51 protein-coding genes and 2 pseudogenes (1 of these 53 running past the window's edge) are annotated in these 56,291 nt (G+C 71.3%); 27 read left to right on the top strand and 26 right to left on the bottom strand.

The features are described 5' to 3' along the window. Positions 1 to 422 precede the first annotated feature (422 nt). Positions 423 to 665: a hypothetical protein gene (locus ACFUNE_RS35435; RefSeq protein WP_383576712.1), complete on the bottom strand. Its 243-nt coding sequence runs from the start codon at positions 663 to 665 to the stop codon at positions 423 to 425. Positions 666 to 919: 254 nt separating this feature from the next. Between ACFUNE_RS35435 and ACFUNE_RS35440 the strand changes: the two genes are divergently transcribed. Further along, on the top strand, positions 920 to 1,873 hold the full coding sequence (locus ACFUNE_RS35440; protein WP_383576714.1) for a hypothetical protein: 954 nt from the start codon (positions 920 to 922) through the stop codon (positions 1,871 to 1,873). Positions 1,874 to 1,996: 123 nt separating this feature from the next. On the opposite strand, the gene ACFUNE_RS35445 is transcribed toward ACFUNE_RS35440, so the two are convergent. Then, positions 1,997 to 2,344, bottom strand: a complete 348-nt coding sequence (locus ACFUNE_RS35445) for a hypothetical protein (RefSeq protein WP_383576716.1) — start codon at positions 2,342 to 2,344, stop codon at positions 1,997 to 1,999. A gap of 644 nt (positions 2,345 to 2,988) precedes the next feature. On the opposite strand from ACFUNE_RS35445, the gene ACFUNE_RS35450 reads away from it, so the two are divergent. Then, on the top strand, positions 2,989 to 3,342 hold the full coding sequence (locus tag ACFUNE_RS35450; RefSeq protein ID WP_383576718.1) for a hypothetical protein: 354 nt from the start codon (positions 2,989 to 2,991) through the stop codon (positions 3,340 to 3,342). A 1,159-nt stretch (positions 3,343 to 4,501) separates the two neighbouring features. On the opposite strand, the pseudogene ACFUNE_RS35455 reads toward ACFUNE_RS35450, so the two are convergent. Further along, a pseudogene (locus ACFUNE_RS35455) lies at positions 4,502 to 5,254 on the bottom strand (MFS transporter); the annotation flags it as partial. Further along, positions 5,251 to 6,654 (bottom strand): NAD(P)-binding domain-containing protein, encoded by a 1,404-nt coding sequence (locus tag ACFUNE_RS35460; protein WP_383576720.1) that lies wholly within the window; start codon positions 6,652 to 6,654, stop codon positions 5,251 to 5,253. The gene ACFUNE_RS35460 and the pseudogene ACFUNE_RS35455, both read right to left, overlap by 4 nt. 110 nt (positions 6,655 to 6,764) lie before the next feature. Here ACFUNE_RS35460 and ACFUNE_RS35465 point away from each other — a divergent pair, with 110 nt between their 5' ends. Genes ACFUNE_RS35465 through ACFUNE_RS35475 form a run of 3 tightly spaced genes read left to right on the top strand, consistent with a single transcriptional unit; the run spans position 6,765 to position 8,777 of the window. Then, entirely contained in the window at positions 6,765 to 7,826 is a 1,062-nt protein-coding gene (locus ACFUNE_RS35465; RefSeq protein ID WP_383576842.1) for a flavin-containing monooxygenase, read from the top strand. A gap of 42 nt (positions 7,827 to 7,868) precedes the next feature. Continuing rightward, positions 7,869 to 8,243 carry an ArsR/SmtB family transcription factor gene (locus ACFUNE_RS35470; RefSeq protein WP_383576722.1) on the top strand — a complete coding sequence of 125 codons (375 nt, stop codon included), beginning with the start codon at positions 7,869 to 7,871 and terminating at the stop codon, positions 8,241 to 8,243. 27 nt (positions 8,244 to 8,270) lie between these two features. Continuing rightward, positions 8,271 to 8,777, top strand: coding sequence for a GNAT family N-acetyltransferase (locus ACFUNE_RS35475; protein ID WP_383576724.1), 507 nt, complete (start codon positions 8,271 to 8,273; stop codon positions 8,775 to 8,777). A gap of 3 nt (positions 8,778 to 8,780) precedes the next feature. Here the strand turns inward: ACFUNE_RS35475 and ACFUNE_RS35480 are convergent, their stop codons facing one another. From ACFUNE_RS35480 to ACFUNE_RS35490, 3 genes are read right to left on the bottom strand one after another with little or no spacing between them, the layout of a single operon-like run. After that, entirely contained in the window at positions 8,781 to 9,839 is a 1,059-nt protein-coding gene (locus ACFUNE_RS35480) for an ArsO family NAD(P)H-dependent flavin-containing monooxygenase (protein ID WP_383576726.1), read from the bottom strand. Continuing rightward, a complete protein-coding gene (arsB, locus tag ACFUNE_RS35485) occupies positions 9,836 to 10,954 on the bottom strand; it encodes an ACR3 family arsenite efflux transporter (protein WP_383576728.1) in 1,119 nt (372 codons plus the stop codon). Before arsB ends, ACFUNE_RS35480 begins: the two co-directional genes overlap by 4 nt. Continuing rightward, positions 10,951 to 11,259, bottom strand: a complete 309-nt coding sequence (locus tag ACFUNE_RS35490; protein WP_164181890.1) for a helix-turn-helix transcriptional regulator — start codon at positions 11,257 to 11,259, stop codon at positions 10,951 to 10,953. Before ACFUNE_RS35490 ends, arsB begins: the two co-directional genes overlap by 4 nt. Positions 11,260 to 11,334: 75 nt before the next feature. Here ACFUNE_RS35490 and ACFUNE_RS35495 point away from each other — a divergent pair, with 75 nt between their 5' ends. The 4 genes from ACFUNE_RS35495 to trxB are packed head-to-tail and all read left to right on the top strand — an operon-like array spanning position 11,335 to position 13,406. Beyond that, a complete protein-coding gene (locus ACFUNE_RS35495; RefSeq protein WP_383576730.1) occupies positions 11,335 to 11,772 on the top strand; it encodes a low molecular weight phosphatase family protein in 438 nt (145 codons plus the stop codon). Between the two features lie 38 nt (positions 11,773 to 11,810). Then, positions 11,811 to 11,969 carry a hypothetical protein gene (locus ACFUNE_RS35500; protein ID WP_383576732.1) on the top strand — a complete coding sequence of 53 codons (159 nt, stop codon included), beginning with the start codon at positions 11,811 to 11,813 and terminating at the stop codon, positions 11,967 to 11,969. A gap of 52 nt (positions 11,970 to 12,021) precedes the next feature. After that, entirely contained in the window at positions 12,022 to 12,435 is a 414-nt protein-coding gene (locus ACFUNE_RS35505) for an arsenate reductase ArsC (RefSeq protein ID WP_383576734.1), read from the top strand. Continuing rightward, positions 12,432 to 13,406, top strand: coding sequence for a thioredoxin-disulfide reductase (gene trxB, locus ACFUNE_RS35510; RefSeq protein ID WP_383576736.1), 975 nt, complete (start codon positions 12,432 to 12,434; stop codon positions 13,404 to 13,406). The genes ACFUNE_RS35505 and trxB overlap by 4 nt, the downstream gene beginning before the upstream one ends. Positions 13,407 to 13,797: 391 nt before the next feature. Here the strand turns inward: trxB and ACFUNE_RS35515 are convergent, their stop codons facing one another. Together ACFUNE_RS35515 and ACFUNE_RS35520 are read right to left on the bottom strand one after the other, a co-directional pair. Then, on the bottom strand, positions 13,798 to 14,124 hold the full coding sequence (locus ACFUNE_RS35515) for a hypothetical protein (RefSeq protein WP_383576738.1): 327 nt from the start codon (positions 14,122 to 14,124) through the stop codon (positions 13,798 to 13,800). Positions 14,125 to 14,251: 127 nt separating this feature from the next. After that, complete coding sequence (locus ACFUNE_RS35520; protein WP_383576740.1) at positions 14,252 to 15,085, bottom strand: hypothetical protein; 834 nt, start codon at positions 15,083 to 15,085, stop codon at positions 14,252 to 14,254. A gap of 417 nt (positions 15,086 to 15,502) precedes the next feature. Here ACFUNE_RS35520 and ACFUNE_RS35525 point away from each other — a divergent pair, with 417 nt between their 5' ends. Beyond that, entirely contained in the window at positions 15,503 to 16,186 is a 684-nt protein-coding gene (locus ACFUNE_RS35525) for a TetR family transcriptional regulator (RefSeq protein WP_383576742.1), read from the top strand. Positions 16,187 to 16,286: 100 nt separating this feature from the next. On the opposite strand, the gene ACFUNE_RS35530 is transcribed toward ACFUNE_RS35525, so the two are convergent. Together ACFUNE_RS35530 and ACFUNE_RS35535 are read right to left on the bottom strand one after the other, a co-directional pair. Then, the gene (locus ACFUNE_RS35530; protein WP_383576744.1) at positions 16,287 to 17,162 is read right to left on the bottom strand and encodes a cyclase family protein; all 876 of its coding nucleotides are present in this window, start codon (positions 17,160 to 17,162) and stop codon (positions 16,287 to 16,289) included. 115 nt (positions 17,163 to 17,277) lie between these two features. Continuing rightward, entirely contained in the window at positions 17,278 to 18,882 is a 1,605-nt protein-coding gene (locus ACFUNE_RS35535; protein WP_383576746.1) for an FAD-dependent monooxygenase, read from the bottom strand. Positions 18,883 to 18,953: 71 nt separating this feature from the next. Between ACFUNE_RS35535 and ACFUNE_RS35540 the strand changes: the two genes are divergently transcribed. After that, positions 18,954 to 19,394, top strand: coding sequence for a MarR family winged helix-turn-helix transcriptional regulator (locus ACFUNE_RS35540; RefSeq protein WP_383576748.1), 441 nt, complete (start codon positions 18,954 to 18,956; stop codon positions 19,392 to 19,394). A gap of 739 nt (positions 19,395 to 20,133) precedes the next feature. Here the strand turns inward: ACFUNE_RS35540 and ACFUNE_RS35545 are convergent. From ACFUNE_RS35545 to ACFUNE_RS35595, 11 genes and pseudogenes are all read right to left on the bottom strand, one after another. Further along, positions 20,134 to 20,667: pseudogene (locus ACFUNE_RS35545) on the bottom strand (SDR family NAD(P)-dependent oxidoreductase); the annotation flags it as partial. 258 nt (positions 20,668 to 20,925) lie between these two features. Next, positions 20,926 to 21,606 (bottom strand): SGNH/GDSL hydrolase family protein, encoded by a 681-nt coding sequence (locus ACFUNE_RS35550; protein WP_383576750.1) that lies wholly within the window; start codon positions 21,604 to 21,606, stop codon positions 20,926 to 20,928. Positions 21,607 to 21,860: 254 nt separating this feature from the next. Then, the gene (locus tag ACFUNE_RS35555; RefSeq protein WP_383576752.1) at positions 21,861 to 24,563 is read right to left on the bottom strand and encodes a hypothetical protein; all 2,703 of its coding nucleotides are present in this window, start codon (positions 24,561 to 24,563) and stop codon (positions 21,861 to 21,863) included. After that, on the bottom strand, positions 24,560 to 25,315 hold the full coding sequence (locus ACFUNE_RS35560; RefSeq protein ID WP_383576754.1) for an N-acetylmannosamine-6-phosphate 2-epimerase: 756 nt from the start codon (positions 25,313 to 25,315) through the stop codon (positions 24,560 to 24,562). Before ACFUNE_RS35560 ends, ACFUNE_RS35555 begins: the two co-directional genes overlap by 4 nt. Positions 25,316 to 25,361: 46 nt before the next feature. Next, positions 25,362 to 27,152 carry an FAD-dependent oxidoreductase gene (locus tag ACFUNE_RS35565; protein ID WP_383576756.1) on the bottom strand — a complete coding sequence of 597 codons (1,791 nt, stop codon included), beginning with the start codon at positions 27,150 to 27,152 and terminating at the stop codon, positions 25,362 to 25,364. Next, entirely contained in the window at positions 27,149 to 28,672 is a 1,524-nt protein-coding gene (locus ACFUNE_RS35570; protein WP_383576758.1) for a DUF4127 family protein, read from the bottom strand. Before ACFUNE_RS35570 ends, ACFUNE_RS35565 begins: the two co-directional genes overlap by 4 nt. A 101-nt stretch (positions 28,673 to 28,773) precedes the next feature. After that, complete coding sequence (locus ACFUNE_RS35575; RefSeq protein WP_383576760.1) at positions 28,774 to 29,754, bottom strand: ROK family protein; 981 nt, start codon at positions 29,752 to 29,754, stop codon at positions 28,774 to 28,776. Further along, on the bottom strand, positions 29,751 to 30,533 hold the full coding sequence (locus tag ACFUNE_RS35580; RefSeq protein ID WP_383576763.1) for a GntR family transcriptional regulator: 783 nt from the start codon (positions 30,531 to 30,533) through the stop codon (positions 29,751 to 29,753). The genes ACFUNE_RS35575 and ACFUNE_RS35580 overlap by 4 nt, the downstream gene beginning before the upstream one ends. Then, a complete protein-coding gene (locus ACFUNE_RS35585; protein ID WP_383576765.1) occupies positions 30,530 to 31,459 on the bottom strand; it encodes a carbohydrate ABC transporter permease in 930 nt (309 codons plus the stop codon). The genes ACFUNE_RS35580 and ACFUNE_RS35585 overlap by 4 nt, the downstream gene beginning before the upstream one ends. Beyond that, the gene (locus ACFUNE_RS35590) at positions 31,456 to 32,334 is read right to left on the bottom strand and encodes a carbohydrate ABC transporter permease (protein WP_383576767.1); all 879 of its coding nucleotides are present in this window, start codon (positions 32,332 to 32,334) and stop codon (positions 31,456 to 31,458) included. The genes ACFUNE_RS35585 and ACFUNE_RS35590 overlap by 4 nt, the downstream gene beginning before the upstream one ends. Positions 32,335 to 32,516: 182 nt before the next feature. Next, positions 32,517 to 33,833, bottom strand: a complete 1,317-nt coding sequence (locus ACFUNE_RS35595) for an ABC transporter substrate-binding protein (protein ID WP_383576769.1) — start codon at positions 33,831 to 33,833, stop codon at positions 32,517 to 32,519. Between the two features lie 292 nt (positions 33,834 to 34,125). On the opposite strand from ACFUNE_RS35595, the gene ACFUNE_RS35600 reads away from it, so the two are divergent. The 10 genes from ACFUNE_RS35600 (at position 34,126) to ACFUNE_RS35645 (ending at position 46,081) form a co-directional block, all read left to right on the top strand. Further along, positions 34,126 to 35,418 carry a DUF3370 family protein gene (locus ACFUNE_RS35600; protein ID WP_383576771.1) on the top strand — a complete coding sequence of 431 codons (1,293 nt, stop codon included), beginning with the start codon at positions 34,126 to 34,128 and terminating at the stop codon, positions 35,416 to 35,418. A 110-nt stretch (positions 35,419 to 35,528) separates the two neighbouring features. Further along, entirely contained in the window at positions 35,529 to 35,678 is a 150-nt protein-coding gene (locus ACFUNE_RS35605) for a hypothetical protein (RefSeq protein WP_383576773.1), read from the top strand. Between the two features lie 109 nt (positions 35,679 to 35,787). Next, the gene (locus tag ACFUNE_RS35610; protein ID WP_383576775.1) at positions 35,788 to 36,741 is read left to right on the top strand and encodes a hypothetical protein; all 954 of its coding nucleotides are present in this window, start codon (positions 35,788 to 35,790) and stop codon (positions 36,739 to 36,741) included. 22 nt (positions 36,742 to 36,763) lie between these two features. Next, positions 36,764 to 37,078 (top strand): hypothetical protein, encoded by a 315-nt coding sequence (locus ACFUNE_RS35615; RefSeq protein ID WP_383576777.1) that lies wholly within the window; start codon positions 36,764 to 36,766, stop codon positions 37,076 to 37,078. A gap of 46 nt (positions 37,079 to 37,124) precedes the next feature. Next, positions 37,125 to 38,105 carry a LacI family DNA-binding transcriptional regulator gene (locus ACFUNE_RS35620; protein WP_383576844.1) on the top strand — a complete coding sequence of 327 codons (981 nt, stop codon included), beginning with the start codon at positions 37,125 to 37,127 and terminating at the stop codon, positions 38,103 to 38,105. 416 nt (positions 38,106 to 38,521) lie between these two features. Further along, positions 38,522 to 39,910, top strand: coding sequence for an ABC transporter substrate-binding protein (locus ACFUNE_RS35625; protein ID WP_383576779.1), 1,389 nt, complete (start codon positions 38,522 to 38,524; stop codon positions 39,908 to 39,910). Between the two features lie 99 nt (positions 39,911 to 40,009). Then, the gene (locus tag ACFUNE_RS35630; protein WP_383576781.1) at positions 40,010 to 40,957 is read left to right on the top strand and encodes a carbohydrate ABC transporter permease; all 948 of its coding nucleotides are present in this window, start codon (positions 40,010 to 40,012) and stop codon (positions 40,955 to 40,957) included. Then, on the top strand, positions 40,954 to 41,850 hold the full coding sequence (locus ACFUNE_RS35635; RefSeq protein WP_383576783.1) for a carbohydrate ABC transporter permease: 897 nt from the start codon (positions 40,954 to 40,956) through the stop codon (positions 41,848 to 41,850). Before ACFUNE_RS35630 ends, ACFUNE_RS35635 begins: the two co-directional genes overlap by 4 nt. Next, entirely contained in the window at positions 41,847 to 43,937 is a 2,091-nt protein-coding gene (locus ACFUNE_RS35640) for a beta-galactosidase (protein WP_383576785.1), read from the top strand. Before ACFUNE_RS35635 ends, ACFUNE_RS35640 begins: the two co-directional genes overlap by 4 nt. Continuing rightward, a complete protein-coding gene (locus tag ACFUNE_RS35645) occupies positions 43,937 to 46,081 on the top strand; it encodes an alpha-galactosidase (RefSeq protein WP_383576787.1) in 2,145 nt (714 codons plus the stop codon). The genes ACFUNE_RS35640 and ACFUNE_RS35645 overlap by 1 nt, the downstream gene beginning before the upstream one ends. A gap of 75 nt (positions 46,082 to 46,156) precedes the next feature. Here the strand turns inward: ACFUNE_RS35645 and ACFUNE_RS35650 are convergent, their stop codons facing one another. Then, the gene (locus ACFUNE_RS35650; protein ID WP_383576789.1) at positions 46,157 to 47,215 is read right to left on the bottom strand and encodes a hypothetical protein; all 1,059 of its coding nucleotides are present in this window, start codon (positions 47,213 to 47,215) and stop codon (positions 46,157 to 46,159) included. A 268-nt stretch (positions 47,216 to 47,483) separates the two neighbouring features. Here ACFUNE_RS35650 and ACFUNE_RS35655 point away from each other — a divergent pair, with 268 nt between their 5' ends. From ACFUNE_RS35655 to ACFUNE_RS35680, 6 genes are all read left to right on the top strand, one after another. Further along, positions 47,484 to 48,443 (top strand): ABC transporter substrate-binding protein, encoded by a 960-nt coding sequence (locus tag ACFUNE_RS35655; protein ID WP_383576791.1) that lies wholly within the window; start codon positions 47,484 to 47,486, stop codon positions 48,441 to 48,443. 2 nt (positions 48,444 to 48,445) lie between these two features. Continuing rightward, complete coding sequence (locus tag ACFUNE_RS35660; RefSeq protein WP_383576793.1) at positions 48,446 to 49,402, top strand: amino acid ABC transporter permease; 957 nt, start codon at positions 48,446 to 48,448, stop codon at positions 49,400 to 49,402. 8 nt (positions 49,403 to 49,410) lie between these two features. Then, entirely contained in the window at positions 49,411 to 50,163 is a 753-nt protein-coding gene (locus ACFUNE_RS35665) for an amino acid ABC transporter ATP-binding protein (RefSeq protein ID WP_383576846.1), read from the top strand. Beyond that, positions 50,160 to 51,362 (top strand): M20 family metallopeptidase, encoded by a 1,203-nt coding sequence (locus tag ACFUNE_RS35670; RefSeq protein ID WP_383576795.1) that lies wholly within the window; start codon positions 50,160 to 50,162, stop codon positions 51,360 to 51,362. Before ACFUNE_RS35665 ends, ACFUNE_RS35670 begins: the two co-directional genes overlap by 4 nt. Before the next feature lie 325 nt (positions 51,363 to 51,687). Further along, on the top strand, positions 51,688 to 52,962 hold the full coding sequence (locus ACFUNE_RS35675; RefSeq protein WP_383576797.1) for a cyanophycinase: 1,275 nt from the start codon (positions 51,688 to 51,690) through the stop codon (positions 52,960 to 52,962). Positions 52,963 to 53,176: 214 nt separating this feature from the next. After that, a complete protein-coding gene (locus ACFUNE_RS35680) occupies positions 53,177 to 54,061 on the top strand; it encodes a MurR/RpiR family transcriptional regulator (RefSeq protein WP_383576799.1) in 885 nt (294 codons plus the stop codon). 571 nt (positions 54,062 to 54,632) lie between these two features. Here ACFUNE_RS35680 and ACFUNE_RS35685 read toward each other — a convergent pair. The 3 genes from ACFUNE_RS35685 to ACFUNE_RS35695 all read right to left on the bottom strand — a co-directional run. Continuing rightward, a complete protein-coding gene (locus ACFUNE_RS35685; RefSeq protein WP_383576801.1) occupies positions 54,633 to 54,785 on the bottom strand; it encodes a hypothetical protein in 153 nt (50 codons plus the stop codon). A gap of 180 nt (positions 54,786 to 54,965) precedes the next feature. After that, the gene (locus ACFUNE_RS35690) at positions 54,966 to 55,616 is read right to left on the bottom strand and encodes a response regulator (protein ID WP_383576803.1); all 651 of its coding nucleotides are present in this window, start codon (positions 55,614 to 55,616) and stop codon (positions 54,966 to 54,968) included. Then, a protein-coding gene (locus tag ACFUNE_RS35695) for a sensor histidine kinase (protein WP_383576805.1) crosses the window boundary here: on the bottom strand, positions 55,613 to 56,291 show its 3' portion. The gene runs 467 nt beyond the window's last position; 679 of the gene's 1,146 nt are visible here — the last part of the coding sequence; its start codon lies beyond the right edge, outside the window; its stop codon occupies positions 55,613 to 55,615. Before ACFUNE_RS35695 ends, ACFUNE_RS35690 begins: the two co-directional genes overlap by 4 nt.

Here is a 56,291-nt window from a genome sequence, read left to right on the forward strand (position 1 = left end):
CTCCGTCAACGAGTTCGAGGACGTGGCGTCCGAGCCCGGTCACGCGCCGACGGCGATCCGTCCGCTGACCAGGGCCTGACCCCGTACGGCCGCGGGCCCCCCCCCCCCCCCCCCCGGGGGGGGGGCCCCCCCCCCCCCCCCCCCCGGTGCAGCAGCGCATTTGAGGAGGAGCGTTGCGGCTGGATCTTCCACGCCCTCTCCGCCCGCGCCCGCTCACGACGGGCCCGCTCCTGGGCTTCCTGGATCTCCAGCTCCCGGACGCGGCGCTCGGTCTGCCCGACCTGCCAATGCAGCCAGTCCAGCAGGGCCCGGTTCTTGTCCAGATCACTGATCACGCTGGAGGGCGGCGTGCCGTCAGGCATGGCCGCGTCTCGAAGCCGGATGCGTTTGGGCAACGACCGCTGGAACGGTTCGCTCACGGCTCACCGCAGCGCCCTGTCTCTGCTGCCTGTCACCGTCTGCTGCCGGAGCTCCACCCGGGCCGCCGGCGTGCGGCCAGGCGGGGTGGACCAGAACGGGTGCCAGTGGATCCGGACGGACAGGGCCAGCAGGCGGCGGCGCAGCTCGGTGGTGCGGCGCGGGCGTGGGACGGCGAGTGCGCGGTAGGTGTCGTGCCATGCCTGCTGGGCTCGTACGAGGTCGTCGGGGAAGGGGAAGCACTCCATCCACTAATTAGATCGCATGTTCGATTTTTGGTGCCACTCGGATGCCCCGGTCCGCTTCCGCGCTGTGACTGAACGCCGCAGACGGCGACTGAGCGCTCCAATCGGCGAGCCGGCACTTCAGATGGCGAGGATCCCCACAGGCCCCGCGAAGCTGCCTGGTCTCGGCCGGGCGGCCCGGCCTGCGGGCCCCCGAATGAGTGGTGAGGAGGCAAAGACGTATGCAGGACGGGGTCTCCTCGGGAACGGTGGATTCCATGATCGATACCGAGAATCTGGAGCAGCTCGCCGTCCGGAACTTCGTCGACTCCCTCAACACGCGGGACGAGCGGGCCTTCGCCGGCGCCGTGATCCCCGACTTCGTCTACACCTCGGGGCGGGACAAGGGCGGCGCCGCGGACTTCTTCACAACCCACACCCGGTTCGTGGTGACCGAACAGAGCGAGGACGGATGCGCCCTCACAGGCGTCATGGTCAAGTCCGGCCAGGCGGCCGCGGCGCACTGGAGGTTCACGCCCCGGTTCAAGGACGTGTTCAAGCTGCACGTCGACCCGGACGTGGAACTTCCCGACCATGACTTCGCCGACGCCATGCTCCACCTCGGCACCGCCACGGACGCACCCGGCACTCAGGAGGGCACTGTGCGCCGCATGAAGCTCGGCGAGGACCACTTCGTGCACCGCTGGGGGCGGGGAGGGCTCGGCAGGACCGACTGGATCAACACGGGAGAGAAGGCGAACGACCCGGTCTACAAGACGTTCCACAGCGGCGAGCGGCGTGACGAGTTCGATGTGAGCAGGGTGACCTCACAGCTCTCCCTCGACCTCGACTGGGACGGCACCCACCAGAAGGCCACCGCCCGCTTCCACGCCACCCTCAAGTACTGGGACGCGGTTGCCTGGCTCAACGAGCGGCTGCGCCTGGCCGACGAAACCACTCCGGTGATCACCGCAACCCTGACGCTGACCGGCCCACCGACCCTGACCGTCCCCGACGGGAAGCTCATCAGCACGGAGAAGATCAGGATCAAGGGCCACCGGCCCCCATACCCCCTCGACCTCACCCGCGAGTACTCACTCACCGGCCTGACGCCCGGCACCTGCACCCTGACCCTCACCGACGCCGTCAAAACCGGCGGCTCCTGGACCAGCACACACGACACCACCGTCAAACTCACCGACCACACCCTCACCTTCCCTGTCGGAAACTGAGCAGCGAAAACGGACGCCTCACCGACTACGACCTCCTCGGCCTGCCCGACCTGCCAGCGCAGCCGGTCCGGCTCTTCTCCAGATCACTGATGGTGCCGGAGGTCGGCAGGTCGTCGGGCATGGCTACGCGCCGGGGCCGGCCGCGTCGTGGACGTGCTTGAGTGCGGTACGGGCCGCCACCCGGTCCGGGCCGGACAGCGTCGCCCAATAGGGGTGCGTGATCACGAGGGTGGTGAGCTCCAGGATCCGTGCCCGGTAACCGGCAAGGCGCTCGGCCTCCTCGGTCGTGTACCCGGGGCTGTCCTGCTTCTCCGACAGGTAGTCGCTGTGCAGCTGCTTGTCCGACTTCCACCCCGGCATCGGCTCCGCCGACCACGGCAGAAGCTGAGCGAACCGGTCATGCTCGGCCCGCACCGCGTCGACGGCGGCCTGGGCGTCAAGGAGGTCCTGGGGGAAGTCGAAGGCAGACACAACCCAATGCTACGTCTGTTCGAATTCTGAAACGCGAGTGACGCACCGCTGAGCACACGAAAGCGCCTGCTGCGGGTGTTCGCGGCGCCGGCCCCGCTGCATCCGGGGGCGGCGGGGCCGGCGCCCCGCTGCTGGTGCTACCAGTCCTCTTTCACCTGCTGTGGTCCGGCGTACTGAGGGCCGATCTTGAGGGCGGACTGCTGTCATCCGACAGCCTCGTCGTGACGAGGGGAGAACGATGAGCGGGCTGCAGCGGCCGGTCGCAATCCAGGGCGCACTCTTCGATGAGCCGGTGGTGGCGCGCGTCACGGGGCGGCAGCGGCAGTTCCGCGGGGCCGGGGGTCGGTGGCTGAAGACGCGACCTGCCTCCCACCGCAGGAGGGGCGGAGCCGGGAGGCGAAACTGCGGAATGCACTGATTGGACTGGCATGCGACGTGCCCGAGCAGCCCCCCTCTCCCCCATGGATCGGCGTGCGGGGGCCTAGTGGACCGTTTCCGCCTCCCAATCGGAATGGATCACGAGCGTGCCAGCACGCCAGCAGGTCAGCACGTCCGCTTGCTGGCGTGCTGACCAACTGTCGCCCCCGGACGCCGGGCGGCTGCGATGCTCGGCACACGATTCCGCCTGCCCCTTGGAGAGCAGCATGGAGCTGAGCGCCGCCGGCGAACCCGTCGTGACGCAGGAGGACACCCAAGTCGACGTCGGCCTCGATCTCCAGGCGGGCACGCTCGTCCTCACTCGGGAGGGCACGGACCTCGTGGCCTATCGCGCGCTGGTGGAGTTCGCGGCGCCGAAAGGGCAGCCCTGGACGGCGCAGCAGATCAAGTTCTCGGCGCACGGCCCGGACGGCGCGTCGGTGTCGCTGGTCGTGGATCTCCTCAACGACGCCTGCGACGGGCCCCGGGGCGACGTCCCGGCAGTGATTTGGCGGGTGGTGGCCCTCGCCGCGACGTCCGCCGGCGACGTCGGCATCACCTACTCGCCTCCCGCCCCCTGACGAGAGGCCGGGTCTCACGGGTCTTATCGCGCGCGCCCGCGTAGGCCCTGTCCTCCCGAAGCTGCCGCGAAGTGACAAGTAGCTCTCTGTAGCAAGGTGGGGGTGCGCTTGGGATGAGCGCGGTAGTTGGCGGGACTGAGTGGTTGAGTTGGGGGACGTGCAGGAGTAGCCGGATCGCCGGAATGTCGATGTTCGTGACCGGGCGTGTGGTGCTTCGTTGAGTGGGCATGACGTACTGCCGAGCACTGACTGCCACCACTCTCATCGCTACCGCCGTGGCCGGTAGCGTCCTCGCTGCTGATTCCGCCGTTGCTGGCGGCGTTGGTGACTTCCTCTCCCCGGCTTTCGGGACCGACTGCGCCAATCTGCACACCGGCGCTCAGGCGTCGGGCAGCACCACTCGCGGTACCGGAGGAGGCGGTGGCAATCTCCTTGGCCTGCCGATCGGCAGCCCCCTCAACCACTGCGGCGGAGCCGACCTCCCCGTAAACGATCCGGCCTCGTCGGCCGAGCTCGTCCAGGCAGCTGCCGAACTGCCTGGACAGGCGCCGGAATCCCTGGGGGCGCTCAGCGAACGGTAGCCCTAGCTTCGCAGACTCGGCCTGAACGGCGTCGTCGACCACTACCTCAAGACCTTCGCCGCGAGACACCAAGCTGCGGACACGGGACAGCCGGCAGACGGCGCCGCGCTAGCGCAGGTCGGCCGCCCAGACGGCTGATCCACGGGCCACTCTGCGGGCCAATTTTCTGGCTCATTCACATCTGTTGCTGAGCGCCGTAGGTGGCGGGGCCGAGCAGTCAAAGTGGCGGCCCTTGAGGCAGGCGAGTCTCTGTATAGCGACCCACGGGAGCTGTGCCGAATCTTCGGGGCCAAGAATGGTCGAGGGACCTGCCTCTGGGAGGCGGGTCCCTCGGTAAGCATGCACTTCTGTTGGCGAGCCCCGTCAGCGACTTCGCCGCAGGCCGGACCACGGCGGTTCCTGAGGCGAGCGGGGGCGGGTGGCTTCTTCCTCCCCGACGCTGGCGAGCCCGAGACGTAAGCCACGTGATGATCGTGTATCTCGCGCGCGATGGGTCGGTTCCAGAAGTCCTGTACAGCCCGCGACGGTAGCCGCGGCGGTCTGTACGGTCCGCGCCCATGACTCATACGAACAGCACTCAGCGGGACGAGGGCGACGACGACGGCGTACATCGCGAAACCCGACAGGGTGAAGGCGGCGGCGAGCAGCACGAACGGCCGGCTGCGCCCAACCTGGCCAGCGCCAAGGACCTTGTGTGCAGGACTGGTTGGGGCGTCGGGCCAGGGTGCGCGCAGGGCCAGGGCCTGGGCGGGGATGGTGACGGCGGCGAGGATACCGGCGAGCACGAGGTAGGTGTGGCGCCAGGACAGGTGGTCGGCGAGGGCCGCGGTCAGGGGTGCGCAGACGGTGGACGCGAGCCCACCGGCGAGGGTGACGACCGTCAGGGCCCGCACGTGGTCGGGGCCCCACCAGCGGGTAAGGGCGGCGAACGCGGGCTGGTAGAAGGTGGCGGACATCGCGAGCCCGGCCAGCGCCCAACCGGCGATAAAAACGGGGACGTTCGGGGCCGCCGCCACGATCAGCAGACTGAGCACGCCCAGCACAGAGCCGACGGTCATGACGGTGCGCGGACCGCGCCGGTCGATGATGCTCCAGACGCGGATCCCGGCGAGGGCGGAGACGACGAGGCCGAGCGAGAACGCCGCGGTGGTCGCTCCGGCCGGCCATCCTGTCGCGGCGGTGATCTGGGGGTTGAGGACGGGGAAGGCGTAGTAGACGATGCCCCAGCTCACGATTTGCGTGGCGCAGAGTGCGGGCAGGGCGGCGCGGGGCCGCGACCGGTCCCCTGTTCCGGTCGCGGCCCCGCGTGTGGGGGTGCCCAGGTCGGTCACGAGCCGCAGCAACCGCCCGCCGGGGCCTGCTCGGCAGCCGCCCCGACCGCGGCGGGGACACCGAGCTGGACGAGCTGCGGCGCGGGCGCGCAGCAGCCGCCGCCGTCGGCTTCTTGAGCGTCGGGGGCGTCGAACAGGCCGGCGCCGCCGCAGACTCCGGTCTCGGGGAGGGTGAGTTCCACGCGGTCGGCGGACTCGATGTCGCCGGCGATCGCAGCGGCGACGGAGCGGACCTGCTCGTAGCCGGTCATCGCCAGGAAGGTCGGGGCACGGCCGTAGGACTTCATCCCGACCAGGTACACCCCCGCCTCCGGGTGGGAGAGCTCGCGGTGGCCGTGCGGGTAGACGGAGCCGCACGAGTGCTGGTTGGGGTCGATCAGCGGCGCCAGCTCCACCGGTGCCTGGAGGCGCTCGTCGAGGCCCAGTCGCAGCTCGTTGAGGAAGGACAGGTCGGGGCGGAAGCCGGTCAGCACGATCAGCTCGTCGACCGCGTCCAGGCGGCGCCCGTCCTCGCCGACCAGGACCAGGCGGCCGTCACCGTCGCGCTCGATCCCTTCGGTGCGGAAGCCGGTGACCGCGTCCGCGTGGCCCTCGTCGACGGCGGCCTTCGCCGCCAGACCCAGGGCGCCACGCGCCGGCAGCTGGTCGGCTTCTCCGCCGCCGAAGGTCGATCCCGAGATGCCCCGGCGCAGGATCCACACGCCCTTCGTCCCCGCACCGTCATCGGCCTTGGCGAGGTCGGCGAGGTAGGCGAGCGCGGTGAAGGCGGAGGCGCCGGAGCCGATCACGGCCGTGCGCTTGCCGGCGTACCGGGCGCGAACGGCCGGGTCCTTCAGGTCCGGGACACGGTAGGTGATCCGGTCCCCGGCGGACTTCTCGCCGAGGGCGGGCAGTCCGCTGCCTCCGGCCGGGCTGGGTGTGGTCCAGGTGCCGGAGGCGTCGATGACGGCGCGGGCGAAGACGCGCTCCTCACGGCCGTCGGTGTGGGCGAGGTGCACGACGAACGGCTGCTGCTCGCGGTCGGCGTCCACGATGCGGTCGCGGCCGGTGCGCGAGACGCCGGTGACCCTCGCGCCGGTGCGGACGCGGTCGCCGAGGGCGTCGGCGAGCGGCTGCAGGTAGAGGTCGGCCCAGTCGCCGCCGGAGGGGTAGGTGGCCGGGTCGGGCCGTGTCCAGCCGGTAGGGGCCAGGAGCTTTTCGGCGGCCGGGTCGACGACCTCGCCCCAGGTCGAGAACAGGCGCACGTGCGCCCATTCCCGTACTGCGGCGCCAGCAGTATTGCCGGCTTCCAGGACCAGGGGTTCGATGCCCTGGTCGAGCAGGTGGGCGGCGGCGGCCAGACCGGCGGGTCCGGCACCGATCACGACGACGGGCAGCTCGGTGGTGGCGGGCGCGTTCACGGCGACTCCTTGCTTGTTTCGACATCTGTCGATGGCTTGCGCGACCCAGCATGGCACCTGTATTGATGAGCGTCAACATAGACATTCATCGAAACCAGGGGGTCCCGCTGATGGAGCACATCGACGTCGCCGTGATCGGCGGCGGCCAGTCCGGACTCGCCACCGCTCACACTTTGCTTCGCCACGGGCTGCGGCCCGTGGTGTTGGAGGCATCCGGCCGTACGGCCGGATCGTGGCCGCGCTACTACGACAGCCTCACGCTGTTCTCGCCCGCCCGGCACAGCTCCCTGCCCGGAATGCCATTCCCCGGCGCCGACCGCGACCGCTACCCGCACCGCGACGAGGTCGTCGCCTACCTCACCGCCTACGCCGCCCGCCTGGACGCCGACATCCGCACCGGCCGGCGCGTCACCTCCGTACGACGAGACGGATCCGCATTCGAGGTCGTCCTCGAAGGCGGCGGCCGGCTCACGGCACGCGCCGTCGTCGCCGCCTCCGGCACCTTCGGCCGACCGCACCGGCCAGCACTGGCGGGCCTTCAGGAGTTCACCGGCCAGGTGCTGCACGCCGCCGACTACCGCAGCCCGGCCCCGTTCACCGGACACCGGGTGGCCGTAGTCGGGGCCGGCAACTCCGCGGTGCAGATCGCCACCGAGCTCGCCAGGTCCGCCCGCATCACGCTCGCCACCCGCGCACCGGTGAAGTTCGCGACCCAGCGCATCCTCGGCCGCGACCTGCACTTCTGGACCGCTCGCACCGGCCTGGACACCGCACCCCTCGGCCGGCTCCTGCCGCGCCCGCCGGCACAGCCAGTCCTCGACAACGGCCGCTACCGCGCGGCCCTCGCCGCCGGGCAACCCGACCGGCGACCGCTGTTCACCGGCGCCGACGCGGCCAAGCTCATCTGGCCGGACGGAGAGCGGGAGGAGGTCGACACGATCGTGCTCGCTACCGGCTACCGCCCTGACCTGCCCTACCTCGCCTCTCTCGACGGCGCCCTGGACGCCGGCAGGAACCCCCGACATCGCGAGGGCCTTGCCACCGGGGTGTCGGGGCTGGCGTTCGTCGGGCTGGAGTGGCAGCGCAGTCCGTCGTCGAATTCGCTGCGCGGGGTGGGCCGGGACGCTGAGCGGATCGCCCGGCGCCTGGCCGCCCACCTCGCGCGCAGGTGATGACCCTCCCCGCACTGGTTCGACGTGTGTCAACATAGATGTATGTCGAATACGAAGGTGCTGCCGCTGCTCGAGCCCGCCGGCGGCCAGGGTGTGGCGCCGTGCTGCCCGCCGCTGACCGAGCGCCCGATGACCGCCGAGGAGGCCGAGACGGCCTCGCGGATGTTCAAGGCGCTCGGTGACCCGGTGCGTCTGCGGCTGTTCTCCGCGGTGGCCTCGCACGAGGGCGGGGAGGCATGCGTGTGCGACATCTCCGATGTCGGCGTCTCCCAGCCCACCGTGTCCCACCACCTGAAGAAGCTGAAGGAGGCTGGGCTGCTCACCTCCGAGCGGCGCGGCACGTGGGTGTACTACCGGGTCGAGCCGTCGGTGCTCGCCGCGATGGGCAAGCTGCTGGCCATGCCGGCCGCGGCCTGACGACCGAACAGGACAGAGGGGGAAGCAGTGAGCGGGGCGCTGAGTGGGGTGATCGTGCCGCTGACGGCGGAGCACGCCGAGCAGGTGCTGGCCATCTACCAGGCGGGCATCGACGAAGGCAACGCCACCTTCGAGACCAGCCCACCATCGTGGGAGACGTTCGACGCCGCGAAGCTGCCCGAGCACCGCTTCGCCGCTCTCCACGAGAACGGGGCGGTGCTGGGCTGGGTCGCCGCGAGCAGGGTCTCGGACCGGGGTGCGTACGCGGGCGTGGTCGAGCACTCCGTCTACGTCCACCCCGCCGCACGCGGTCGCGGCGTCGCCTCCACCTTGCTGAAGGCCCTGGTCGATTCCACCGAGCAGGCCGGGATCTGGACCATCCAGTCCGGGATCTTCCCCGAGAACACCTCCAGCCTCGCCGTGCATCAGCGCGCTGGCTTCCGTGTCATCGGGACCCGGGAGCGGATCGGATGCCATCACGGCATCTGGCGCGACGTCGTCCTCATCGAGCGCCGTAGCCCAGCCGTCAGATGACCGTCAGAGGAGCTGTGCGATCGCGCGGGCGGCGTCACGGGCCGGGCGGCCGACACCGATGAGAGTGGCTGACGCCGGGCCGGTCCAGTCGCCGTAGCCGAGCAGGTGCAGCCGCGGCTCGCCGAGCGCGCGCGTGCCGTCGGTGGGGATGTGTCCGCGCGCGCTGCGCAGGTTCAGCGGGGCGAGATGGGCGAGCGCCGGACGGAAGCCGGTGCACCAGATGACCGCGTCCACGACCGTATGGCTGTCGTCGGCCCACCGGACGCCGTCGGTGGTGAGCCGGGCGAACATCGGCTTCGCAACGAGAAGCCCTGCGTCGCGGGCTGCGCGGACGGGCGGTACGGCGACGATGTCGCCGAGCGAGGCGACCCCGCCGGTGTCGCTGCGGCCCTCTTCGAGGGCGCGGCGGCGGGCGGTGGCCACGTCGAACAGGGCGCGGCCGTCGATGTCGTCGGCCAGGAACCGCGGCGGGCGCTGAGTCACCCACGTCACCTCGCCCTGGCCGTCCAGGGCCAGGTCGGCGGCGACCTGGGCGCCGGAGTTCCCCCCGCCGACCACGACGACCCGCTGCCCGGCGAAGTCGGCCGGTGAGCGGTAGTTCACCGTGTGCAGCTGCCGACCGGCGAAGGTGCTGCGGCCGGGAACGGCGGGGAGGAAGGGGCGCGACCAGGTGCCGGTCGCGCTGATGACCGCCCCGGCTCGCCACGTGCCGGTGTCCGCCTCGACCAGGAGCAGATCGCCGTCACGGCGTACGGCATCCACGCGGGTGCCGTGCTGGACGGGCAGGTCATAGCGCTTCTCGTAGTCGGCGAGGTAGTCCACCACGTGCCCGGCATCCGGGTAGATCTCGCCCACCTGGGCGGGCATGAGCCGCCCAGGCAGCGAGGAGTGCTCTGCCGGGGAGAACAGATGCAATGAGTCCCACATGTGCGGCCAGGACCCGCCCGGCGCCGGATCGGCGTCCAGGACGGTGAAGTCCAGGCCCTGGCGGCGCAGGTGGTAGCCGGCGGCGAGCCCAGCCTGGCCGCCGCCGACCACCACCACGTCGACCCGGTTCGTCACGGGGCCGTCGTCACCGCATCGGCGGCGAACCTCTTGCGCCAGGCGAGCGCGACGTAGACCAGGCCGATCAGCACCGGGACCTCAATGAGCGGCCCGACGACACCGGACAGTGCCTGGCCGGAGGTGACGCCGAAGGTGGCGATGGCGACCGCGATGGCCAGCTCGAAGTTGTTGCCCGCCGCAGTGAACGCCAGCGTCGTGGTGCGGTCGTAGGCCAGGCCGAGGCCCTTGCCGAGGAGGAAGGTCCCGAAGAACATGATCGCGAAGTACACCAGCAGCGGCAGCGCGATCCGCACGACATCCAGCGGCTGCGAGGTGATCGTCTTCCCCTGCAGGGCGAAGAGAATGACGATCGTGAACAGCAGCCCGTACAGGGCCCAGGGGCCGATCTTGGGCAGGAACTTCGCCTCGTAGTTGTCGCGGCCCATCTTCTGCTCGCCGATGCGGCGGGTGAGGAAGCCGGCCAGCAGCGGGACGCCGAGGAAGATGACGACGTTCAGCGCGATGTGCCAGACGGATACGTCCAGGCCCTGGCCGTCGCCGAGGTTCATCCAGCGCGGCAGCAGGTCGAGGTAGAACCAGCCCAGCAGGCCGAACGCGATGACCTGGAAGACGGAGTTCAGGGCGACGAGGACGGCGGCGGCTTCCCGGTCGCCGCAGGCGAGGTCGTTCCAGATGATGACCATGGCGATGCAGCGTGCGAGGCCGACGATGATCAGGCCGGTGCGGTACTCGGGAAGGTCCGGCAGGAAGATCCACGCGAGGGCGAACATGACGGCGGGGCCGACGATCCAGTTGATGACCAGCGAGGAGACCAGCAGCTTGCGGTCGCTGGTCACGCGGTCGAGCCGGTCGTAGTGGACCTTCGCGAGGACCGGATACATCATGACCAGCAGGCCGAGCGCGATCGGCAGGGAGATCCCGCCGATCTCGATCTTCGCGAGCGCGTCGTTCATGCCCGGGATGAGGCGGCCCAGGCCCAGGCCGACGGCCATGGCGAGCAGGATCCACACCGCGAGGTAGCGGTCCAGGGTGGAGAGCTTCCTGACGATCGAGTCGTCCCCGGCCGGGCCGGCGCCCTGGGTGGGGGCGGTGGTGGGCTCGGTGGAGGTCACGGGCAGGCCCTCTTGTTCTCGGAAGCGGTACGGGCGGAGTCGGCGAGCGCGGCGAACTGCTCCGACAGTCCGGCCAGGACCTCGGGGCGCAGCTTGTAGTAGATGAACCGGCCGCAGGGCTCGGTGTCCACCACGCCGGCCTCGCGCAGGACCTTCATGTGGTTGGAGAGGTTGGTCTGCTTGGCGCCGGTCTCCTCGACCAGGTGCGTGGTGCACAGGGTCTCGCGGGCGAGCAGGGTCACGATCTTGAGCCTGAGCGGGTCGGCCAGAACCCGGATCAGATCAGTGTCGACTGACGTCATCATGGACTGATACTGTCACATCATTCGGGACTGACACCAGTCCGAGCTGAACTTGCTGGGCCCGTCGAAAGGGTTCCCATGTCCGTCTCACCACCTCCCGCCTGGCCCGACGAGCGGCTCAGCGCCGGGGCCGCGCGCCTAGCCTCCCGCCACCAGGGGCACTTCTCCGTGGATACGGTGCAGCAGCTGCTGACCGACTCCTACCGGCTCCTCGCCGAGAATGCCCGGGTCCGTACGCACCTGGTGGTGCTGGCCGAGCGCCTGACCGCAGAGCGCCTCGACGCCCTCGCCCACACCCAGACGCCGGGCACCGGCGCCGCGGTGCGCGTGCTGTTCGTGTGCGGGCACAACGCCGGCCGCTCGCAGATGGCCGCCGCCCTCCTGGCCCACCGGGCGGGCGAGCGCGTGATCGTCTCCTCCGCCGGGACCGACCCGGTCGCCGAGGTCGAGCCGCACGTCGCCCAGGCGCTCCTGGAGGCGGGTCTGTCCGTCACGGACGCCTCCCCAAGCCCCTGACCAGTGAGGTCGTCGAGGCCGCCGACTACGTCATCACGATGGGCTGCGGCGACGCCTGCCCCGTGGTCCCCGGCCGGCACTATCTCAACTGGTCGGTCGCCGATCCCGACGGTGCCCCGATCGGCGTCGTACGCACCATCCTGGGCGACATCGACGCCCGCATCACCGACCTCCTGGCCGCCCTCCCGGGCGCCTGACCGACGCTTTCCGCCTGCTGATCCACTTCACCACTTCACCAAGGGAAGAACGATGTCCGACAAGCCCTCCGTCCTGTTCGTCTGCGTCCACAACGCCGGCCGCTCGCAGATGGCCGCCGCCTGGCTGACCCACCTGGCCGGAGACCGCGTCGAGGTCCGCTCCGCGGGCTCCAACCCGGGCACTTCCGTGAACCCGGCCGCCGTCGAGGCCATGGCCGAGGTCGGCATCGACATCTCCGCCGAAACCCCGAAGATCCTCACCGTCGACGCGGTCAAGGAGTCCGATGTCTGCATCACGATGGGCTGCGGCGACACCTGCCCCGTCTTCCCCGGCAAGCGCTACCTCGACTGGCCCCTCGAGGACCCGGCCGGTCAGGGCGTCGAGGCCGTGCGTCCGATCCGCGACGAGATCAAGACCCTCATCGAGGGTCTGATCGCTGAGATCGCCCCGGAGAAGACGGCGTGAGCGAGATACACGAGGTCGTCATCGTCGGCTCCGGTCCCGCCGGATACACCGCGGCCCTCTACGCCGCCCGCGCCCAGCTGAAGCCGCTGCTGTTCGGCAGCTCCATCTTTGTCGGCGGCTCGCTCACCACAACGACCGAGGTGGAGAACTTCCCCGGCTTCCCCGAAGGCGTCGACGGCCCGGTCCTGATGGAGAACATGCGGGCCCAGGCCGAGAAGTTCGGCGCCGAGATGATCGACGACGACATCGTGTCCGTCGACCTGACCGGCGACATCAAGCTGCTCACCGACTCCGAGGGCGCCGTGCACCGCGCGCGAACGGTGATCATCGCGACCGGCTCCGGCTACCGCAAGCTCGGCCTGCGAGGCGAGAGTGAGCTGTCCGGGCGCGGGGTGTCCTGGTGTGCGACCTGTGACGGATTCTTCTTCCGCGAGCGCGACATCGTTGTGGTCGGCGGCGGCGACACCGCCATGGAGGAAGGCACCTTCCTCACCCGCTTCGCGAAGTCGGTCACCGTCGTCCACCGCCGCTCCACGCTGCGCGCCTCCAAGGTCATGCAGGACCGGGCGTTCGCCGACGACAAGGTCTCCTTCGCCTTCGACAGCGAGATCGCTGAGATCAAGGAGAGCGGCGGCATGCTGTCCGGCGTTGTCCTGCGTGACGTCTTCACCGGCGCCACCCGCGATCTGGACGTGACGGGGCTGTTCATCGCGATCGGCCACGACCCGCGCACCGAGCTGTTCACCAGCCAGCTCGACCTTGACGCCGAGGGCTACGTCGCCGTCGCCGCTCCGACGACGCGTACCAGCCTGCCTGGTGTCTTCGCCGCTGGCGACGTCGTCGACCACACCTACCGCCAGGCCATCACTGCCGCCGGCACCGGCGCGGCCGCGGCCCTGGACGCCGAGCGCTACCTCTCTGCCCGTGGCGCGGCCGAGACCGAGCCGGCGACCGCTGCCGTCCCGGCCTAAGCGCCCTCAGAGGCGCATACCGTGCCCAATGGCGCGGACCCTGTGGAAAACCCTCATGCCGTCAAGCGGTGGGCGCTCGACCCCGAAGCGGCCCGGGAACTGTGGTCCGTCTCGATCGACTTGCTGCGCCTTCCCGCCTGAGTTCCAGGAGTCCCTGGGCTGGTACGCCCCGCCGGCGTGACATCCGCAGAGGTGTCCCGCGCCTCGATGCGTCAACCCGCGCGCCGCCCCGGGGGGCATGGGCACGCACGCCTCAGTCGATGCCGCCACGATGCCCTCGACCGGCCGGGCAGCCTAGCGGGGTGCTGCTGCCGGACCGGCGGAGCCCAGCCATGGCCGTCCGGCCCGGCGGCAGGGGGACAGCCCGCGAGGGCTCGGCGGTCGTCATAGTTCAGCGCTGCGGTTCTCCGTCGCTCATCGGGGAGGCGGCAAGGACGCTCGCGGCGGCCTTCGGCTCGATCACGGCCCCGAACCCGAACAGTCCGATTTCCAGTACGTCGGCGGCGGTCGCCTCGAGGGTTCGCTTGAGGGCGAGCGCGGCAGCGTCGTGGGCGAGGGTCCGCTCCTGCTCAGGGGCATCGGGGTCTTGGAGCGGGGCCGGCACGTTCCGCCCCAGGGTGGGAATCGGTCCGAGCCCTCCCAGCCCGGTTCGGCGTGCGGCCTGGTCCTGCTCGCCGCGGTTGTACTCGCTGTCGCCGCCGTATGACATCGTCTGCACGCGCACCTCAACGCCTGTTGGCCGAGTGGGCGAGCATGTCCCGGTGGACCTGGTCGCGGGGGCGCCCTCGCGCCGGGGCGACGGTTCGGGCTTCCGGCCTTGCCCACGAGCGGCTGTCGGTCGGCGGCTATGCGGCCGCCCGCTTCCCGCGCCGCCGGTCGGCGATCACCATGAGTGCCAGTCCGGCGAGCGCCCACAGGGCCAGGACGAGGAGCGGTCCGCCCGCGCCGGTGCCGTCGAAGAAGGCGTTGGAGCGCAGCAGGCTGCCCGAGGCGCCGGGGGGAAGGAGTTGGCCCAGCGTGGACCAGCCGTCGGGCAGCCAGTACGGGCCGGTGCCCAGGCCGGAGAGCGGGTTGCCGAGGAACATCATCACCACGGAGCCCGCGCCGAATCCGGCGTAGCCGAAGAGCGACTCGAGGCCGAGGAACGGTATGGCGAGCGCCGCCATTCCCAGGCCCATGCCGAGGCTCGTGAGCCAGAAGTTGCCGTCCAGGGTGCCGATGCCGAACTGGAGCACGGCGGTCACGGCCGCCCCGGCGGCCAGGGCGAAGGCGATCACCCCTGCGAGCCTCAGGCGCAGACCCGCGTGGCCGGGGAAGAGCTGGAGCAGGACGACGGCGGGCAGGATGCCACCGAAGATCATCGGCAGTGCCGCTGAGGCGAGTCCCGTCCCCTTGGGGTCGTCGTCGGGAAAAGGAACCACCTCGTGGACGTTGACCGGCACGCTTTGCCGTTCCGCCAGGGAGTCACCCAGCGCGGTGATGGCGCCGGTGGCCTGCTGGCCGCCGGCGGCCGCCGTGTAGACGGTGACGCCGTCGGCCTCCATGGAGAAGCCGCCGAGCGCGTCCCGGTCCTGGACAGCGCGGGTCAGGGCCCGGGTGTCGGGGTAGGCGGTGACATCCCACTCGTCGTCGGGAAGCTGGGCCTCGAGCGAGTCGACGGCGGACTGTGGCCCGGTCATACCCACGGGAACCTGGTGGGGGCCGCCGTTCGCGGAGGGCAGCCCGAAAGCGCACAGCATCAGCGTAATCGCGGCGGTCAAGCCGATGACGACGGCAGTGAGCCGCACGAAACGCTTGCGGCCCTCCGGGGCCGGCGCAGCATGGGTGGCCGTGCCCGTTTCGGGAGGCGGGGAGGACTGGAGGGTATCCGAAGGCATGGCAACCGTTTCTAGTCGAATGTATTGCGCCGGAAAGGAGTAGGCCGGCCCGATGGCCAGAAGGTTCGAACGGAAGATCCCAAGCTCACGTCCTTGACGGGCGCGCGGACAAGGCCGATATGCGGGGGGGGGTGCGGTCCGACCATCTATTTCCACTATACAACTCAGCAAGCAATGAGTTCATTAGGTAGTGAGTTCTGGGGACGGCATGATGGGGCCATGGGTGAACTACGCGAGCGAGGCAATGTCGGCGCCGGGACGGGCGGAAGGGCGGGTGCGGAGAAGCACGCGGGGGGGCGTCGGCCCGGTGAGACCCGGACGAGGGAGGCGATCCTGACCGCAGCCCGTACGTGTTTCGCCGATCGCGGCTTCGACGCCACGAGCCTGCGGCGCATCGCGGAGACGGCGGGGGTGGACCAGGCGCTCGTGCACCACTTCTACGGCACGAAGGAGAACCTGTTCATCCAGGCGCTGGAGCTTCCGGGGATGATGCGGGAGGCGATCGCCTCCGCGGCCCGCGGCGGTGTCGAGGGCGTCGGAGCGAGGATGGTTCGCGCTCACATGTCCGTGTGGGACGACGTGTCGGCCCGGCCGGCGCTGATGACCATGGTGCGTTCCGCGGCCATCCACCGGGCCGCCGCCGCTCAGCTGCGGGACACGGCGACGTCCATCCTGGCGGACGCGTTGAGCGACGTGATCACCGGTGAGGACGCGGACCTGCGTGCGAGTCTCATTGCCACCCAGCTCGTCGGTCTCGCTCTGATGCGTTACCTCCTGGTCCTCGAACCCCTGGCCTCGGCCGACGCCGAGACGGTGGCCCGCCACTACGGACCCGCCCTCCAGGCGATCGCGGAGGGCGGCCCGGGCCATAGGAACGACGACGACCGCAGGTCTGCCGGGTAGTTGGTCCTCAGGTCACTGCCTATGTCCGGCGATCGGCTTCAACTGTTCGTGTATCGTCCGCCTCTGCCGGACGTCCGGGTGGTGCCAGCTCGGTTCGCGATCAGAAGATCGCGAGCGGATTGACCGCGAGCCCCGTGGCGCCCGTGATGCGCGGCGGCGCGAGAACGAGCATGAAGCTCCACCGCTGCAGCAAGGCACACCTGTCGGCGAGGTCGGCGAGGTCAGCGGCGTCCACCAGCGGCAGCCCGAGCCGTGCCAGTGCGACCTGGTGCATCGGCATCGGAAAGCTGGGTGGGCGGGCGTCGCTGATGTCGCCGATGTAGAGGGCCGCACCGTGCTCGTCCAGCCAGTCGACGGCGCTGAGGTCCAGCCCGGGGACGGGCTGGTCCATGGGCTGGTTGACGTCCCAGCCACCGCGGACGACGATCGCGTCGCCCGGGTGCACCGACGTACCTGCCCGGTCGAGCGCCGCGTCGAGATCTGCTCCGCTGACACGGTGGTCCGCGTCGAGACTGCCGCCGTCGGGGGCCAGGTCCAGAAGGATGCCCCGCGTGACGATGCCCCCGGCGACGTGGTCGGCGGAGGCGTGGCGTACCCCGGTTGGTGTGATGGCGTCTTGCAGCGGGACGCCGGGATAGACCTTGTCGCCGACAGGGATGTGGGAGAGCGCGTCGAAGTGCGTCAGTCCGGCGTTGTGCGTATTGATGAGCAGGGAGTCCGTGAGGGCCATGGGCCGGGCTCCATTGAAGTTCACGACTTGCATGACGGGCGCGGGCATCGTGGCGGGACTCCCGACGGGCGAGAGGCCAGTGGTGAGCGGTATGGGGGCGGTGGGACGCGCGAGGCTCACTGAGGTCGCGTCGTGCACTTCGTCCGCGGCGCGTGAGCGTGCCGCGTCGTCGATCAGGTTGAGCGCACCGATCTCGTCGGCGTCACCCCAGCGTCCCCAGTTGAGGGGCAGGCCGTTCTCGGTCATCCGAATCCCTTTCCTCGTGTCCTGGGGCTTCGCCGCAGCTTCGTGCCGTAGCAAAGCCCCTCCGCATTCACCCGTCCTGCGTGCTCCCTGCAACTCGGAGGGCGGTATCCGTTGGTCATGCGCGTGCCGGCTCCGGCGCGTGGAGGCTCGTCATGCGGTTCAGGGCGGTGCGGAGACTGGTGCCTCCGGTGCCACGGGCGCTGAGGTAGCCGTCGGGGCGCACGAGGATCCAGTCCGTGTCGGTCGCGGCCAGTGTGTCGTGGACCCGGCCGTCGGGGTCCCACACGCCGTGGTCGTTGGCCGGGCGCTCGCGGCTGACTGTCACGGTGTTCACCCAGGCAGGCAGCGATCCGGTCTCGGCGGTGAGGCGGTCCTGCTCGGTGGTGTCCTCGCTCCCGGGGAAGACGAGCAGGTGCCAGGCGGGCGACCTGAGCTTCGCCCGCAGGATTGTCCAGCCGGGTGACTGGGCGTCGGCGGCTGAGAGTTGCGTGAGTCGCTCGCCGGGTCGCGGACCCTCACCCGGTTCGTCGCCGGGCACCGTCAGCGGGCTGTCGGGGTAGGCGATGGCCAGCCCCGACATGTTGCGGATGAGCCGGCGCATGAAGCCGCGATCGATCTCCCGGGGATCCCCGGCGTCCCCGGTGGTGGCGTCGACCATGGCCGTGTTCATGACCTCGCCGGTGGAGGCGAGCAGGGCCTGGCCGATGGGCACGCGCTCGGCGTCGTAGGTGTCGAGCAGCGTGGGGTCGGCGTGGCCGTGAAGGACCATGGCCAGCTTCCATGCCAGGTTGTACGCGTCCTGGATGCCGGTGTTGAGGCCCTGTCCGGACGCCGGGGAGTGGACGTGAGCGGCGTCTCCCGACACGAAGCACCGTCCGACGTGCATCGCGGGGACCGCGCGCTGCTGGATGGTGAACTTCGACGTCCAGCTGGGACTGTCCACGACGGTCTCGCGCCCCAGAGCCTGCGACAACTTGGCGCTGAACTGCCGGGCGATCTGCTCGGGTTGCTCGGCATCTCCTTCGCCGGAGGTGTCCAGCAGCCGCCACTTGCCCGGTTCCGGAAACGGGAACAGCATGAGCGCGCCGCCCGGGGGGAACAGCCAGTGCAGGCCGTCGATGTCCACATCGGTGTGCACGATCGCATCGGCGATCAGCCACCTGTGGGCGGATTCGCCCACCAACGGGAGCTGGAGGGTCTTGCGTACGGTTGAGTGCCCGCCATCACAGCCCCACAAATACCGTGCGCGCACGCTCTCCTCGGCCGTTCCGGCACCGTCGCAGCTGCGCAGCACGGCCGTGACAGCGTCGTCGTCGTGCCGGAACGACTCCAGCCGGGTTTTCCACTCCACCGCGACCCCTGCCGCCGCGGCATGCCCGCGCAGGACACGCTCGATGATCACTTGGTCGACGTTGAACATGTACGGGAAGCGCGTGGGCAGGCCGGCGAAGTCGTAGTCCACCCGGAATGCGTGGTCGGCCTGATGCCGGATGAACCCGTTGACCCTCGTTCCGTGTGGCGCAATCTCGCCGAGAATCCCGAGCTGGTCGTAGATCTCCAGGCTCCGGGCGTGGGAACCCAGCGCGCGGCTGGTGGTCGCCGGACCCGTCGCGGCATCCACCAGGCGAACCGACACCCCCGACCGTGCCAGCCGTGATGCCGCCATCAGTCCGACCGGCCCGGCCCCCGCCACGAGGACGTCCACGTCATAGCCTGTCATGCAACCACCCTCCCTGCGTAAGCTTTGCTGACACAGGGACGGTACCCCACGAGCAAGGAGACCTGTCAACCATGACGACTGAGGCCGGCCCGGACGCATATCTGCCGCTGCCCGCGCTCCTGCAACGAGGTGTCCGATGGTTCTCCGACGAGCTCACCTCGCGCCTGGAGGCCGCGGAAGTGGCCCCCGTGACGCCGGCGCACACGACCGTGCTCGCACACCTGGGCCACGACACGCCCCTGAGCATCGCCGAGCTGGCCCGCCGTGCCAGCGTCACCCGCCAGACGATGCACCGCGCCGTCACGCAGCTCATCGAAGAAGGCCTCCTGACCAGCACGCCGGGGCCCGGGTTCCCGCGCAGCATCCTCATCGAGCTGACCGACGCCGGTCGCCGACGCCGTGACGTCGCCCTGGGAATTCTTCGTGACCTGGAAGAGGAGCTCGGCAGCCGGCTGGGACCCGCGACCGTAGCGGAGCTTCGCGACACCCTGACGCGAGCGTGGCCGCGCTAAAGGATCGCCCTTGCACTCGACGTCAACGGTGACGACGCTTACTGCAGGCCGCGCGGCAGACGTTCTCTACGGAGCTGTCTCACCACCATGGGAGGGTGTCGGCGCAGAAGAGCCGGGCGGCCGTCGAACGGCTGTCTCGGCTAGGCGAGGACGAGGCGTTGACCGCGGCGCACGCGCACATCGCGGAGAGCCTTGAGTGTCGGAGCGGACGGTGTGACGCTGGCTCACGCTGCCGGAGCCGTCCGCGCTACGAGCTGCGCCAGACCGACCGGGCGGCGCTCGCCTTCTACCGGGGCAACGTCGCCGTGAGGTCCGCGCCCGGCGCCGGTGACCGATGGCAACGGCACGACGGCTGAGGCACCGGTACCCGCCTTCCTCGCCGAGGGCTGGGCGAGCGCGAGTCCGGTCGCGGAGCGCACCCTGACGCCGGTCTGCCCGGCCCCACCGTGGAACTGATCGTCGACGCCGACGTACACATCTCCCACGGAGCCCTGGCCCGCACCACCGGTGACCTGAGCCGGCCCAACCGTCCCTTCACCGGTGGATCCGGAAAGGGCCAGTCGTCGCCGCGTCTCGCTCGTCAGACTGCGTGACGACAGGCCGGATCGGACGTTGGCCACCGTGACAGGTGTGCAGATCCGACCGCTCCATAGCGGACTTGTGTCAGGTGACAGCCCCGGCCCCCGTCCGTTGTCGGGACTGTCGTTGTGGCGGGCCGGCCGGCTTCGCGCGGGGCCGTCTACCGGCTCGGGTCGTTGTCCTGGGGAAAGTCGGTGGAGCGGGCGAGGTCTTCCCAGGTGTTCAAATCATGGTCGACGGCGTCGCGTCCGGCGCGGATCAGGCGCAGTGCGTCGGAGCCGAGGACGAGGTGGGCGGGCGGATTCGATGTGCCGAGGATGCGCAGAACGGCGGCCGCCGCCCGGGCCGGGTCGCCGAACTGCCGGCCGCTGGCCTGGTGACGGGCGGCGCGGATGGGCTCGAACAGGGTGTCGTAGTCGGGGAGGGTGCGCGGGACGCGGATCATGGAGCGCCCTGCCCAGTCGGTGCGGAAGGAACCGGGCTCGATTGCGGTGACACGGATGCCGAAGGGGGCGACTTCCTTGCCGACGGCTTCGAGGATGCCTTCGAGGGCGTACTTGCTGCCGCAGTAGGCGGAGACGCCGGGAAAGCTCGCCAGGCCCCCCATGGAGGTAACGGCCAGGATGTGCCCGCGGCACCGTTCCCGCATGAAGGGCAGGACGGCCTGGACGGTGGAGGCGGCGCCGAAGACGCCGCCCGCAGCCTCCCGGCCGGCGACGGCGAGCTCGCCGTCCTGGACCACCACCGCCAGGACGCGGTTCCGGGTGGCTTCTCCGACCCGTGGCGAGTGCATTCAAGTCGCGGCTGTGCCTGTGAATGCAACAGCACCGGCCGGATCAACGGTGGGCGCCCGAGTGTCCCATGGGATCTCGCGGAAGTGGCGGCCGGGGCCAACGAGCTCAGCTTCACCGCCCTGCAAAGCCGTCCTGGACCGCTGCGTCGTCGTCCGTGGTCACCAGGTCGGCCGACAGTCCACCGGCATCTCGTGGTTGGTGAACTCGTCGACGACGCTGGTGAAGCCCGCGCTGGCCGCCGCCTTGGCGAGGACGCTGTTGAGGGTGTCGGAGCCGCGGTTGATCGCGGCACGCTCGTTCTCGGTGAGGCCGACGATGCAGTTGCCGCTGAGCTTGTAGAAGCGGGGGTAGCCGAGGACGACGACCTGGGCGCGGGAGGCGCGGCTGCGGATGTCACCGTAGAGGCCGCTGAGGCTGCCGGGGAGCGTCCCATTCATCTTGCCGATCGCGGTGTTCACGGCGGAGACGCAGGTGGCCTCGCTCTGCAGGACGCAGGTCTGCTTGACGTCGGCGAAGCCCACGTCGTTGCCGCCGGCGGTGACGCTGACGAGCGTGGTCGCGCCGCTCAGCGCGCTGAGCTGACCGCTGCGGACGGTCCCGGTGGTCGCACCGGAGCACGCCTTGAAGGCGAAGGAGGCGGGCGCGTTGTGCGCGGCCCACAGCGCGGGGTACGCCACGCTGCTCCGGCGGCAGTCACCGCTGTCGGAGTAGTAGCTGCCCGCACCGACGCCCGAGGAGTACGAGTCGCCGAGGGCCACGTAGTTGTCGCCTGCGGCCGCGGCCGGCTGGGCGACGGCGAGCGCGGTGGTCGCGGAGAGGACGATTCTTCGCCAGGGCATGCCGATCAACCCCAATCCGTTGTCGGGGAGTGGTGTTACGGGAAGGTTGCACTGTGGTGCGGGTCACTTCTAGCAGGCTCGCGTACCGGCGAGTAGCCCCCTGCACGGAGGTCGCCCGATTTGGCCGCATGTCTATTTCTCCGCGCGTAGACTCGACCCGTTTATGACCCCGGTCATGGCGGAACGACCGAGCCCCCTCCGCCGTAACGGGGGGCTCGTTGGCCGTTCGCGCCGGTCAGCTCGCGCGGAATCGATTACGCGGAAGCGGTCAGACGAAAACTCAGCGTGGCGAACGGGGCGAGCGGCCACACACCGGCCACGGCGCCCTGACGGACCGTCGCCCCGCCCGTCGGCCGCTCGTCCAGGCGGACGGGGGTGAGCAGCGCACCCTCGGGGGCGTGGACCCGCGCCTCGCACGCGACGGAGGCCGGGTTGGTGAGGCGCAGGACGATCCCGTCACCGTCCTCGGCGGGCTTAAGGACGGCGAGGAGCGCCCCGCCGACGCGGATCGCCCCGGCGGCGGGCTCGGCGGTGGTGCCGGGCCGGAGCTGCCAGGCGCGCGGCGGGGTGCGGAACGCGGCTGCCCGGTGGGCCAGTCGGGTGTCCGTGGCCACGTCGGCACCCAGGGCGAGCGCGAGGTCGAACCGCTGCGGGCCCTGGCACTGCGCCTCGGGCGTGGGGAGCATCGGCCCGGCCCCGGTGGTGCGGCTGGACAGATCGAACCGGGAGAGCCAGCCGACGGACCGCAGCAGGGTGACCACGAGCTCCTGGTCGGCCCCGGAGGCGGTCTCCGCGGCGCCCAGCGCGCGCATCTCCGGCAGGCCGGGCGCGAACACGGCGGTGCGGTCCGCGCCGCGCCCGACCGCGCCGAGCCCCTGGACGGGCGCGGAGCCGCAGACGGCCTCGTGACCGCGCTCGGTGGGCAGCGGGCCGAGGTCGGGGCGCACCGGGCGCTCGATGAGGCTCCACTGCGCGTCGCCGGTCCAGGTGTCCGCCCCGCGCGCGGTGGGCGCGTGGAAGCGGAGCCGGTGATCGCGGACGGTGTTGTCGAGCGCGACGTGCCAGCGCAGGAGCGGGTCGCCGTGCCAGTGGGTGACCTCGATCCGGACCGGGACGGCCGTGGCCTCCTCGGCCCGGCCCGTGCGGTCGGTGGTGAGCCCGGCCGGCAGGTCGAGGACGGCGTCCAGCTCCAGGACCGTGCGCACGGCGGAGGTGCGGACGCGGGAGTCGAGCAGGCGCGGGACGACCGTACGGTCGTGCACCGGCGGGTCGTAGTTGTACGTGTCACCGCTGTCGCCGCCGTCGGTCAGCAGGCCGAGCCCGGCCAGCCGCGAGCCGTCGGCGCGGGTCAGGGTGAGCGAGGCGTCGTCGGCGGCGGTCAGCAGGCCCCCGCCCGGCGCGGGCATCGAACGGGCCTGCTCCGTCACGGCGTCGGCCTCCGCGGCCGGGGCGTCGCCGAGGGTGACGCGCAGGACCGTGCGGCCGAGGCCCGCGACGGCCGGTGCGGTGAGGTGCAGCCGGTGGCGCAGGGCGGGACGGGAGTCGGGCAGCAGGTCGAGGTCGGCCTCGAAGGCGGTTTCGGCGCCCAGGGCCTCGGCCTCGAAGGGAACGGGCGTGCCGTCCGGGGCAGTGAGCGCGACCGGGTGGCGGTCGAGCGCGGTGAGCAGTTCGACGGTGAGCGGGCCGCCGGCGCTGTCCGCGTGCGGGTTGAGGACGGCGATCTCGGCGTGCTCGCGCGCCGGGTCGCCGTACGCGCGCACGTCGAGCCCGGAGGCGAGCAGGGCGCGGCTGACGATGTGCTCGCCGAGCTGCCGGACCCGCTCGTAGCGCACTGCGTTCTCGCGGTGCACCTCGTCCACACTGCACCCGCACAGCGAGTCGTGCGGGGCGTTGCGGAGCAGCAGCTCCCAGGCGTGGTCGAGGTCCGCGCGCAGGGTGCGGTCGTCAGGGGCGTGCAGGGCGAGGGCGGGCTCGGCCCAGCGCTCCAGGAGGTTCTGGGCGGCGGCGTTGGCCTGCTTGAGGTAGGTGCGGGCGGAGAGGGTGCCGGCGAGGATAAACGTGAGGTACCCGGCGGGCTCACGCAGTTCGCCCTCGACGAGCGGCAGCGGCTCGCCGTGCGCGGCGCGGGTGTCGGCCGCTGTGCGGGCCACGGCGAAAAAGTCCTCCAGGGTGCTCTCTCGCAGCGCCGCCCCGGTGGCCTCCGCGCCGGAAGCGGCGTCGCGGATACGGGCGCCGGGGCCGCTGGGGGCAAGGTGGTCGCCGCCGTTCATCAGCAGCCAGGGGCCTTCGGGAAGCCGCTTGTGCTCGCCTGCAAGGTAGTCGCCGAGCCGGGTGGCGGCCGTGGAGGCGTCGTCGGTGGCCGTGCCGGCGTAGGCGGTGGAGTCGTCCTTGGCCTCGGCGGCGGCGTCCGGCCAGAGGACCTCGGCGCCGTGGTAGCCCTGGTTGACGGCGAAGACCTCGGAGCCGTCGGGCGAGCGCCAGCGGAAGCGCGCGACGCCGTCGGGGGCGCCGCGCCAGATCAGGGCGGTGTCCATGCCGAAGCCGTTAAGCAGGCGAGGCAGGTCGGCGGGGTGCCCGAAGGCGTCGGGCGAGTAGCCGACGCCGGCCAGCCTGCCCGTCACCGACGCGTGGCGGCGTGCGGTGAGCAGGTTGCGGATCAGGTTCTCGCCGGAGACCAGCTGGTTGTCGGCGAGTACGTGCCACGGGCCGAGGGTGAGCCGGCCGGCTCGGGCATGGGCTCGCAACCGCTCGGCGAGGTCGGGGCGCAGCGCCTCGACGTCCGCGAGGACGATGGTCTGGCCGTCCAGGTGGAAGGCCTTCATGCGGCCGTCGTCCAACTCCTCGCAGACGCGGCTCGCCAGCTCGACGAGCCGGGCGCGGAAGGACTCGAACGGGCGGTACCACTCGCGGTCCCAGTGGACGTGGGTGACGACGTGGCACTCGGGGGCGGTGGTCATGCGGTGGGCTCCTGTGCAGGGTGGGCGGCCGCCGAACGGGCAGACTGCCGACGTATGTCGGCGGCGAAACGCTGGGTGATGGAGGTGGGGCGGGTGATCGCCCCGCCGACGACGACGGCGTGCGCACCCAGGGAGAGGGCCCGCGCGGCCTCGCAGGGGGTGCTGATGCGGCCCTCGGCAATCAGCGGGACGGTGAGGGCGGGGGCGAGCGAGGCGATCAGCGCGAAGTCGGGGCTCCTCGGCGTGGCGGCGGTGTGTCCGGTGTACCCGGAGAGGGTGGTGGCCACCGCGTCCGCGCCCGCGGCCTCGGCGGCCAGCCCCTCCTCGTGCGTGGAGACGTCGGCGAGGACCCCGATCCCGAGCCGGTGCAGGGCGTCGATCGTCTCGGCGAGCGTCAGTCCGTCGCCGCGGGGGCGGGCGGTCGCGTCGAGCGCGACGAGGTCCGCGCCCGCCTCCGCGACCCGTCTGGCGTGCGCGAGCGTCGGCGTGATGTAGACGCCCGTCTCGCCGTCCTTCCAGAGGCCGATCACGGGGACGGCGACCGCCTGGCGGACGGCGTCGACGTCCTCGGGGGAGTTGATGCGGACGGCGGCGGCCCCGCCCTCGACGGCGGCGCGCGCCATCCGGGCCATGATCTCCGACCCGTGCAGGGCCTCGCCGGGCAGGGCCTGGCAGGAGACGATCAGCGATCCGGCCAGCTCGTGCAGTGCGGCGGTGGTCCGGGCGGGACGGGGGGCTCGGGTGGGTGACACCGGGTCCCTTTCGGTGGTAGCGGTCGGGGGTGCGGTGGTGGCGCTGTCAGACACGGGTACCACCGGCGGAGTGAGCGGCCTGGTCCAGGACGCGCTGCACCAGGGCGACGGCGAGGTCGCCCCAACTCATCTGCCAGGTGGTCGGGTTGAGGTCCTCGAACACGGATCCCGGCTCGCCCAGCAGACGCGCTGCCGCGTCGTGCAGCGCCTGCCGCTCCGCGGCGTCCGCCGACTCCTGTGGCTTGATGTCGAGTTCGGCGGCGCGGCGGCCGCGCAGCGCTCCGGCGGCGGCAAGCAGCTGGACAGCGACGAAGCGCGGGTCGCCGGGCGGGACGTCGAGGGCCCAGGCGATAGGCACCCCGTCGCCCACCAACCGCACCTGAAGGAGCGTCAGTTCGCGGCGGTTGCTGACGACCTCGATCGGTGCGAGCGAGCGGGCGCAGGACTGTGCGGCCAGCGCGCCGGCCGCCTCGCCGACGGCCCACTCGCCTTGGTGCACCCGGTAGGCGGACGCGGCGACCTGGGTGGCGGCGAGGTTCTTCGCCGCGGCGAGCAGGTTGCCGGGCTCGGCGGCGACCAGCGACGAGAGCGGCACCTGGAAAGGGGCGGTGAGCGCATAGGCGCTCGCTGGGTGGCCGATCCGGCTGTGCAGGTCCATGTGGTACATCGCGAGCCCGCCGGCGTCCGGGCGGTTCGCCGCCCGGACGAGGCCGGGCACCGGCTCCAGGTCCTGCTGGCGGATGGGGTCGGCGGTCCGCAGCCGGCGGGACTCGCGCAGGTAGGGCTCCTCGGCGTAGCCGTCGGCAGTGCCCGCGACATCCGGGGCGAGCCGCAGACCGGGGTAGCCCAGGCCGTTGCCGTCGTCGCGCGGACACTCGGTGCGCAGCCAGTGCAGGAAAGCCGCGGACAGCCGCTTGGCCTGCGCGTACGCCTCTTCCGGGTGGTCGATCGACGAGCGGTCGGCGTAGTCGTTGCCCGCCCAGTTGATCAGTGCGGCGTCCCGGCCGCCGAGGACCGCGCCTTGGCGCAGCCGGCGGTAGGTCCAGAACGGCAGGTGGCCGTCGGGGCCGTGCTCGAACATTCGGTAGCGGTGCTCGCGGTCGTCCCATCCGGCGATCTCCAGTGTGAACGGCTGGGTGTCGCGCCAGCGTTCGTAGCCTTCGGGGGCGGGGTCCGTCACCGGGTGGGCGTCCGCGGCCGGATCGTGCTCCACGACGAAACCGACCGTGCAGGACTGCACGGCGCCCGGCTGCGGCCCGCCGGCCAGGGCCAGCGGCTCGCCGTACGCGTCGCGGCCCTCGGAGCCGACGACCCAGGGCGCGCCGGCGAGGGGCAGCAGGTCGCCGGCCTCGGTGGCGTCGCAGAACACCTCAGCGATGAGGTCGGTGTCCGGGACGTACCGCCCGCGCAGCCGCACGGACGCCAGCCGCCCGCCCTCCCGCCGCGCCTCGACCGGAACCCGGCCCCGGAGCACCGTGAGCCGCCCCTCGGCGACGTGCGGGGCGAGCAGTTCCCCGATCGCCTCCTCGGCGGCGGACGGTTCGAAGCAGAGCCGGCTCACCCAGCCGCCACCTGGGTTGGCGACCCCGTCGTACCGCGCGCGGACCAGGTCGCGGAACGCCTGGTATGACGCGGACACTCCGCCGGTCTCGACGTGCGGGTGCTCGTCGAGCGCCGGAACCAGCTGCGTCGTCGCCTGGCCGCCGAGGCGGTCGAACCGGGCGGCGAGCACCACCCGGCGGCCGGCCCGCGCGGCCGCGAGAGCTGCGGCGACGGCCCCGAGGCCGGATCCGACGACGGCGACGTCGGCGAGGAGGGCGGGGACGGTCGTGCTCATGCGGTGGGCTCCTCAACGGGCCGGTGGACGGGGGCGGCGGTGCGGACGTCGAAGTCGGTCTCGAACGTGCGGTGCCAGGGCAGGTGGACGGAGCCGGGCTCGACACGGGCCTGGAAGCCGGGGAGTCGCCGGGCGTACGCGTCGAGCGCGGTGGCCAACCGGGCGCGGATCGGGTGGTCCTCGGGGACGTGGTCGTGTCGTCCGGGAACACTGCCGAGCTCGGCGCGGATCTCGGCGCGCACCTGCGTCATGTAGCCGTGGTCCTCGACGAAACGGTGCGCGAGCAGGTCCAGATGGGCGCGCTCGTCGAACCGCCCGGCGCGCCGCGCGGCCACGGCGGTCACCGCGTGGGCGACAACCGTGCCGAGCGTGTTGCCAGCCGTGTTCCAACCCGCGTACGCGGTGAGCCGGTGGGCCGCCCCCGTCCGGATCAGGGCGTCGGCCAGGAGTGGGTCCGCCCCATTGGGCTGGGCGCAGTCCGCCACGGCGACCGCGCGACCCGCCCGGAGGTGCCCGGCTGCCAGGTCCGCCACCGCCCGCGCGCCACGCGCCGCCGTCGCAGAGCGCCGGGTCGGCGGGCCAGCCGCCCAGTCGCCGTCGCCGTCCGGGGTGTGCACGAGGAGGACCAGGTCCGCGTCGGGCCCCTCGTGGACCGTCGCACCGCACGCCTCCACCTGCCCCGCCGCCGTCCGGCCCACGGGGATGTTCTCGTACGGCGCCACTCGGTCGAGCCCGCCCGGGTCCACCGCCTCGATCCGTATGCTCACGGATCCGGCGCCGAGCAGGCCGAGGAGCGTGCGGGCCACCAGCGTCGACGTCGCCTCGTCCGCGCCCGGCCGCACAGCGACCCGCGCGTCGACCTCCAACCGGGATCGCCAGAAACCGAGTTGCCGCAGCTCTGCCGTCGCGATGGCCCACGGGGCGGTGTCGTCCGCCCCGACCACGAGGCTCTCCAGGACCCCCTCCGCGGCGAATTCCAGCGCGGTCAGGTTCAGCGCGTGGTTCCGCAGCCGCCGGCGCGCGAAGTCCGCCCGGATCTCCGCCGGCACGGCCTCCCTGGCCCCCCGCAGGCCGTCCGGCTCGCCCCACTCCTCCGCACGGTGCAGCGCCGCAGACAGCCGGTGCAGCGCGGGGCCGTGCGGGTCCCAGTACGGCGGCTCCTCCATCGCGTCCGGCGAGTCCGGCGTCCGCGTGATCAGCGTGACCGCGTGCACGGGCGCAGCGATCTCCCGCAGCACCTCCCAGCGGGCCGACACCTCGGCCACCGTTGTCGCCCGCGTCCGCGAAGCGATCAGGCCGCCGTGCCCCAACGTCTCCAGACTCACCACGGCAGCGTCCGCGCTCTTCGCCGCCGTCCGCAGCCACTCCCCGAGCGCGCCCGCGTCCCCCGGCTCCCGTAGCCGCGGCATCAGCGCGGCCGGCGGCACGAGGGACGTCGCGCCGGCGACGGCGGCAATCTGGGTGGGGAGCCGGGAGCAGGCGGGGCGGTCGTCGAGGGGGAGGAGAGCGATGGTGTGCACGGTGAGATGCCTCGGCTTTCGGATGGGGCGGTGTGTTCAGACCAACTGCTCTGCGCGCGGGTCCATACAGCTAGGCCGGCGGGAGGAGGCGTTCATCTCGGCTAAGGCCCCCGCGGAGCGAGCGATACCGCGCCCAGGAGCACCGTGTCGGAGCCGAGTGCCGCGCGCACGACGGGGACGGCCCGCAACAGCGGGAGCACATGCGCGCCGAGGGACGCCCGAAGCGCCTCCTCGTACCAGGGGCCCGCATGGAGGACGCCGCCGGCGAGGACGACGACGTCGGGATCGAGCGTGCCGACGACACCGGCGAGCGCGTCACCGAGCGCGGCACCACCACGCCGCAGGACGTCACGCGCCTCGACGGACCCGTCAGCCGCCGCCGCGGCGACCACCCGCAGATCGGCCGCTCCCGCGAGGGACGCCATCGCCGGCCCGGAGGCGACCGCCTCCACGTGCCCCAGCGCCCCGCACGGACACCGGAGCCCCTCCGCCGCGGCGACCGGCACATGGCCGAGGTGCCCCGCCGCGCCGTTTCCGCCCCGTACAACTACCCCGTCGACGGCGACCGCGCCACCGATCCCCGTACCGGCCATGACGGCGACCGCGCCGCGAGCCCCCCGGGCGGCCCCCGCGACCAACTCCCCCGCCAGGAAGGCCTGGACATCACCGATCAGCACCGCCGGCGCCGAGAGCGCCTCCTCCAGGAGCGCGGCGAGCGGCGTCCCCGCCCACCCCGGCAGCGCGTCCGTCGCGGAGGCGATGGTCCGCCCGTCCGGCGCGACGACCCCCGCCGTGCCGACGCCGATCCCGGTCAGCCGCCCCGTGCCCGCGGCCGGCTCGGTGAGGACCCGCCCGGCGAGTTCGAGGACGCCGGCGACGACGGCTGCCGCCCCCTGGGCCGCCGGGGTCGGGGCCATCGCCCGGGCGAGCACCACGTCGCCCTCGCCGAAGACGGCAACGGCCGTCTTCGTCCCCCCGATGTCGACCCCCAGCCGCAGGCCGGGGCCGCCAGCCTGGCGCAGCCCTGAGGCGGACAGGGTGGGTGCGGTCGCTGCGTCGGAAGGCGTCGTTCGGCCGGTCATCCGCGGCGCTCCCGGCTGATCGTGAGGCGGTAGTCGTAGCGGTCCGCCCGGTAGAGGCTGACCGCCCGCTCGACGGCCCGCCCGCGGATGTCCCGGGTGACGCGCTCGACGAGCAGCGCGGGGAACTGCGGCGGCACGCCGAGCAGCGCGGCCTCGCGCGAGGCGACGACCGTGGCGCGGATCGTCTGGTCCGCGGTCTCGGGCGCGGCACCGGCTCGCTCCAGCCAGCCGTACAGGCTTTCCGGTTCGCCGTGCTCGACGAGTCCGGGGACGAGCGCCTCCGGCAGCCAGACGTTCTCCAGGCACATCGGCTCGTCGTCCGCCGTACGCAGCCGCTCCAGGTGGACGATAGGGGTGCCGGGGGCGAGGAACAGGTCGCGGGCACACTCGAGGTCGGCCTCGGTGCGCTCCAGGACGAGGAGCCGGCTATCGGGGACCATGCGCCGGCTGCGGATGTCCTCGGAGAACGAGGTGAGGTGCAGCGACTTGCTGATGGTGGCCGGGTCGGCGACGAACGTGCCCGCGCCCTGCACCCGGTAGACGCGCCCCTCCTGGGTGAGCCGCTCGACGGCGCGCCGCACCGTCATCCGGCTCACCGAGTAGCGCTGCATCAGGTCGCGTTCGCTCGGCAACGCCTCGTGCGGGGCGAGCCCGCCGTCGATCAGCGCGGTGAGCGCGGTGCGCAGCGCCTCGTGCTTGGGCTCGCGCTCGGCGGGCGCGCCCACTCCCGAAGCACCTGTCGGGGCGACCCCGCTACTGGTCCCCGTGCCACTGTTCATCCCTTGACCGCCCCTTCGCCCACGCCTCGGAAGAAGTACCGCTGCAGCGTGAAGAAGAGAAACAGCAGCGGAACCACCGCAATCATGGTGCCCGCCGCCACGACCCGCTGGTCATTGGTGAACGTGCCGGACAGGTACTGGATGCCCACGGTCAGCGTGTAGTTGGCCGAGTCGTTGAGCACGATCAGCGGCCACAGGAAGTCGTCCCACGCGAAGACGAAGCTGAAGATCGCGACGACCGCGGTCGTCCCCTTCACCGACGGCAGCGCGATTCGCCAGTACCGCTGCCACTCCCCCGCGCCGTCCAGGGTCGCCGCCTCCTCGAGCTCCTTCGGCAGCCCGAGGAACGCGTTGCGGAACAGCAGGATCGAGAGCCCGGTCGCGGCCATCGGCAGCATCACCCCTACGAGGGTGTCGTTGAGCCGCAGCGACCGCATCATCAGGAACTCCGAGACCATGATGGACTCGAAGGGGATGATCATCGTCGCCAGGAAGACCCCGAACGCGATCTTTCGCCCCCGGAACTCCATCCGGGCCAGCGCGTACCCGGCCAGCGACCCGAACAGGCAGTTCGTCGTCGCGCAGCCTATGGCCACGAGAAGCGAGTTGAACGCGTAGGAGAATACCGGGACGGTGTCCGCGGCCTTCGCGTAATGGTCGAGCGTCGGATTGGCCGGCAGCAGTTGCGGCGGATATCCGAATACGCTCTCTCCGGCCCCCTTCAGCGACGTCGACAGCTGCCAGAGGAACGGGCCGACGGTGACGACGAGTACGAGCAGCAGCAGGACGTATCGGACACCCTTGCCGCCCGCGGCGCGCAGCCTGAGCGCACGGGGCCTGGGTGCGACCGGAGCAGGCGGCCGGTTCGCGGCCTTCGCCACGGAACGGGCTTCGATGGTCGGCGGATTGGTTGTGGGCGCGCTCATGCCTGCTGCTCCCGGGAGTTGAGACGGGTGACGAACACGGACAGACCCAGCGTGCCGAGGAAGAGCGCCAGGCTCATCGCGGAGGCGTACCCCGCCTCCCCGCTCAGCCCGAGGCCTGCCTCGCGGATCGTGTAGACGATCGTGCGGGCCTCCCCGCCCGGTCCCGCGCTGCCGTCACTGAGGGTGTAGACCTCCGCGAACACCTTCGCCGACGCGATCGCCGACAGCGTTGCCACCAGCACCATCGTCGGCCGCAGCAGCGGCACGGTCACACTCATGAACCGGCGCACCGCACCCGCCCCGTCGACCTCCGCGGCCTCCAGGAGAGACCTCGGCACGTTCGCCAGCGCGGCGAGGTACACCACCATGTAGTACCCGAGGCCCTTCCACACCGTCATCGCCATCGCGCTGAACAGCAGCAGCGTCGAGTCCGTCAGGAACGGGACCGGCTCGGACACCACGTGCAGCCCCCGCAGCAGCGAGTTCACCAGACCGTCACTCGACAGCAGCCACGACCAGATCAGTCCCGCCACCACCATCGACGCCACGACCGGCGAGTAGAACACCGCCCGGAAGAACCCGACCCCCGCGATCCGCTTCTGCACCAGCACGGCGACCAGCAGCGGCAGCACCACCATCAGCGGCACCACCACCACGACATACAGCGCGGTGTTCCGCACCGAGAGCCAGAAGTCGGCGTCCCCGAGCAGTCGTTCGTAGTTCGCGAGGCCGGTGAACTGCCCTCCACCGAGCGTGCTGGCGTCCGTGAACGACAGCACGACCGTGTTGCTGAACGGGACGATGAAGAACGTCACCGCGATGACGAGCGCGGGGGCGAGGAACAGCCAGGGGGCATACCAGCGCCGGCCGGTCACGGGTCCTCCAGGGGGTAGGGGGTGGAACGTCGTCGCGGCCGAGGACTTCGGTCCGGCCGGCGTCTGATGCCTGCCGGCCGGATGCCGGTACCCGCGGCGGAGCCGCGAGTCTCACGTCGTCGGCCGTTCAAGGCCTTCGCGGAGCCCCCGCCCCTTTGCGGGGACGAGGGCTCCTCACCGCGTCAGCCAGTGATCTGGTTGGCCGCCTCGACGGCCTGGTCGAGCGCCTTCTGCGGGGCGAGCTTCCCCTGCAGAGCCAGCTGCACCTTGGCGACGACCGTCCTGGTGACGCGCTCGTCGTACTGCACCGGAACCAGGTTCTTCCCGTTCGCGATCTGCTCCGCCGAGATCATCCGCGCCTGCGCCTCCGCGGACCCGTCACCCGCCTCGGTGAAGTACGGGTCCTTCAGCGCGTCGGAGACCGACGGCAGCACCGTCACGATCTTCGAGAACGCCAGCTGGTTCTCCGCGTTCGCCATGTACGACGCGAACGACACCGCCGCCGCCTGGTTCTTGCTCGACTTCGGCACGAGCAGCCCCATGACGGACATGTTCGTCGCCCCCGTCGACCCGGTGATCTGCGGGCCGACCCCCGTCGCCTCGGCGATCTTCGGCGCGTTTTCCTTGATGATCGTCAGGAAGTTCGGCCCCGACGGCAGGACGCCGATCTGACCGGCCTGGTACGCCTCGGTCGCCTTGCTGTGGTTCTGCGTGAGCGAGTCCTTGGAGAACACGCCCTTCCTGTACGCCTCGGCGAGCTTGCCGAGGTAGGCCGCCGCCTCGGGCGTGTTGAAGGTCCACTTCTTGCCGGACTCGTCGAGCAGCGGCACACCCTGCTTGGCGAGGTCGGCGATGAAGCGGTTCTCCAGCGCCGGGTGGAGACCGTAGGCCTTGCCCTTGCCCGCCTCGGACAGCTTCTCGCCCGCGGCGAGCAGCTCGTCGAAGGTGGCCGGCGGCTTCTCCGCGTCGAGGCCGGACTTCTTGAACTGTTCCTTGTTGTACATGGTGACCTCGGAGGTGAGGTACCACGGGATGCCGAAGGACCCCTCCTTGCCGGGCACGGTGAACGCGTCCCAGGCGCCCGGGATGTAGTCGGCCTTGACGTCCTTCGCCGTCTTGTCCATGTCGACGAACAGGCCCTTGGCCTCGAGCGCCTGGGCGAACTGCGGGTTGAGGTTGACGACGTCGGCCATGGTGCCGGCGACCGCGTTGGCCGTCATCTTCTCCTGGGCGCCCTCGAAGGGCACGTCGACCCACTCGACGTGGACGTCCGGGTGCTTCTTCTCGTAGGACGCGATGACGCCCTCGATGTACTTCGTGAAGGTCGGCTTCAGCTGGAGCGTCTCGAAGCGGACGGTGCCCTGGAGGGCGGCGCCGGGCTTGTTCGCGGCCTGCGTGTCGGAACCGCTGTCCGGGGAACCGCCCAGGCCGCAGGCGGTGGTGAGGACGCCGAGGGCGACGGCGACGGACGCGAGACGGGTGCCTCTGCTGGAGGGCATGACGCTCCTAGGAAAGTTCCGGACACCAGCCGGAGAACGGAGAGAGGCCTGCGACGGCATGCCGCGCAGTCGGAGCAAGTGGTCCGTACCACTTGACGGGCATGAGTTTGCTGAGGGTTCGGTTCCGCGTCAAGAGGTTCACCGGATCTTTCTCCCGGAGCCCTTGCTCCATGGCCCGGGCAGTTCGCCGGGAAGCAGCGGAACCGACTCCGCAGGCCTTGCCAGCACCGGCCCTCACATGGCTTGATGTGCGCCGTCACCCCGCTGTACCCAACGAAGGGAACACCGCGCGATGTCTCATCTCCCCAGCCGGCGCCGTCTGCTGCTCACCGCTCCCGCCGCCATCGCCGCCGTGGTCACGGCCCGTACCACCGCGGAAGCCCTGGCCGCATCAGGTACGAACCAATTGGCGCGTCGCGCTGCGACGGCGACCACCATCAGTGAGAGCCAGTGGACCGCGGGCACCCCGACGGCCCCCGGCCCCACCGTCGCGCGGGAGCTGCTGCGGCAGTTGCCCGGCTCGATGGTCGGCCCCGAACTCGTGGTCTCCAACAACCCGGAGACCGTCACCGGCCCCGGCTGGCTGATGCAGCACGCCCGCACGACCTCGAACCGGGGTGGCGCAGCCCGCGCCCTCTCGGGCACGTTCCCGCTGTACCTGTACCACCAGAACAGCACCGGCGACACGGCCTACCTGCACGTCCTGGTCTCCAACCCGGGCAGCTCCGCGGTGACGGTGAGCGCCAACGGCTCCGCCTGGACGAACGCCGACAAACCACTCGTCCAGGACCCGGGCGCGCGCGCCGGCACCGGCCCCTGCTACGCCGTCTCCGCCGACTGGGCCTCGGGCAACCTGCGCACGTACCTCTCCCCCACCTCCGTCGGCGCGACGAAGGTGGTGCAGGCAGCGCGGATCCAGATGACCGGCTCCATCCTTGACGGGCTCCTGGAGATCACCGCCAGCGGCGGCGTGTACACCTACACCGTGGTCACCCGTGACGGGAACCTGAACACGGCGATCAACTACACGCAGAACGACAGCAACGCCGCCACCGGCAACATCATCGGCCAGACGGACACTACTTACGGCCGCGAGGCCGGCGTCTACGGCGGCTCGCGCTGGACCACCGGTGTCACCACCGTCGACGTCCCCACCGCTGGAAGGCACCTCGGACTCGCACTCAACACCACCGTCCGCCAGGTCGCCGCGCTCGACCAGACCGTCCCGGCCACCGCCGCGCTCCGCGACTCCTCCCAGCGCAGCTGGGGCAACTACGGCGCGCGCTACGCGATCGAACTCGCCCTGCACAACCCGTCCTCGGCATCGCGCACCGCCCGCCTGGCCTTCGGCTCCAACGTCACCGGCTCCACCGACGTCCCAGGCAACACCTGGAACGGCGCGATGGCCGTCTCCGTCGACGACGCGGCCCCCCAGCTCCAGACCGTCTACGTCCGCCCCACCGTCCCCCGCGACACCATCGGCACCTATACCCTCGCGGCCGGCGCCACCCGCACCGTGAAACTCGACTTCATGGTCCCCGGCCTCATCACGGCCGGCTCCCAGCTCCTCCTGGAGAGCATTTAGCCCTGAGCCCCTCCCGCCCCGTGCAGGGAGGGCCGGACGCCCCTCCCGCCGAGAGCCCGCACAACAACGACCACCGTGCCGCAGGTGCGGTGCGGTGGTCTTGGATCTGTATGTCGACATGCCCTGGCTCCTGGAGATCCAGGCCGAGGTGCTGCATCGACGCGCCCTACGGTGTCCTCTCCGGCCTCGTCGCCGACGTCCGCGCCCGCCGCACCGATGTCTACGACACCGCGGACCGCATCCGCTCCTGGCGCATCTGACCCCACTGCATCGCACGGTTCTCCGGAACGGAAGGCGCTCTTGCGCACCGTGCCGGAAGGTGCCAGGGAACGAGGGCGGAGCGTCCGGGGCGGGCGTGCGCGTGCCGGGATGCGCTACCTGAGCCAAGTCGTCGGGAAGCGAGCCGCGTTCGATCCGGACTTCTCGCTGCCCCACGCCCTGAACCCCGTCGCGGCCAGCCTCATGGAGAACCACTCCTGGCGTCAAGCGGCCGAGCGGGCGGCGAAGGCGTTGAGCCCCGATAAGGCCCGCCTCTTCCTGGCGCTCGCCTCCGCGCGGGTGGGAAACGGAACCGCGGCCCGCGACTGGACGGACGACTATTTCGCCGGGTTCGAACCCCAATTGGCGGAACGGGAGTCCGGCGTCCTGTGCGACGCGCCGGAGGGGCACTCGGCCCGCCGGACCGTGGACTGCTGGAACGCGGAGGCCCCGGGCGAACCTGGAGCGCTGGGAGCCGTATCTGCGCCGTCACACCGCACGGCTCCCCGCCCGCCGATGGCCTCGACTATCCGGCGTGGTGCAGGACGACGACTGGGAGGCGCTGCGGAAAGGCTGGGAGCACGCCACAGTCAAGCCGGCGGCGTCCTCGCGCATCTCCGGAAGGAATTCTCCGACGCGGAGGCCGGGCGGCGCACGGAGGGCATCCGGCATCTCGACCGGCTCGCCCCGGAGGGGGCGGAGATGCGCGCCCGCGAGGCGCAGATGAATGCGTTCATCACCCACGGCACGGGCAGCGCGACAGCCGAGGTGAGTGAGCCCGCGAACACCGCGGTCAGGGACGTCACCGCTCTGCTCGCCGAAACCGCGCTCGACCCCGACGGTGGGGGCCTCGGCCGGCCGGCCCGCCGGCCCGCCGGCCCGCCGGCCCGCGGGCTCGCCGCGGAGACGATCACCGAGGACACGGTGCGCTCCCGGACGCCGACCGCCGCGGCGGTGATCGAGCTGTGCGCCGTGGCCCTCCCGACCGAAACGGGACCTGCGCGCCAACCTGAGCGGGGCCGAGGAGGAGCGGGCCGCGAAGCTCGCCGCCCGGACGGAGAATGAGAGGCAGGCCGTCAGGCACTCCATGCCCAGGATCGCGGGCGCGGGCTTGGCCGCCGTGGTGAGCGCGCCGGCCCTCCTCGACGGCACCTCGACGCTCCTGCTTGCACTCCTGACCATCGGCCTCTGCGCCTGGGGCCTGCTCGTCCTCGCGCGGGTGCCTGTGGAGCACCGTTCATGCCGTGACCAGGGTGGGCGCTTCGGGCGCGCACGGATGCAGGAGGGTTCCGGCCGACGTGCGAGGGAGGCGCGCGGCGACAGGCGCTCCGCCGACGCGATGGCTGCGAGACGGTTCACGGCTCTCCGCCCTGCGGGCCTGAGCTGCGGTGTCGCGCCGTGAAGTAGGGTGACGTGCCGATCAAGAGGGAGTGGGTGCGTTGGCGCGGGTGACCATGGCGGACGTGGCCCGGGCGGCGGGGGTGTCGTCGGCGACGGTGAGTTACGTGCTGTCGGGGAAGCGGCCGGTCGCGGAGGAGACGCGACGGATCGTGGAGGCCGCGATCGCGGAGCTGGGATTCAGCGTCAACACGGTGGCGCGGAGTCTGCGGACCGGGCGGTCGAGCATAGTCGCGCTCGTCGTACCGGACCTGGCGAACCCGTTCTACGCGCAACTCGCCGCGTCGATACAGGTGGAGCTGCGGCCGCTCGGCCTGCACGTCATGGTGTGCGATACGCGCGCCGACCGCGACGAGGAGCGCGCGTTCCTGCGGGAGGCGGTGCAGCAGCGGTTCGCGGGGGTGGTGATCACCCCGTTCCGGTTGGCGGCGAAGGACTTCCTGCCGCTGTCAGAGGTGGGCATTCCGGTCGTGGTCAGCGCGGACGTGCCGTTCGGCGACGCCGACCTGGTGACGCCGGACGCGCGCGCAGCGATGCGGGCGGCGATGACGGAGGTCACGAAGGCGGGGCGGCGGCGCATAGCGATGATCGCCGGGCCGCGGGACGCGACCGGGGGCGATCCGCGGCTGGAGCTGCTTCGGACGCTCGCCGTGCAGTTCGGGGTGTCCCTGCCGGGGCGGCTCGTCGTGCGGGGTGAGCACACGCGGGAGGCGGGGGCGGTGGGCTTCGGGAAGCTGATGGGGATGAAACACCGGCCGGACGCGGTGTTCTGTGCGAATGACGTGGTCGCGGTGGGGGCAATGGGGCGGGCGGAGACCCTGGGGATCGACGTCCCGGGGGACGTCGCGCTCGTCGGGCACGATGACGCGTCGTTCGCGTCGTTGGTGCGGCCGCGGTTGACCACGGTCAGGTACCCGGCCGCGGATGTCGGGCGGGCGGCGGCGCGGCTGCTGATCGAGCGGTTGGACGGGCGGGTCGCGCGGCGCACGGTGCACGTCCGCGCGGAGTTCGTCCCGCGCGGCACCGTCTGAGCGGGGGCTCTGCCCTCGAACCCCCCGTTCGCGGCTCGGCCGCGGATACCGGGTTGCGCCTGGCGGCCTCGAGCGCCGACCGGGCTGCCGCTGCTTGTGGGCCGAGGCTGATTTTTCTTCCGCTTCTCGCCGGCCGGGCGGGGAGGGGTGTCGGCGCCGGGCAGAGTGAAAACGCCACCTCGCACGTAATCGATTACGCAATCTTCTCGCTACCACCGACTCCACACCCGGCACCTAAGTTCTCGCAGGTCAAGCCCCCTTCCCCCACCCGCCATCGCCGCATCCGCGCATCACGAAACGGTCGCGTCACACACCCGGATTCGCTAGAACTGTTGACTTCTGTTGATCTCTGTTGTGAAGGTAGCCGCCGTCGCCCCAACGAAGGTGCGACGACCCTCGGCTCCGGGAGCACCCTCATGGCACTTCGCAAGCGCGGCACTGTCATCCCTCGCACGTCGTTCGTACGGCGCGGCCTGGTCGGAGGGGTGGTGCTCTCAATGACCGTGCTGACGGCGTGCGGTGGGGGCGACTCGGACGACAGCACGGACGCGGCCGGCGGGGCGGCGGCGTGCAGGCCCGCGTCGGGCAAGGTGACGCTGGACTACTGGTCGTGGGTGCCCGGCATGCAGAAGGCCGTGGACGTGTGGAACGCGGAGAACCCGAAGATCCAGGTCAAGGTGAAGACGACCCCGGCCGGCAACGCGGGCACGTACCAGAACATGTCGAACGCACTGAAGGCGGACAAGGCCCCCGACCTCGGCCAGATCGAGTACGACTCGCTGGCGAGCTTCCGCCTCAAGAACGGCCTGACCGACATATCGAAGTGCGCCGGCGTCACCGACGCCAAGGGCGACTTCGTCGACTGGACCTGGTCGCAGGTCGACTTCGGGGCGGACGGCAAGGACGGCGTGTGGGCGGTTCCGCAGGACACCGGGCCGATGGCGCTGTTCTACCGCAAGGACGTCTTCGACAAGCTGGGCCTCGCCGCGCCGACGACGTGGGAGGAGTACGAGGCCGCCGCCAAGAAGATCAAGGCGGCGAAGAAGGGCCAGTACATTACCCACTTCTCACAGACGGACCCGAACTGGTTCACCGGTCTGCTGTGGCAGAACAAGGGCTCCATGTTCGAGCGGGACGGCGACACCTGGAAGGTCAGCGTGGACCGGCCCGAGAACCGGCAGGTGGCCGACTACTGGCAGAAGCTGATCGACGAGAAGCTGGTCGCGACGGACCTGCAGGGCTTCTCGCCCGCGCTGTACAAGGCGTGGAACGACGGCGAGGTCGTCACCTGGATCAGTGCGGCCTGGGGTTACAGCACGATCCGCGACAACGCGAAGTCGACCGCAGGCAAGTGGGCCGTGGCGCCCATGCCTCAGTGGGAGAAGGGCCAGAACCAGGCCGGCAACTGGGGCGGTTCGACCACGGCCGTCCTCAAGGGCAGCAAGCACCCGGCCGAGGCGGCGAAGTTCGCACTGTGGCTGAACTCGGACGCGAAGGCGCTGGAGATCCTGAACAAGGAGGGCGGCCTGTACGCGGCGGCCAAGTCCGGCCTGGAGCTGGACGCGCTGAAGCAGCCGGTCAACTTCTACGGCAAGCAGCCGATCTTCGACGTGTTCGCCCAGGCGTCGGCGAACGTAGACACCGACTTCACCTGGGGTCCGACGATGACGGACACCTACCGCTTCATCAGTGACGGCACCGCGAAGGCCACCGGCGGGGGCTCGACACTCGGTGACGTGCTGAAGGACGCCGACTCCCAGAGCGCCGACTCGCTGCGCAAGCAGTCGCTGGACGTCAAGGAGTAGCCCACGGACGGCCGCCCCACCGCCCCGCTCCCCCGGCGGCGGCGGAGCGGCCCGTAGGTCACTCGTCCCGAAAGTCCACCGACAGGAAAGTCACCGGTGATGACCACCCCCACCACCGCAGCCGTGCCGGAAGCGCACGGCCCGCAGGCGCGGACGGCACCGAAGGCGAGAGCCCCGCGCCGCACTCTCGCCCCGCTCGCGTTCCTCGCACCCTTCCTGATCCCGTTCGTCCTGTTCACGATCGTCCCGGTGGGCTACGCGTTCTGGCAGAGCCTGCACGCCACCGAGCGCGTCGGCGGTACCTTCGGCCGCACCGAGACGGTGTTCGCGGGCTTCCGCCAGTACGGCGATGTCATGTCCGAGCCGTTCTTCACCGACAGCCTGCTGCGGGTGTTGCTCTTCGCCCTCGTGCAGATCCCGGTGATGCTGGCGCTCGCCCTGGCCCTAGCCCTGCTGCTCGACTCCGCGGTCAGCCGCCTCAAGCGGTTCTTCCGCCTGGTCTACTTCGTGCCGTACGGCATCCCCGGCGTCGTCGCCGCCCTGATGTGGGCGTTCCTGTACGACCCGCGGCTGTCGCCGATCGTCGACCTGCTCGGCTCGGTGAGCGTGGACGTCGACCTGCTCGGGCCCGGCGCGATCCTGTTCTCCATCGGCAACGTCGTGACCTGGACGTACACCGGCTACAACATGCTGATCATGTACGCGGCGCTCCAGGCCGTGCCCGCCGACCTCTCCGAGGCGGCGCGGGTGGACGGGGCCGGCGCGTGGACGATCGCGCTGCGGATCAAGGTGCCGATCATCCGGCCCGCAATGGTGCTCACAGGGGTGTTCTCGCTCATCGGGACCTTCCAGCTGTTCACCGAGCCGCAGGTGTTCCGCGCCATCTCCACCAGCGTGACCAGCACGTACACGCCGAACCTGGCGGCGTACTCGCTGGCCGCAGCCGACCGCTACAGCGAGGCGGCGGCCCTGTCGGTGCTGCTCGCAGTGGCGACGTTCGTGCTGTCCTTCCTGTTCCTCCGCCTCACTGCCAGGGGGCAGAAGTGACTCTCCTGACCCGTACCGAGGGGGCGCACGCTCCCGCGCCGAACGGCCCGAAGCGCGGCCGGAACCTGGCGGCCGTGCCGGCGTTCGTCTTCATGGCGCTGGTCGCCGGATACATGCTGCTGCCGGTGTACTGGCTGATCGTGTCGTCGACGAAGAGCCAGGGCGACCTGGTCACCACGCCGGGACTGCTGCCGGCCGAATGGCACCTGGGCGAAAACCTGAGCGCGCTGTTCAGCCAGCAGGACGGGATCTACCCGCGCTGGCTGGGCAACAGCCTGCTGTACGCCGGGCTCGGCGCGGCCGTGGGCACCCTGCTCGCCGCGATGGCCGGATACGCTCTCGCCGTCTATGCGTTCAAGGGCCGCGAGGCGGTCTTCTCCGTCGTCCTGGGCGGTGTGCTGGTGCCCGCGACGGCGCTCGCGCTACCGCTGTTCCTGCTGTTCGCCGAGGTGGATGCGACCAATTCGTTCTGGTCGGTGTTCCTGCCCAGCATCGTCAGTCCGTTCGGGGTGTACCTGTCGCGGATCTTCGCCGTGGCGTCCATCCCTGAGGAGGTCATCGAGGCCGCCCGGATCGACGGCGCCGGCGAGTGGACGATCTTCTGGTCGATCGCGCTGCGGATGATGTCTCCGGCCCTGGTGACCGTCTTCCTGTTCCAGTTCGTCGTCATCTGGAACAACTTCCTGCTGCCGCTGATCATGCTCCAGGACGAGCGTCTCTACCCGGTCACCCTCGGCCTGTTCACCTGGCAGTCGCAGACCAGCCGGGCGCCCGATCTGCAGACGCTGACCCTGGTCGGCGCGCTGGTGTCGGTGGTGCCGATCGTGATCACGTTCCTGCTGCTCCAACGCTACTGGCGCGCGGGTCTTGCCGCAGGGGCAGTGAAGTCATGACGGGCACGACACGCATCGCGGACGGCACGGACCCGCTGGGCGCTCTCACCGACCGGCTCGGCGGGATCGCCTACGGTGGCGACTACAACCCCGAGCAGTGGCCGGCCGACGTCTGGCCCGAGGACGTGCGGCTGATGCGGGAGGCGGGGGTCAACCTCGTCACCGTCGGGGTGTTCTCCTGGTCCCGCCTGGAGCCCCGCCCCGGGGTGTACGACTGGAGGCTGCTCGACACCGTCCTCGACCTGCTGCACGCGGGCGACATCGCCGTCGACCTTGCGACGCCGACTGCCGCTCCCCCGCCGTGGTTCAGCAAGGCTCACCCCGATGCGGGCCCGCAGAACGCGGCCGGCACCCGGCTCACCCACGGCAGCCGGCAGGCGTTCTGCCCGAGCAGCCAGGCGTACGCGCGGGCGTCCGACGCGATGGTGACCGCGCTGGCGAGCCGGTACGCCGACCACCCAGCCGTAGTCATGTGGCACGTCCACAACGAGTGGGGCAACCACAACGCGCTCTGCTACTGCGGGACCAGCGGGGCGGCGTTCCGGGAGTGGCTGCGCGAGCGGTACACCTCCCTGGACCGGGTCAACGAGGTGTGGGGCACGGACTTCTGGGGGCAGCGCTACGGCGAATGGTCGGAGATCGACCCGCCGAGCGAGACCACCGCGTTCCGCAACCCCGGCCAGGAACTGGACTACCGGCGCTTCTCCTCCGACGCGCTGCTCGCCAGGCACCGGGCCGAGAGCGCGCTTCTGCGCGAGCTGGGCCCCGGCATCCCGCTGACGACCAACCTGCTCGGCACCCTGGAGAAGAAGGTCGACGGGCACGCCTTCGCCCGCGAGTCCGACATCGTCTCCGTCGACCACTACCTGGTCTCGGCCGATCCGGGCAACCACGTCGACCTGGCGCTCAACGCCGACTTGGCGCGGGGCATGGCCGGCGGACGGCCGTGGGTACTCATGGAGCACTCGACGTCGGCGGTCAACTGGCAGCCGGTCAACGTGCCGAAGGCGCCCGGCGAGATGCGCCGCAACAGCCTCACCCACCTGGCGCGCGGCGCCGACGGCATCATGTTCTTCCAGTGGCGGCAGTCCCGCGCGGGCGCCGAGAAGTGGCACTCCGCGATGCTGCCGCACGGAGGCACCGAGACCCGGACCTGGGGCGAGGTCACCGCGCTCGGCGCCGAGCTTGCGGAGCTGTCGGAGGTGCGCGGCACCCGGGTGGCCGCGCGGGTCGCGCTGCTCTTCGACTGGCACGCCTGGTGGGCGCTCGAGCTGGAGGCGCGCCCCTCGGAGCGGCTGCGGTACCTGGACGCGGTCCGCGACTGGTACGGGGCCCTGTGGGACCTCGCTATCACATGCGACCTCATCGCGCCGGACGCGGACCTCACCCCGTACGAGATCGTCCTCGCTCCCTCGCAGTACCTAGTGACGGACGCCGACGCGGAGTCCCTGCACGCGTTCGTGCGCGGCGGCGGGCACGCGGTGATCGGCCCGTTCAGCGGGGCGGTCGACGTCAACGACCGGATCCGTGGCGGGGGTCACCCCGGCGCGTTCCGCGAACTGCTCGGGCTCGTCGTCGACGAGTACCTGCCGCTGCGGGTGGGCGAGTCGGCGCTCCTCTCCGACGGTTCGCGCGCGGCGGTGTGGACCGAGCGCGTCGAGTCGCGCGGCTGCACCGCCCGGCTGCGGTTCGCCGAGGGGCCCGAGGGCGGTCCGGCGCGCGGCGGTCCGGCGGTCACCCGGCACGCCTACGGCGGCGGGGCCGGCTGGTACGCGGCGACGGCGCTCCCCGCGCCGGCGTTGCGGGCGCTGCTCGGCGAGGCGTGCCGGGAAGCCGGGGTGGCGGCGGTGGCAGAGGTTCCGCCGGGGGTCGAGGCCGTTCGGCGTGCCGCAGGTGACCGCGGGTACCTCTTCCTCGTCAACCACACCGACGCCGAGGCGGTCGTCCCCGTCGGGGGCGGGTGCACCCGGATCGACGGTTCGGAGCTCACGGGGTCGGTGACCGTCCCGGCCGGTGACGTCGTCGTCGTACGGGAGGCCCCGGTGGCTCACGGCGAGCACGCCGCGAATTACGGGGAGGGCAGCTGATGCCGCTGATCGAGACCGACCGCCCCTCGGGGACCGTCCTCCTGCACGCGGGCCCCACCGCCTACGCGCTGCGCGTCGACACCGGGGCCGGCACCGTCCGCACGCTGCACTGGGGCGGGCCGCTCACCCTCGCCGACGCGGTGGCCGCGTTCGAGCCGGACGCCGAGGGGAACAGTTTCCACTCGCCGCTCGACGGGACGGAGGAGCTGGCCGTCGACGGCCAGGTGCGATTCGCGCCGCCCGCCCTCGACGTGCGGTACGCGGACGGTACGGGCTCGGTCGAGCCGGTAGTGGACGGTTACGACGTCCAGGAGGACGCCGAGGGAGCGGAACTGACTGTCAGCCTGCGTGACACCGGGCGGCCGCTGGGGTGGCGGCTGCACTACCGGGTGCGCCGGGACCGCGCGGTCATCGAGCGCTGGACGGAGCTCCGGCACGCCGGGGGGCACGGCGAGCAGCCGCTGACGCTGGTGCGGCAGGCGGCCGCCCAGTGGAACCTGCCGGTGCTCCCGGAGTACCGGGCCGGCTCCGTGCACGGCCGCTGGATTGGTGAGTTCCAGCTGCGGAGGACGCCGCTCTCCGTGGGCGAGACGACGTGGAGCAGCCGGCGCGGGCACACCAGCCACCAGTGCAACCCCTGGGTGACCCTCGACGGCGGCGACGCCACCGAGGAGAGCGGCGAGGTGTGGACCGTCGCGCTCGCCACGTCCGGGAGTTGGTGGACGACGGTGGTGCGGTCGGCGGAGGGCCGGTGCAGTGTGCTCACCGGCAGCGGGCACGAGGGAGTCGAACTCGCCCTCGCCCCGGGCGAGACGTGGACGACGCCGGTCAGCGCCGGGCAGTACGGGGCGGGTGGCTTCGGCGGGGCATCGCGGGAGTGGCACGCGTACACGCGTGCCACTGTCCTGCCTGCGGCCGACGAGTTGCGGCCGGTCCTCTACAACTCCTGGGAGGCGACGGCCTTCGGCGTCACCTTCGACAACCAGCGGGACTTGGCCGATCTGGCCGCGCGGATCGGCGCGGAGATGTTCGTCGTGGACGACGGGTGGTTCGGGGCGCGCGACAGCGACCGGGCGGGGCTCGGCGACTGGACGGCGAGGCCCGGTGCGTTCCCCGACGGGCTGCGGCCGCTGGCCGACCACGTGCACGGCCTGGGGATGCGGTTCGGGCTGTGGGTCGAGCCCGAAATGGTCAACCCCGAAAGCGAGTTGTTCCGCACCCGGCCGGAGTGGGTGCTGCACCTGCCCGACCGGACCGCGCACACCCTGCGCAACCAGCTGGTCCTCGACTTTTCGCGGCCCGAGGTCGCCGAGTGGGCGTTTGAGTGGCTGGTACGGACGGTCGACGCGTTCGACGTCGACTTCCTGAAATGGGACTTCAACCGGTCCCTCACGGAGGCGGGTTCGACCGGCGGCCGGACGGACGCCCGGCGGGTCTTCGTGGAGCACGCGCTCGGCACCCAGCGGGTCCTCGACCGGCTGCGGGCCGCGCGTCCCGCACTGCGGATCGAGGCGTGCTCGGGCGGCGGCGGGCGGGTCGACCTGGCGAGCCTGGCCCGGACGGACCAGGCATGGGTGTCGGACAACACCGACGCGGTGGACCGGCTTGCCATTCAGCACGGTTTCTCGCAGGTGTATCCCGCACAGGTGATGGGGGCGTGGGTCACCGACAGCCCGAACCCGTTCACCCGGCGGTCCGTGCCGCTCGGTTTCCGCTTCCACAGCGCGATGGCCGGGGTGCTCGGCGTGGGTGGCGACCTCACCCGCTGGTCGGCGGACGAGCTCGACGAGGCGGCGGCTTTCGTCGCGCGGTACAAGGCGGTGCGGGAGACGGTCCAGCACGGTGACCAGTACCGGCTCGGCTCGCCGGGAGACGTGTCGCACGCCGTTCAGTACGTGGCGCGGGACGGTGCTGAGTCCGTCGTCCTGCAGTGGCGGGTGGGGCCGGCGGGCGGGGTGCCCGTTCCCCGGCTGCGGCTGCGCGGGCTCGACCCTGGGGCCGACTACCACGTCGACGACGACAGCGGGACGCTCCCGGCCGACACCGTCCGCACCGGGGCGGCGCTCGCCGCGCACGGTCTCGCGGCGGAGCTGCAGGCCGGGGAGTACGTGAGCCGGATGCTCACGGTGCGCCGGGAGGTGTGACCTCGGCGGAGCTTGTGCGTGCCGGGTGCGGCGGGAGGACGGGACCTCCCGCCGCGCCCTTTCGTGTGAGCCGCCTCAGCAGGAGGTGACGGGGGTGCCGCTGTAGAGCTCGCCGTCCGGGACGCCGGTGTCGATGCTGCGGAGGTAGTACCCGCAGGTGGGGCGGTTCCTGAAGTCGTAGGTGGCGCCGGGGCGCAGGCGCCAGATCTTGTAGTCGTAGTAGGTCAGGTAGCGGTCGGGTTCGGCCCGCTCGGGTCGGTGGTCGCCGAGGACGACGAAGGTGTCGGCGCCGGCGGCAGTCGCCTGGCCGTTCTTGTCGATGAAGAGGGAGCCGCCCTCGTTGACGCCGACGCCCCAGGCGGCGCCGCCGGTGGTGAGGCCGTCCTCGATCGCGCGGGCGACGAAGGCCATGGTTCGGCCCATGCGGTCGCGTTCCTGGAAGTGCGAGTCATTGATGGTGTTGGCGTAGTTCGCCCAGTTGAACATGCCGGTGGTGAAGGTGATGTACGGGTCGTAGGGGTCGTAGAGCGCCTCGTCCGATGTGACGCTCCCCTCACAGGCGTCATACACGACGGCGCTGTTGATGTGGTGGCCGGCGCTGCCGCCACCGGAACCGCCGCCCTTGGCGACGACGGACTTCACCGAGTTCTGGAGTGCGGTGCCTTTCCAGTCCGCGTACTTGCACTGGTCGCCGCCCGCGAAGTACACGAACTCGGCGTTGCGGATGTCGGTGTTGGCCTGGCTGTTGTTGCCGTCGTTGCGGGTGCCCAGGGTCCAAGTGGTGCACGAGTTGACCCCGGCCAGGCGCATGGTGGCGTCGCACTCGGGGGTCTGGCTGCCGGAGGTGGGGGCGGAAGCGGCGAGGACTACGACGTCGAGGCTGCCGGTGCCGCCGCGGATCGCGTCGATGGCCTTGGTCATGGTGGCGGGGACGACCGCGCCGGTCCCGTTCATGGTGTAGGCGGGGCCGGACCAGGTGGTGCGCGAGACGTCGGACGCGCTGCCGAGTCTCACTCTCTTCGCGGCGGCCTCGGCCGGCTGCGCGGAGACGACGGCGGCGGAGAGCAGGACAGCGAGAGAGGTGACCAGACAGGTCAGAGGGGCGGCCAGGTGGCCGGTGGGACGTAGGGACACGGAGTTCTCCCAGGGATGGAGGGGGCCGACCACGCCGACGAGGGCCGGTGGTGATGGAAGGTACAGATGCTCCGGTGCGATGAACAGATGTAACGCGGATACCGTCCTGCGTCCGTGTTTCGACTCGCGCACAGCGTCGTGACATGAACGTAACGTTCATTACATCTGTTCAAACAACATCGCCATGTGTAACTTCACATCCAAGCCGATCGCGGTGCACGGACGTCTCACGTCACCGGCGGCTGACACTCCTCGGGAGGGAACCATCGTGAAGTACGAACATCTGCCTCGCCGCGCCTCGGTCGCCGCTGTGACGGTCTCGGCCCTGCTGACGCTCACCGCCTGCGGCGGGGACGACACCACGGAGAAGACCTCCGCGAAGGCGCCCGCCGCCGTCGAGATCGCCGGCGTGAGCGTCAAGAAGGACGCCGCGCAGCACGACGCGCTGCCGGCCGCCGTCAAGGACTCCGGCACCGTCCGGGTCGCCACCGACGTGCCGTACGCGCCCTTCGAGATGTTCGTCGAGGAGGGCAAGCCCGAACTGACCGGTCTCGACTACGACCTGGGCCAGGCCATCGGCGCCCGGCTCGGCGTGAAGTTCGCCTTCACCCCGCAGAAGTTCGACGGGATCGTGCCCGCGATCCAGGCCGGCAAGTTCGACGTGGCGATGTCCGCGATGACGGACAACAAGGAGCGGCAGGCCGTCGTCGACTTCGTCGACTACTCCGTCTCCGGCTCCGGGATCCTGGTCGCCAGGGGCAACCCGGAGAAGATAACCACGCTCGACGACCTGTGCGGCAAGAAAGTCGCCGTCCAGGCCGCGACCAACCAGCTCGACCTGCTCAAGGGGCACCAGAAGGCCTGTAAGAAGGCCGGCGGCGGCCAGATCGACATCCAGACCTTCCCGAAGGACTCCGACGCCCAGCTCGCCCTGCGCGCCAAGAAGGTCGTCGCCCAGGTGCTCACCAAGCCGGCCGCCGGCTGGACCGCGAAGACCGCCGACGACGGCGCCAGCTTCGAGGTCGTCGACGACCCGGCCGCCACCGGCGGCTACAACGCCTCCCCGAACGGCATCGCGGTCTCCAAGAAGCTCCCCGAGCTGACCGAGGGGATCCAGAAGGCCCTCCAGTCGCTCATCGACGACGGCACCGCCGCCAAGATCTTCGACAAGTACGGCGTCGGCTCCATCGCGGTCAAGGAAGCCACCAGGAACGCGGCGGTCGACTAGAGATGACCACCGCACTCGACACCGTGCCACGAACGACGGCCGACGAGGAGCTGACCGTCGTTCCCGTGCGCCACTGGGGCCGCTGGATCGCTGCGGGCGCCGCGCTGCTCTCGCTGGCCGGACTTGTCGGCTCGCTCGCCACCAACGCCAACCTGCGCTGGGACGTCGTCGGCGACTACCTCTTCGCCGACCTGATCTTCGACGGGCTCGCCACCACCCTCTGGCTGACCGTCGCCTCGATGGCCCTGGGGCTCTCCCTCGGCACCCTCGTCGCGGTCATGCGGCTGTCGTCGAACCCGGTGCTGCTCGGCCTGTCGTCTCTGTTCGTGTGGGTGTTCCGCGGCACCCCGCTGCTCGTCCAGATCATCTTCTGGGGATACGCGGGGGCGCTGTACCAGCACGTGAAGATCGGCGTCCCGTTCACGGACATCACGTTCGTACAGGTCGACACCAACGACCTGCTCACCCCGACGGTCGCCGCCCTGCTCGCCCTCGGCCTCAACGAGGCGGCGTACGCGTCGGAGATCGTCCGGGCCGGCATCCAGTCCGTCGATGTCGGCCAGACCGAAGCCGCCCACTCGCTCGGCATGCGGCCGGCGCTGACCATGCGCCGGATCGTGCTGCCGCAGGCCATGCGGGTCATCATCCCGCCGATGGGCAACGAGACGATCAACATGCTCAAGATGACCGCGCTGGTCTCGGTCATCGCCGCGCACGACCTGATGTCCAACATCCAGGACGTGTACGCGCAGAACTACCAGGTCATCCCGATGCTCGTCGTCGCGTCCCTCTGGTACCTGGCCCTGGTCAGCCTGCTAAGCGTTCCGCAGGCGTGGCTGGAGCGGCGGTACGGGCGAGGCACGGGGCGGACAGAACGAGCCACGGTTCTCGGGCGATTGCTCGGTGGGGCGCGGCTCTTCGGTGGGCGTCCGAAGAACGCAAAGGAGAAGGTGCGTTGAGCGCGCCCATGGTGCACGCCCAGGGCGTGCGAAAGCACTTCGGGAAGCTTGAGGTCCTCAAGGGCATCGACCTGACCGTCGAACACGGCGAGGTCTGCTGCCTGCTGGGCCCCTCCGGGTCGGGCAAGTCGACCTTCCTGCGCTGCATCAACCACCTCGAGAAGATCGACGGCGGCAAGCTCGCCGTCGACGGCGACCTCGTCGGCTACCGGCGGCACGGCGACAGGCTGCACGAGCTGCGGGAGAAGGAGATCGCGGCGCACCGCCGTGACATCGGCATGGTGTTCCAGCGGTTCAACCTCTTCCCGCACCTGACCGCCGAGCGCAACATCATGGAGGCGCCCTTCCGCGTCGGCGGCGCGTCTACTGCCATCGCGCGGGAAGAGGCCCGCCGGCTCCTGGACCAGGTCGGCCTCGGGGACCGGGCCGGGCACTACCCCGCCCAGCTCTCCGGCGGCCAGCAGCAGCGGGTCGCAATCGCCCGGGCGCTAGCGATGAAGCCCAAGCTGATGCTCTTCGACGAGCCGACGTCCGCGCTCGACCCCGAGCTCGTCGGTGACGTCCTGGACGTCATGCGGCAGTTGGCGGCCAACGGCATGACCATGGTCGTCGTCACCCACGAGATCGGCTTCGCCCGCGAGGTCGGCGACACCGCGGTCTTCATGGACGACGGCGTGGTCGTCGAGGCGGGCGACCCCCGCCGGATCCTCGTCGAACCAGAGCAGGAGCGCACCCGCGCCTTCCTCTCCAAGGTGCTGTGACCGCGCCCTCGCGGCAGGGGGCCCACACGGGCCGGCTGCTTGCGGACGCGCAGTCGCGCCTGGAAGGGTACCTGTCCTCTCTGGCGGAGCTGGTCGCCATCGACTCCGGGTCGTACAGCCCGGCCGGGGTGAACCGGGTCGCGGACTGGACGGCACGGCGGTTGGCGGGGGCCGGGTTCGAGGTAGAGCGGGTGCGGGGCGGACCGGACGCGGGGGACGTGCTCGTCGCGCGCCGGCGCGGCTCGCTCGCCCCCGAGGACGGGGGGCGGCGGGTGCTGCTCGCCGCCCACATGGACACTGTCTTCCCCGACGGCACCGCCGCCGCGCGGCCGTTCTCGCGGCGCGGCCCGCTCGCCCACGGGCCCGGCGTCAGCGACGACAAGGGTGGACTGCTCGCCGGACTCACCGCGCTGGAGATCCTCGCTGCGGCAGGGGTCACGGAGTACGCCGAACTCGTCCTGCTCGCCACGCCCGACGAGGAGATCGGCTCGCCGTCTTCCCGGGCGGTCACCGAGCGGGTCGCGCGGGGGGTGGACTGTGCTCTGGCGCTGGAGTGCGCGCGGGAGAACGGGGATCTCGTCGTCGCGCGCAAGGGGGTCGCGGACTTCCTGCTCACCGTGACCGGGCGGGCCGCGCACTCCGGGATCGAGCCGGAGCGGGGGGCGAACGCGGCGCTGGCCGCGGCGCACCTCGTCGTCGAGTTGCAGGCGCTGAACGGGCGTTGGCCGGATGTCACCGTCAACGTCGGGGTCGTGCGGGCGGGCGAGCGCACCAACATCGTCTGTCCGACAGCGGAGTTGCAGGTCGAGGTGCGGTCGGCGACCGCGGAGGGGATGTCCCGGGCCCGCGCCGCGATCGAGTCGGCGGCAGCGGTGCCGGTGGTGGCGGGGACGTCCGTCGAGGTGCGGCAGGTCGATCTGTGTCCGCCGATGGAGGCGACGGGTGCGGTGCGTGGGCTGTTCGCCCAAGCGCGTTCGGTCGGGGCGCAGTGGGGGCTGTCGTTCGGTGCGGCCGCGACGGGGGGTGTCGGGGACGCAAACATCATCGCCGGGGTGGGTGTGCCCGTCCTCGACGGGCTCGGGCCCGTCGGAGGCGCGGACCACACTCCCGAGGAGTGGCTCGACGTGACCACGGTTCCGGCGCGGGTCGCTCTCCTGGCCGGCCTCGTCGCCTCCCTCGGCACCACCCGCACCGACTGACTTGTCTGCGGCCAGGCCAGCTCACTCGGCAGGCGGGCTCCCCCTGGCGGGGGGGCAATCGTCCGCAGGGCGGAACGGGTGGGCACAGCCCGACCGAGCGCACAGCAAGGCTTGCAGGCCCCTTGCCCCCGCCCGCCCCGCGCAGCGGGGATTCGCGGCTCCGCCCGGTGGCCTCAAACTCCCAAGCTCTCGGCTTCGCTCAAGCAGGGGGCACCCCCCGCCGGGCTGAATGAACGCCACTTCTCGCCGGCCCGGGTGAAGTCCTTGTGGGCTCGTCCTCGACCTCGAGTGCAGGTCGAGCTGTTTCCCCAACCAGGAGGTTCTTATGACCCGCTCCACCCTCATCGCCTGCGCCACCGCCCTGCTCCTCACACTGGTGACCGCCCCCACGGCCGCCGCCGACGGCGGCAAACGACACGACGGCTCCCTCGTCCTCGTCGGCGGCGGACTGAAGGACGACAACAAGCAGGTCTACGGCGAGATCATCAACCGCGCCGGCGGCGCGACCGCCCGGATCGGCGTGATCACGGCCGCATCCGTGCCGGAGAGCCAGGACCCGGACGCCGCGGACTCCGAGCTCTGCTCCAACTCCAAGTGCAACGGGGCTTACTACGCCGGCCTGTTCAAGTCGCACGGGGCGGCGGACGCGCAGTGGATCCCGATCGACCTGGACCACGTCGCGAACGCGGACGACGCCACCGTCGTCCGGCAGGTGAACTCGATGAGCGGGTTCTTCTTCGGCGGCGGTGACCAATCGCGATACCTGACCACGCTGCTGAACGGCCCCGCGCACAAGGACACCAAGGTTCTCGCAGCGATCCGCGCCAAGCTCCGGGCGGGCGCGGTCGTCTCCGGGTCGAGCGCGGGCGCGCAGATCGCGGCCGGCAAGGACATGGTGACGGGCGGCGAGTCGTACGAGGGGCTGCGGGACGGCAGCAGCCCGGGGTACTTCGATGACCCGACCGTGCTCGGGTACGAGCCGGAGGGCGGGTTCGGGTTCCTGCGGTCGGGGCTGATCGACACGCATAGCGGGGCGTACGGCCGGGAGGGCCGGGCGATACGGCTGGCCGCGGACACCGGGAACGACCGGGTGTACGCGCTGGAGGAGAACACCGCTCTCGTCGTGGAGCACCCGGGCAGCACGCGCGAGCGGGTGCGGGTGCTCGGCCCGCGCGGGGTCGCCGTGCTCGACCTGCGGCGGGCGCGAGGGACCGATGGGACCGAAGCAGGGACCTGGTCGGTGAGCGGTGTGCGCTACAGCTACCTCACCGACGGGGACCGCTACGCCCCCCGGACGTGGCTCGCCCTGCCCGCCCCGGGCAAGCGGCCGCTCCTGCCCCGGTCGACCGCGCCGGTGCCCGCGAACGGCGACGTCTTCTACTCCGTCGCCAACCCCGACGGGGTCCCGTACTCCTTCCTGGACACCGCCCGTGCCCTGGCCGCGACCCGCGCCCAGCGCACCGCCGCGGCGACGACGTACGAGGACGGGCCGCGGTTCACGGTCACGTTCGACAAGGCGCCCGGCTTCGTCGCCTGGGGCAAGGACGCCGCCGCACCGCAGACCCTGACCGGTGTCGGCATCCGGATCACCTCCGAGTAGCCGCGCCGACAGCCCCGGGCGGCAGGGGGCCGGACAACCGCGCGGGGCGGCGCCGGACCTCCAGCTCCGCCCCGCTCGATGCCGCTCATACACCCGGCACCGACTCCTGCCCGCCCGGCCTAACCCGTGGGCGGGCAGGCCGGGCGTCGTCCGCGGACGCTCCACGCCAGTAGGCTCGCCGGACAGCCCGCACACCCCGAAGGGATCGAACACCATGGCCTCTGGCGCGCTCGCCGACGACATCCGGCAGAAGCTGGGCGAGCTGAGCCCGGCCGAGCGCAAGGTCGCGCGGGTGCTGCTCGCGGGCTATCCGGCGGCCGGGTTCGAGACGGTCGCGGTGCTCGCCAAGCGGTCCGCCGTCAGTGCGCCGACGGTGATCCGGTTCGTGAACCGGCTCGGATACCGGGGCTTCCCTGACTTCCAGGCCGCCCTGCGCGACGAACTCGACGCACGCAACGCCTCTCCGCTCTCGCTGTACGAAACGACCGGGTACGCGCGCGCCGAGAAGACGAGCGGCGACGGCGACGACCAGGACTCCGCCCTCCTGCGCCACGGCAGCGAGGTCTTCACCGGTGCGCTCACCGCGACCCTCGCCGAACTCCCGCCGCACGACTTCGAGCATGCTGTCCGGCTCCTTGCAGACCGCAAGCGCCGCATCACGCTGGTCGGCGGGCGCTTCACGCACCTTCTCGCCCAGTACCTCGGTCTACACCTGATGCAACTCCGCGACGACGTAAGGTTTCTGCCGGATCGCGACGTTGAACGCGCCGCCATCCTGGCCGCGTTGGCCCGGCGGGACGTCCTCGTCGTCTTCGACTACCGCCGCTACGAGGCCGACGCGACCACCGTCGCCGCCCTCGTCCAGGAACACGGCGGCAAGGTCATCCTGTTCACTGACACTTGGCTCTCGCCCGCCGCGCCGCACGCCGAGGTCGTCCTGCCGAGCCGGGTCGCGGCGCCCTCCCCCTACGACAGCCTCGTCCCCACCCTCGCCGTCCTCGAGACCGTCGTCGCCGGCGTCATCACCGCACTCGGCGACGACGCGCGCCGTCGGATGCAGCACGGCGAGGACGTCGCCCGGCGCGCGGGTCTGTACTGACCCGGCTGCGTCCGGCGGATTGACCGGCGGCCCGAACGCGTTTCGCGGCGGCCGGGGGCGCCGTCCGGCCTGCCGCGGTTGTGGCGACCGGCAGGCCGGTCGCCACAATCTGGACTTCAGCTCCTCGACGGCCGTGTCGTCGAGCGGAGCGTCGACGGGATCGGGCGGGGGCCTGCGGCAGCAGGTGCTCCGCGAGTACGTCGGTCCCCAGGTGGCGGGTGACAGGGCCCAGGTAGATCGGCGTCGATCGACCTGATCGGTTCCGGCCGCGACTCGTACAGCGCGACCGCGTCCGCCTTGAACTGCGGCGGGTAGTTCTTCATAACCACGAGATGTCCGTTTTCAGATCCGCAGGATCAAGTGTCTCGTGTGTCCAGGATTCGAGGTCAAGACCCCTTCTCGCCAGAGCCCTCACGCTGTACGTGAGGCGCGTGCTGTCGGCCCTTGGCATGCGTCACGGACCGGCCGACGCAACGATCGCCTGAATTCCCGACCGCGGCCCCGCTCTGCTGTCCCTGCGCACCGGCCCCTACTCCGGCTTCGCGCCCGAACCGTTGAGCTGGGCAACGGGTCACGGCCCGAACCGCGACACCGCGCTGCTCATCACGACCGGTCGGCGAAGCGAGGCGCCGCGCAAGCACCGCGCGGTGGCGAAGGCCAGGACCTGCCGCTCTGCCGTGCTGACGGACCACGGCATCGCGGAGAACTCGGTGCGTGCCGTCATAAGCACCGCTCCCCCGGCGTGGAGCCACCCGACCAAGGCACCTTGGAGGAAGACCGCGGTGGACGCCTCCACACGGGATAGTGGTACCCAACCGGGAGCATCGTGAACAGCGGTGGAACAGGTTCCGTGCGCGGAACTGGGTACCGGCTGTCCCTGATGGTGGCGACGCTGAGGCTGATCTCAGAGCGTGAGGCCCGCGTCGCGGACCAGGAGTGCGGCTTGGACGCGGTTGGTGACACCCAGGGTGGTCAGGATGCGGCTGACGTGGGATTTGACCGTGCTCTCTTGCATGCCGAGTGCTCTTGCGATGCCGGCGTTGGTGTCTCCTTGGGCGAGCAGGGCAAGGACGTCCTTTTCGCGTGGGGTGAGGGAACCGATGCAGGTCTGGGCCTGGGTTGCTCGGGGGCGGCCCGTGTGGTGGTAGCGGTCGATGAGGCGGCGGGCGGCGGTGGGGTGGAGCATGGCCGATCCGGCGGCTACAAGGTGGACGGCACGCAGAATCTCGGCAGGGTCGGTGTCCTTGAGGAGAAAGCCGTCGGCGCCTGCGGCCAACGCGTCGTAGACGTACTCGTCGAGGTCGAAGGTGGTCAGGGTGATCACCTTCGGTGGGTGAGGCAGGGCGCGCAGGCGTTGGGTGGCGGCGATGCCGTCCATGCGGGGCATGCGGACGTCGACCAGTGCGACGTCGACCCGGTGGGCGGTGGCCTGCTCGATGGCGTGGAGCCCGTCGGTGGCCTGGGCGACGACCTCGATGGCGTCGTCGCTGTCGAGGAGGTCGGTCAGTCCGAGGCGGACGAGAGCGTCGTCGTCGACGACCATGGCGCGGATCACTGGCGAGGACCGTTCTGTTCGGTGAGGGGGTGGGGAATGCGGGCGGCCAGCCTCCAGGTACCGCCGCCGCCGGGCCCGGCGTTCAGGTGCCCGCCCAGTGCTTCTACGCGCTCGCGCAGACCGATCAAGCCGAACCCCGAAGGAACCGGCTGAGCGCCACGGAGGTTGGTACCCGGGGAGTTGGTGACTTCGATCAGGGTGGCGGGCGGCCCGTAATCGACGCGGACATGGACAGGCGCGTCCGGGGCGTGCTTGCGGGCGTTGGTCAGTGCTTCCTGGACCAGCCGGTAGACGGCCAGTCGGTGTGCCGCGGGAGCCTGCTCCCGACTGCCTTCGACCATCGTGTCGATGACCTGTCCGGCTGCCCGGGCCTGCCCGATCATCTCGTCGACGTCGCGCAGCGCCGGTGCGGGCCGGTCGGTTGCCGCAGAGGTCTCGGTGCGAAGGGCGCCGAGAACGTCGCGCAGATCGGTAAGGGCCTCGGTGGAGGCGGTGCGCAGCAGGCTGAGTCGTTCGATGACGGGATCCGGCAGGGCGTCCCTTTTCGTGGCCAGGACACCTGTGTGCAGGGCGATCAGGCTGAGCCGGTGGGCGAGCACGTCGTGCATCTCCGCCGCGATCGCGGACCGCTCAGCCATGCGGGCGGCCTGCTCGCGTAGCTCCCGCTCGGTCCGC

Origin of the sequence: Streptomyces sp. NPDC057287, assembly GCF_042667905.1 — a bacterium.
In the GTDB taxonomy this organism is placed as follows: domain Bacteria; phylum Actinomycetota; class Actinomycetes; order Streptomycetales; family Streptomycetaceae; genus Streptomyces.

What these genes read in the sequence shown, in the direction of transcription:
- ACFUNE_RS35435 (WP_383576712.1), bottom strand. Translation starts at nt 665, where the DNA reads ATGGAGTGCTTCCCCTTCCCCGACGACCTCGTACGAGCCCAGCAGGCA.
- ACFUNE_RS35440 (WP_383576714.1), top strand. Translation starts at nt 920, where the DNA reads ATGATCGATACCGAGAATCTGGAGCAGCTCGCCGTCCGGAACTTCGTC.
- ACFUNE_RS35450 (WP_383576718.1), top strand. Translation starts at nt 2,989, where the DNA reads ATGGAGCTGAGCGCCGCCGGCGAACCCGTCGTGACGCAGGAGGACACC.
- ACFUNE_RS35465 (WP_383576842.1), top strand. Translation starts at nt 6,765, where the DNA reads ATGGAGCACATCGACGTCGCCGTGATCGGCGGCGGCCAGTCCGGACTC.
- ACFUNE_RS35470 (WP_383576722.1), top strand. Translation starts at nt 7,869, where the DNA reads ATGTCGAATACGAAGGTGCTGCCGCTGCTCGAGCCCGCCGGCGGCCAG.
- ACFUNE_RS35490 (WP_164181890.1), bottom strand. Translation starts at nt 11,259, where the DNA reads ATGATGACGTCAGTCGACACTGATCTGATCCGGGTTCTGGCCGACCCG.
- ACFUNE_RS35495 (WP_383576730.1), top strand. Translation starts at nt 11,335, where the DNA reads ATGTCCGTCTCACCACCTCCCGCCTGGCCCGACGAGCGGCTCAGCGCC.
- ACFUNE_RS35500 (WP_383576732.1), top strand. Translation starts at nt 11,811, where the DNA reads ATGGGCTGCGGCGACGCCTGCCCCGTGGTCCCCGGCCGGCACTATCTC.
- ACFUNE_RS35505 (WP_383576734.1), top strand. Translation starts at nt 12,022, where the DNA reads ATGTCCGACAAGCCCTCCGTCCTGTTCGTCTGCGTCCACAACGCCGGC.
- ACFUNE_RS35520 (WP_383576740.1), bottom strand. Translation starts at nt 15,085, where the DNA reads ATGACCGGGCCACAGTCCGCCGTCGACTCGCTCGAGGCCCAGCTTCCC.
- ACFUNE_RS35525 (WP_383576742.1), top strand. Translation starts at nt 15,503, where the DNA reads ATGGGTGAACTACGCGAGCGAGGCAATGTCGGCGCCGGGACGGGCGGA.
- ACFUNE_RS35530 (WP_383576744.1), bottom strand. Translation starts at nt 17,162, where the DNA reads ATGACCGAGAACGGCCTGCCCCTCAACTGGGGACGCTGGGGTGACGCC.
- ACFUNE_RS35535 (WP_383576746.1), bottom strand. Translation starts at nt 18,882, where the DNA reads ATGACAGGCTATGACGTGGACGTCCTCGTGGCGGGGGCCGGGCCGGTC.
- ACFUNE_RS35540 (WP_383576748.1), top strand. Translation starts at nt 18,954, where the DNA reads ATGACGACTGAGGCCGGCCCGGACGCATATCTGCCGCTGCCCGCGCTC.
- ACFUNE_RS35550 (WP_383576750.1), bottom strand. Translation starts at nt 21,606, where the DNA reads ATGCCCTGGCGAAGAATCGTCCTCTCCGCGACCACCGCGCTCGCCGTC.
- ACFUNE_RS35555 (WP_383576752.1), bottom strand. Translation starts at nt 24,563, where the DNA reads ATGACCACCGCCCCCGAGTGCCACGTCGTCACCCACGTCCACTGGGAC.
- ACFUNE_RS35565 (WP_383576756.1), bottom strand. Translation starts at nt 27,152, where the DNA reads ATGAGCACGACCGTCCCCGCCCTCCTCGCCGACGTCGCCGTCGTCGGA.
- ACFUNE_RS35575 (WP_383576760.1), bottom strand. Translation starts at nt 29,754, where the DNA reads ATGACCGGCCGAACGACGCCTTCCGACGCAGCGACCGCACCCACCCTG.
- ACFUNE_RS35580 (WP_383576763.1), bottom strand. Translation starts at nt 30,533, where the DNA reads ATGAACAGTGGCACGGGGACCAGTAGCGGGGTCGCCCCGACAGGTGCT.
- ACFUNE_RS35585 (WP_383576765.1), bottom strand. Translation starts at nt 31,459, where the DNA reads ATGAGCGCGCCCACAACCAATCCGCCGACCATCGAAGCCCGTTCCGTG.
- ACFUNE_RS35595 (WP_383576769.1), bottom strand. Translation starts at nt 33,833, where the DNA reads ATGCCCTCCAGCAGAGGCACCCGTCTCGCGTCCGTCGCCGTCGCCCTC.
- ACFUNE_RS35600 (WP_383576771.1), top strand. Translation starts at nt 34,126, where the DNA reads ATGTCTCATCTCCCCAGCCGGCGCCGTCTGCTGCTCACCGCTCCCGCC.
- ACFUNE_RS35605 (WP_383576773.1), top strand. Translation starts at nt 35,529, where the DNA reads ATGTCGACATGCCCTGGCTCCTGGAGATCCAGGCCGAGGTGCTGCATC.
- ACFUNE_RS35610 (WP_383576775.1), top strand. Translation starts at nt 35,788, where the DNA reads ATGCGCTACCTGAGCCAAGTCGTCGGGAAGCGAGCCGCGTTCGATCCG.
- ACFUNE_RS35615 (WP_383576777.1), top strand. Translation starts at nt 36,764, where the DNA reads ATGCCCAGGATCGCGGGCGCGGGCTTGGCCGCCGTGGTGAGCGCGCCG.
- ACFUNE_RS35625 (WP_383576779.1), top strand. Translation starts at nt 38,522, where the DNA reads ATGGCACTTCGCAAGCGCGGCACTGTCATCCCTCGCACGTCGTTCGTA.
- ACFUNE_RS35630 (WP_383576781.1), top strand. Translation starts at nt 40,010, where the DNA reads ATGACCACCCCCACCACCGCAGCCGTGCCGGAAGCGCACGGCCCGCAG.
- ACFUNE_RS35640 (WP_383576785.1), top strand. Translation starts at nt 41,847, where the DNA reads ATGACGGGCACGACACGCATCGCGGACGGCACGGACCCGCTGGGCGCT.
- ACFUNE_RS35645 (WP_383576787.1), top strand. Translation starts at nt 43,937, where the DNA reads ATGCCGCTGATCGAGACCGACCGCCCCTCGGGGACCGTCCTCCTGCAC.
- ACFUNE_RS35660 (WP_383576793.1), top strand. Translation starts at nt 48,446, where the DNA reads ATGACCACCGCACTCGACACCGTGCCACGAACGACGGCCGACGAGGAG.
- ACFUNE_RS35665 (WP_383576846.1), top strand. Translation starts at nt 49,411, where the DNA reads ATGGTGCACGCCCAGGGCGTGCGAAAGCACTTCGGGAAGCTTGAGGTC.
- ACFUNE_RS35675 (WP_383576797.1), top strand. Translation starts at nt 51,688, where the DNA reads ATGACCCGCTCCACCCTCATCGCCTGCGCCACCGCCCTGCTCCTCACA.
- ACFUNE_RS35680 (WP_383576799.1), top strand. Translation starts at nt 53,177, where the DNA reads ATGGCCTCTGGCGCGCTCGCCGACGACATCCGGCAGAAGCTGGGCGAG.
- ACFUNE_RS35685 (WP_383576801.1), bottom strand. Translation starts at nt 54,785, where the DNA reads ATGACGGCACGCACCGAGTTCTCCGCGATGCCGTGGTCCGTCAGCACG.